Origin of the sequence: Bradyrhizobium sp. CSA207, from assembly GCF_029051685.1 — a bacterium.
GTDB lineage: Bacteria > Pseudomonadota > Alphaproteobacteria > Rhizobiales > Xanthobacteraceae > Bradyrhizobium.
Genome location: NZ_JAACFT010000002.1, coordinates 1 through 55593 on the forward strand (window position 1 = coordinate 1; position 55593 = coordinate 55593).

Consider the following 55593-nt stretch of genomic DNA (forward strand, 5'->3'; position numbering starts at 1 on the left):
GCGCGAGCGGGGTGGGGTGATCTCTCCACTCGGGCACCGCTTGATTGGATGGACTGTCACCCCACCCCGCTTCGCATTTCGCTGCGCTGCATGCGAACCGACCCTCCCCCTCCAGGGGAGGGTAAGGGGAACGCTGCGTTAGCCGTCACCCCACCACCTTGCTGCTCCCCTGCGTGATCAGGCGCGCGGCGCGCTGGTCGCGGGCGTAGATCCAGAGCCAGCTCAAGGCGACGCTGAGGCGGTGGCGCAGGCCGATCAGGAAGTAGATGTGGGCGATGCCCCAGATCCACCATGCGATGGTGCCGCGCAGCTTGAAGCGGCCGAAGTCGATCACCGCGAGCCGTTTGCCGATCTGCGCCAGGCTGCCAGCATGCTTGTAGCGGAACGGGCCTGTCGGCTCCTTGCGCAGGCGCGCCTTGATGGTCTCGGCGACATGACGTCCCTGCTGCTTGGCGGCCGGCGCGATGCCGGGCACCGGCTTGCCCTCCCAGGCATTGATCGAAACGGTATCGCCGATCGCAAAGATCTCGGGATGGCCGGGAATCGTCAGATCGGCCTCGACCTGCACCCGGCCGGCACGGTCGGCCGGCGCGCCCAGCCATTCGGCGGCGGGCGATGCGCGCACGCCGGCCGCCCAGATCTTGGTCTTGGCGTCGAGCCGCGTGCCGCCGAACACCACGCCGTCGCGGTCGATCTCGGTGACGGCCTGGCCGAGCACGACCTCGACGCCGATCTTCTCCAGAGACGCCTGCGCATAGGCCGAGAGGTCGTCGGCGAAGCCTGCGAGCACGCGCGGTCCCGCCTCGATCAGCACCACGCGCGCCTTGGTCGTATCGATGTTGCGGAAATCTTCCGGCAAGGTCTGGTGCGCCATCTCCGCGATGGTGCCCGCGAGCTCGACGCCGGTGGGCCCCGCGCCGACGATGACGAAGGTCAACCGCGCCGCGCGCCGGACCGGATCGGTCTCGCGCTCGGCGCGCTCGAATGCCACCAGGATGTGCCGGCGCAGCGTGGTCGCGTCTTCCAGCGTCTTCAGGCCGGGCGCGAATTGCTCCCATTCGTCATGGCCGAAATAGGCATGGCGCGCGCCGGTGGCGAGCACCAGCGTGTCGTACGGCACCTCGCTGCCGTCATCGAGCAGCACCGCGCGCCTGCCGGCATCGACGCCGCTGACCGTCGCAAACAGCGTTGTCACCTCGCGCCTGTCGCGCATGAGATGGCGTACCGGCCAGGCAATCTCGCTGGTGGCGAGCGATGCGGTCGCGACCTGGTAGAGCAGCGGCTGAAACAGATGATGGTTGCGCCGGTCGATCAGCGTGATCGCGACCGGGGCGCCGGCGAGCCGGTAAGTCGTCTCCAGCCCGCCAAAGCCGGCCCCGACGATAACGACGCGATGGGGTGTCATGGTCATGGAAGCGGCCCTCGGGTCCAGCGATTCATTCTCTTCCCATCATTTAAGTGCGGAAAGTAGCCTGCGGTCCAATAGCCGTGATCAATCGAGGAATAGGCGCCGTGTATCGAGTCCGCGAAAAGCGCCGCAGCCCTCGCCGAAGTGAGTAGAACTATAGTTCTTGCCATTAACGATTGGAGCGAATTATGGTGCAGGGCAGGCGCCGAGGCCATTGGCAGCTCGACGGATTTTGCGCTCTAAAGAGACCACCCGGAGCGGCGATCACCCCGCTTCTGGGGCAAAGAGAACTGAGGAGGGGAGTGGTTATGAGGACAGCATTCTGGCTGGCAGGCGCGGCTGCGCTCGCGCTGGCAAGCCCGGCTTTGGCCGGCGACACCATCAAGATCGGTTTCGTTTCGACCTTCAGCGGGCCGACCGCCGTGATCGGCAACGACATGCGCAACTCGTTCGATCTGGCACTGGATCATCTCGGCCGCAAGATGGACGGCAAGCCGGTCGAGGTGATCTACGAGGATGACGGGCAGAAGCCCGACGTCGGCAAGCAGAAGACCGAGAAGCTGGTGCAGTCCGACAAGGTCGACTTCATCGTCGGCTACATCTGGTCCAACGTGCTGCTGGCTTCGCTGAAGACCGCCGTGGACTCGCAGACCTTCCTGATCTCGGCCAATGCCGGCCCGTCGCAGCTCGCGGGTGAGCTGTGCTCGCCTTACGTGTTCTCGACCTCCTGGCAGAACGACCAGACGCCGCAGGCCATGGGCCTCTACATGAACCAGAAGGGTGTCAAGAGCGTCTTCCTGATCGGGCCGAACTACGCCGCCGGCAAGGACATGCTCGCGGGCCTCAAGAGCACCTTCAAGGGCGAGATCAAGGGCGAGGAATACACGGTCTGGCCGAGCCAGCTCGACTTCTCCGCCGAGCTGTCCAAGGCCCGCGCCTCCGGTGCCGAGTCGATCTTCGTGTTCTATCCGGGTGCAGCCGGCGTGCAGTTCCTCAATCAATATGTGCAGGCCGGCTTGAAGAGCACGATGCCGCTCTACACCGCCTTCACCGTCGACGAGCTGTCGCTGCCGCTCCAGAAGGAGAACGCGCTCGGCGTGCCCGGCGCGCAGGAATGGGTCAACGACCTGCCCAACGAGCAGAACAAGCGCTTCGTCGCCGACTATCGCAAGAAGTACACCGGGCTGCGCCCGACCTATTACGGCGCGCAGGCCTATGATGCCGCCCAGCTCATCAACAGCGCGGTCGTTGCTGTGAAGGGCGATACCAGCAAGAAGGATGCGATGAAGGCCGAAATGGAGAAGGCCAACTTCAAGTCGCTGCGCGGCGCCTTCAAGTTCGGCAACAACCACATCCCGGTGCAGAGCTTCTATCTCCAGGACGTGGTCAAGGATGCCGACGGCCAGCTTGCCCTCAAGACGGTCGCCACCATCGTCGAGAACAACCAGGATCGCTTCCACGACAAGTGCCAGATGAAGTGAGGTGATTGCTTCTCCCTCTCCCCGCTCGCGGGGAGAGGGAGACTCTCCGCGGGGACGGTAGATGTGAGACTCGCAACCACTCACCACGCCGTCATTGCGAGCGCAGCGAAGCAATCCAGAGTCTTTCCGCGGAGGGATTCTGGATTGCTTCGTCGCAAGGGCTCCTCGCAATGACGGCGCGGATGGGATTTTTGCTACGGCGAAGAAGCGCCTACATCCTTGGCATGCTCGCGGGCCGCACCTCGCGGGCCTGCGCTGCGAGCCTGATTCCGGCGTTGGCCGCGCCAAAGCCCTGATAATCCCTGCGCTCGACGATTTCGAAGAAGAACCGCTCGTCGAAAATGTGGGTGTAGACCTGGAAGAATTCGCTGTCGCCGTCGCGGTCGTAGAGGATGTGGTTGGCGCGTAGTTGCGCCATCAATTCGGGCGCAAGGTCGTATTTGGCTTCGATGTCGTCGTAATAATTGTCGGGAATATCCAGGAAATCCGCGCCGCGCTCGCGCATCGCGGCGACCGCCGCGAAGATGTCCCGGCATGTGAACGCGACGTGCTGCACGCCGGAGCCGAAGAACTCCGAGATGAAGCGCGCCGGCAGCGTGCGATTGGCGGAGGAGCCGTTGAGCACGAAGCGCAGGCTCTGGTCGGTATTGATGACGGCCTGGCTCTGCACCAGACCCCTGGGGTCGGCGATCTCCATCTGCGGCAGCCGCGTCAGGTCGAGGATACCGGTGTAGAACAACAGCCAGGACAGCATCTCGTCATAGGGCATCGACTGCGCGATGTGGTCGACGGCGAGCAGGGCGTCCGCGCTGGCGTCGCTCGCGAGCGGCTCGAAATCCGTGTCCCAGTTCTTGCCGACCTGGTCGAGGAAATACAGCAAGCTGCCGCCGACGCCGTGGATCGCTGGGATTTCCAGCTCGCCCGGTCCGACCGGCTGGTAGAACGTGCGTGCCTTCAGCGCCTCCGCGCGCGCCATGGCGCGGGAGGCGTCGTCGACATCGAGCGCGATGGCGCAGATACCGGGGCCGTGCGTGACGTAATGCGAATGCGCGAAGCCGTCGGTCTCGGAATTGATCACGAGTTCGACCTTGCCTTGCGACCAGCGCTCCACCGCCTTGCTGCGGTGCTTGCCGGACTTGCGGAAACCGAGCTGTGAGAACAGGCGGGCGAGTTCGCCGGCCTTGGTCTCGTTCACCGCAAACTCGATGAAGCCGGTGCCGCGGCTCACCGCCCGCGGTGCCAGCGGCTTGGGCGAAAGTTTCGGCCATCTGTTCGCAAGCTGGTCCTCCAGCAGGATCAGCGAGCGCAGGCCGTCGATCGCGGTCTGTGCGGCCGAGCCGGCGCGGAACTGGTCGTTGAAGATCTCCAGCGACAGCGGCCCGGCATAGCCCGTCGCCGCGATCGCCTCCATGAACTCGCCGACCGGCAGATCGCCCTGGCCGGGGAAGGAACGGAAGTGCCGGCTCCACGACAGGATGTCGAGCTCGAGTTTCGGCGCATCCGCAAGCTGCACCAGGAAGATCTTGTCGCCGGGAATCGAGGCCATCGCGCGGGTTGGAAAGCCCGGCGCCAGCGCATGAAAACTGTCGAGGATGACGCCGATCGCCGGATGATCGGCGCGACGCACGATCTCCCAGGCGTCGCGGTAGTCGTTGACATGCCGTCCCCAGGCCAGCGCCTCGTAGCCGACGCGCAGGGACCGCTTGGCCGCGCGCTCGCCGAGCTCGCGAAAATCGTCGGCGGCGCGGTCGATGCCGCCGAGCGAGGCCGGCGACACGTTCGAGCAGATCAGCAAGAGATCGGTGCCGAGCTCCTGCATCAGGTCGAACTTGCGTTCGGCCCGCGCAAAGTTGCGCGCCCGCTGCGGCTCCGGCATGCCCTCGAAATCGCGGAACGGCTGGAACGCGCAGATCTCGAGACCGAGATCCTTGCACAGCTGCGCCACCTCGCGCGGGCCTGCACCGAACGACAGCAGGTCGTTCTCGAAGATTTCGACGGCGTCAAAGCCGGCGGCCGCGATGGCGCGGAGCTTCTCGTCGAGAACCCCGGAGAGCGAGACGGTTGCGATCGAGCGCTTGTTCATGCCGCGCTCTCCTCCATTGCGCCGCCGAGGAACAATTGCCCGATGCGGGGATCGTTCAAAATGCGTTTCGCGCCGTCGATCATCCGGGTCTGGCCGAGCTCGAGCACGATACCAAGATCGGAGATCTCCAGCGCCGATCGTGCGTTCTGTTCGATCATCAGGATGGTGACGCCGCGATCCCGCAGGGATTTGAGGATATCGAACGTCTGCTGCACCATCAGCGGCGACAGGCCGATCGAGGGCTCGTCGATCAGCACGAGCTTTGGTTCGAGCAGCAGCGAGCGGGCGATCTCGAGCTGCTTCTGCTCGCCGCCCGAGAGCGTGGAAGCCTGCTGCGCCGACTTGCGCCGCAGCGCCGGGAACAGATCGAGTGCGGCCTCGATCCGCGTGGGCAGGTCGATATCCTTGCCCGCGGCGACACCGCCGAGCTCGATATTGTGGCGCACCGACAGCTCGGGAAAAATGTTGCGGCCCTGCGGGACGTAGCAGACGCCAGCATTGAGCAGCGCCCGCTGGCTCAAGTTGGTGACGTCGCGGTTCCCAAAGCTGATCTTGCCCTCGCGCAGCTTCAACAGGCCGAAGATCGCCTTGAACACCGTCGACTTGCCGGCGCCGTTCGGGCCGATGATGGTGGTGATGGTGGCCTGCGGCACGGCGAAGGTGGTGCCGTTCAGGATCGTCATCTTGCCGTAGCCGCCGACGAGATTTTGAACCGAGAGGATGGTGTCGCTCATGGCTCGTTTCCTAATGTCCGAGATAGGCTTCGATCACGGCAGGGTTTTTGCGAACCTCGTCCGGCCGTCCCATCGCCAGCACCTTGCCTTCCGCCATCACCATCACGCGCGAGCACAGCGACATCACGAACTCCATGTTGTGCTCGATCACGACGAAGGTGGCGTTCTTCTCGCGGTTGATCGCGACCAGCCGCTCCTTGAGGTCCGACAGCATTGACGGGTTGACGCCGCCGGCGGGCTCGTCAAGCAGCACCAGGCGCGGCCCGCCCATGAAGGCCATGGCGGCGTCGAGCAGCTTCTGCTGGCCGTAGGACAGGCCGCCGGCAGGCTCGGCGGCGAGATGATCGAGCTTGAAGAAGCCGATCATCTGGTTGGCGGCCTGCGTCAGTCCGGCGTCGGAGCGACCGACCAGACGCGAGGCCATGCTGCCCTGGTGCTCCTGTCCCGCAAGGATCAGATTCTCGCGTACCGAGAGCTTTGGAAAGACCTGCAAGAGCTGGAAGGTGCGGCTGACGCCGAGCTTGTTGAGCTCGGCGGGACGCAGGCCGGTGACGACCTTGCCGTCGAGCTTGACCTCGCCGCCGCTTGGCGTGAGCTGGCCGAGGATGCAGTTGAACAGGGTCGACTTGCCGCAACCATTCGGCCCGATCAGGCCGAGGATCTCGCCCTCGCGGACGTCGAAGCTGACATCGGCGACGGCGCTGATGCCGCCAAAATTCTTCTTGATATTGGTGACTTCGAGGACCGCGCTCATTGCACCGTCTCCAGCCGGGATTTTGCGACGGCGCGCAGCGCGGAGGCCGCCTTGGTTCGCCGTGCCGCCATGGCGCGGTCGAGGATTCCGAGGATGCCGGTGGGCGACCAGATCAGCAGCAATATCACCGCGACCGCATAGAGCATCAGATAATAGCCTTCGGTGAAGCGCAGCCATTCCGGCAAGAGCACCGCGATCATCGCGCCGAGGAACGGGCCGAGGAAGAAGCCGGCGCCGCCGACGATCACCATCATCAGCAGGTCGAGCGAGAGCGACAGGTTGAACGGCACGGGATCGATATATTGCGTCAGCGGCGCATAGAGTGCGCCGGCGATGCCGCCGAGCGCCGAGCCGATCGCGAATGCCATCAGCGTGTAGCGACGCGTGTCGATGCCGAGCGACTGCGCGCGCAGCGGATTCTCGCGCAGTGCCATGAAGGCGCGGCCCCAGGGCGAGCGGATCAGCCACCACACCGCCAGCGACACGATCGCGAGCGAGCCGAGGCAGACGTAATAGAACGGCAGCGGCTTGTTGGTCGCGATCCCGAAGAAGTGCGGTCGTGGAATGTTGGAGATGCCGTAGATCCCGCCGGTGAGCCAGCTCTCGTTGCGGAACACCAGGAAGGCCAGCGTCGAGAACGCCAGCGTGACGAAGGCGAGGTAGTGATGCTGCACGCGCAGCGCCGGATAGCCGAGCACCCAGCCGACTGCGAAGCTCAGTATGATCGCGACCACAATCGCGGCCGGCAGCGGCCAGCCATGGGTTGTCATGATCGCCGCCGCATAGGCGCCGATGCCGACGAAGGCGCCCTGCGCCAGCGACACCTGGCCGGCATAGCCGAGCGTCAGATTCAGTCCCATCGCCGCGATGGTCATCACCGCCCATTGGCTCAGGATGAACAGGCCGTAGCGGTTGAAGTTCATGGGAATGACGATGAGGCCGGCGATGACGGCAAGGCCGAGCGCGATCTTCAGGGGTTTGGCAAATCCGCTCATACCGTGCGCTCCTCGGCGCGGCCGAGCAATCCTTGCGGCCGGAACAGGATGACGAGGATCAGGAAGATCAGCGGCACCGCCGCGCGATATTGCGTCGAGACGTAGGACGCTGCGAGATTGTCGAGCACGCCGATCAGCAGGCCGCCGGCGATGGCGCCGCGCACCTGGTTGAAGCCGCCGACGATCGCCGCGATGAAGGCGGCCTGGCCCAGCACCTCGCCGGAGGAGAATTTGGCGAGATAGATCGGCGTGATCAGCAGCGAGGCCAGCGCCACCAGGAAGGCGTTGATCAGGAAGGTCAGCAGGATCATGCGCTCGACCGGCACGCCGATGATGCGCGCCACCGTCGGGTTCTGCGCCGCCGCCTGCATCTGGTGGCCGAGCGAGGTGCGGCTCAAGAGCGCGGTCAGGCCGAAGACCGCGAGGATGGCGAGGGCGAGCACGCCGATGCTTTGCAGCGAGACGATATGGCCGAGAATTGAGATATCGCCGGTCGGCACGATCGACGGGAACGGCGATGCCTCAGCGCTGAAGAACTGCTTCACGGCTTCCTTGATGCCGATCGCCAGCGCCATGGTGGCGATCGCCAGCGGCAGCACGCCGTGGCGCATCATCGGGTCGACCAGCAGCATCTTGAAGGCCAGCCCAAGCAGGATCATCGACAGCAGGATGCCGAGGATGATCGCGAGCCAGAACGGTGCGCCGGCATGCATCGCCGCCAGCATCAAAAACGCCGGCAGCATCACGAACTCGCCTTGCGCGAAATTGATGGTCTGCGAGGTCTGCCACAGCAGCGTGAAGCCGACCGCGACCAGCGCGTAGATCGCGCCAGTCGCAAGTCCCGCAACCAGAAGATCGAACAGATTGGACATTTTCCCCTCTCTTCTCCCTCTCCCCGCTTGCGGGGAGAGGGTTGGGGTGAGGGGGAGTCTCCGCGAGGACGGTGATAGTTGGACTCGCGGAAGCTTCCCCTCACCCGGAATTTGCTACGCAAATTCCGGCCTCTCCCCGTAAGAGAGGCGAAAGAACCTCACTTCACCTTCGGCAGCACCTGCTTCACGACTTGTTTGCCCTCCACCACTTCCACCAGAAAACTCTGGCGGTCGATGTCGCCGGTCTCGCTGAAGGTGACATCCATCAGGATGCCCGGCTCGGCCGCGGCCTTGATCGTCAATCCATGCAGCGTATCGGCGAAGGCCTTGGAATCGACCTTGCCCATCTTCTCGGTGGTGGCCTTCACCATGTAGACGGCGAGGTAGCCCTTCAGGCCGTTGTGGTCCGGCACGTAATTGTACTTTTTCGAGAACTTCTCGCGGAATGCCTTGATCAGGTCGACCGGCGCGTCGGTGGTGAGGCCGACATGACCGCGCGCGCCATTGGCGGCGTCGCCGGCGAGATCGATAACCTTCTGGCCGATCAGCGTGGTCTCGCCCATCAGCGGCGCGGTGACGCCCTGGCGCTTCAGTTCTTTGAGGATGCGCGCGCTCTCTTCTTCGTTGAGATAGACGAACACGGCATCGGGATTGGCCGCCTTGATCTTGCCGACGTCGGCGGCGAAATCCGCCTGGCCGGCTTCGGTCGAGAGGTCGGCGATCACCTTCGAGCCGAGCCGGTCGAGCTCCTTGATGACGACGTCGCGCCCGCCGCGACCGAAATCGTTGTTGACCCAGACCACCGCGACCGTCTTCGCCTTCATCTCATCGTGGATGTATTTGGCGACCTTCGGCATCGAGGATTGCTGGCCGAACGAGGTGCGGAACAGGAACTTGTTGCCGCCTTGCGTCAGCTCGGCGGCTTCGCCGCCCATGATCTGCGCGATGCCGGCTTCCGCTGCGAGCGGCGCGGTGACCTTCACCGAGCCGGAGTAGCCGGGCCCGAGCAGCACGTAGGGCTCGGCGTCGAGCGCCTTCTGCACCTGTGCGCGCGCCACGCCGGGGTTGGATTGAGAATCGGCGTGGCTGACTTCGAGCTTGCGGCCGAGCACGCCGCCCTTGGCGTTGATCTCCTCGATCGCGAGGTCGATGCCGTTCTTCCAGTTGGTGCCGACGGTGGCGCCGCCGCCCGAGAGCTCGGCGACGTCGGCAAGCTTGATCGCCTGTGCGTGGGCGCTGGTAGCCGCGGCGAAGGCAAGCAGGGCGCCTGCCAGTAGTGTGGATTTCATCTCATTCCTCCCTTGGTTTGTTCGGTTTGGTCGACGGCCTTGTGTCCGGCCGCTTAGGTTACGCTGCGTTGGTGGTCGAGCTTCGCTCCGCCATCACGCCATCAAAAGCCTCTCCCATGACGTCCGTTGATGGGGCAAGCCCCGTGAACAGCTCGAAGGCGTCGGCGGCCTGGTAGATCGCAAGCTCTCGCCCGGTCATGATCCGCGCGCCCTTGGCTTGCGCCGCAGCCAGGAGCGGCGTGATCAGCGGCGAATAGACGGCGTCGGCGACCCATAAATTTTCGTGCAGCAGCGTGGCCGGGACCGGCATGCCCCGGTCCGGCAGCATGCCGACCGGCGTGCCGTTGACGAGACCGGTCGCACCATCGAGTGCGTCCTCGACGCTCATAGCCACCCTCGCGCCACCCGGCGCGGCCAGGAGGGAGACGAGCTTCTCGGCGCGCCCCGGCTCGTTGTCGAAAATGCGGATGTCGGTCACCTTCAGGCTCGCCAGCGCAAAGGCGATCGCCTTGCCGACGCCGCCCGCGCCGATCACGGCGACGCTGTTTCCGGCAGGCGCAAGCAGCGGCGCCACCGCGCGGGCAAACCCGGTCGTGTCGGTGTTGTGGCCGGTCAGCCGGCCGTCGCTTGCGACCACGGTGTTGACCGCGCCCATGGCAGCGGCGCCCGGCGCCAGCTCGTCGAGCAGCGGGACCACGGCTTCCTTGTAGGGATAGGTGACGTTGACGCCGGCAAAGCCGAGCCGCCGCACCCCTTCGAGCATCATGGCGAGCCCGGCCGCGTCAGCGCCGGCGACCTCGATCAGCTGATAATGGCCGCGCAGGCCAAGCGCCTCGGCCGCGCGCTCGTGCATCGCAGGCGAGGCGGAATGCGCGATGGGCGCACCGATCAGGCCGGTGAGGAGCTTCTTGCTGGCGGCGGGTCCGCGCTTCGACATGCTGTGCATTCGTCTTGTGAGGAGCGTTTATCCCCGGCCAATAGCGGGGAAATCCGCGCAAGTCCAAGCGGGACGATAGTCTTTCCCTTGCCTAACACAATTACCCATTTATCGGACAAACCTAACATAATGTTATTTTTTCCGCCCGCGCGTCGCGGCCGCCTTGCCGTTGCCGCGGGACGGCTCGACCGCGCGCATCTCGGCGCGCAGGGCCTCGATGAAATACTCGACATGGAGCGACAGCGGCGCGCCGCGCTTGACCGCGATGTAGGTGTCGAACCGCGTCGGCTCGGTGATCTTGAGCAGCTCGATCCCGGGATAGCCGCCATGGGCCACCGTGAACTGGTCGATGACGGCGATGCCCAGCCCCGCCTTCACCAGCGCGCAGACCGTGGTGCCGAAGCGGGCGCGGATGGTGATGTTGTAGTCGAGCCGGTTGCGCGCAAAGATCTCCGCCATGATACGGCCGTAGGGATCCTTGGGATCGATGCCGATCAGCGGATAGCGGGTGATCTCGGCGGCCGAAACCTGCTTGCGGCCGGCAAGCTCATGGCCCGGCGGCACGATGCAATAGAGCTCGCCCGAGGCGAGCGGCATGAAGTCGAGCCCGGAATGCTCGAGCCGGTAGCTCATCGCCACGCACTCACCGCGGCCGAGCAGGAGGTAGTCGATGGCTTCCTCGAGCTTGAGGATGTTGATGTCGATGCCGAGATCGGGATAGCGGCGCCGGACGCGCTCGATCGCGCGCGGCACCATCACCTGCGAGATGCTCGGCACCGAGCCGATGCGCAGCTCGGACAAGCCGCCGCGTCCGATCTTGGAGATGATCTCGGAGAGATCGTCGACCTTCTTGTAGACGCCGTTGATCTGCTCGAAAATGTTCTCGGCCTCGGGCGTCGGGAAGTAGCGTCCGTTCTGGCGCTGGAAGAAGCGGATACCGAGCGAACGCTCGGTGTATTTGACGAGACGGCTGATGCCGGGCGCCGAGACGTTGAGCAGCTTCGCCGCGCCGCCGATGGTGCCCGTCACCATCACGGCCCGGATCACTTCAACCTGGCGCAGCGTCATCATGTCCTGGACATCCCGAAAGGCGATCGCAATCGCGATCATCTCACGGAAGAAGCGAGGTCATCCAGCGGTATGTGTATTGAGGTGAGCTGGAGAGGGGGGATCCCCCTCTCCCCTTGTGGGAGAGGGTGGCTCGTCGCGTAGCGGCGAGACGGGTGAGGGGTATCTCTCCGCGCACCGCTGTCAGTCGCGCTCGCGGAAACAACCCCTCATCCGGCGCTTCGCGCCACCTTCTCCCACAAGGGGAGAAGGGGAAAGCCAGCTTCGTGGTTGAATCGTTTTGGCTAGATCAGCACATCGAATGCAAGGCCGTCGTACCCGCGCGAGCAGCTTGCGCGATGACCGCGAACGCGTAGCTCAGCTCGCCGGTCCTTCCGGCGACACGCTGCCGGGACGTTCCGCGCGCTCGCTTTGCAGCACCACGCGCGCGAACTCGATGATCTTCTGCTTGTTTGCCGTGTCGCGGACGGCGAAAAATACGCGGTTGAGCTCGAGGCCGAGCACGCTGTTGAGGGCGATGTTCTCGTCTTCCATCGTGGCTTTCCCGCTGCAGGCGTCCTAGGTGTAACTTGACGTCACTTCTTCCACAAGTAGATTAAATCTTCGAAGCGTGTGGCGCACCGGGAAACTACGGAAGCGGTGAATTGAGGCAGCCCCCCAAGACGTGCTATAGCGAGCGGCAAGGATCAGGAAACGCACTGATGTCCGCCGTGGATTATGGCCGGGAAGCGCTCGACTTCATCGAAGGGCTGGGAGCCTACCGCACGGTTCCGGACGCCATGGATTCGCTCGCAACGGCATTCAGCCGGTACGGCTTCGAGCACATCATCGTGACGGGCTTGCCGAACCCCGACCAGCGCTTTTCCCAGATGGTGCTCGCCAAGAAGTGGCCGGCGGAATGGTTCAGCCTCTACATCCAAAAGAGCTACGACCGCGTCGATCCCGTGATCCGCAAATGCCGGCAGACGGTGAATCCCTTCGAGTGGTCGGAGGCGCCTTATGATCCCGAATTGGAACCGGGCGCGGTGGAGGTGATGCGGCGCGCTGCCGATTTCCGCATGTCGCGTGGCTTCGTCGTTCCGATCCACGGGTTGACCGGCTACGAGGCCGGCGTCTCGCTCGGTGGCGTCCACCTTGATCTTAATGCCCGCAGCAAGCCAGCGCTGCATCTGATCGCGATGTATGGCTTCGACCATATCCGCCGTTTGCTCGATCCGGCGCCACATCCGTCGATGCGCCTCACCCCGCGCGAGCGCGAGGTGATCTCCTGGGCTTCGCAGGGCAAGTCGGCCTGGGAGATCGGCGAGATCCTGAACATCACCCAGCGCACCGCGGAAGAGCATCTTGCAACCGCGGCGCGCAAGCTCGGCGCCGTCAACCGGACGCATGCGGTCGCGATCGCGATCCGTCACAGAATCATCAATCCCTGAAATAGCCGCCTACTGGGAAATTTCCCAATAGTCGGCTCGGCCTTCTTCCCAGAGGCTTCCCTCATTTCAAGCCATGGGGGACTTCATGATTCATGTGATTTCGGCCGTTAACCGGCACCTTTACGAGGACGTCATCGAGCAACACTTTCGGGTGCGTCACGAGATTTTTGTGGAGGAGCGGAAATGGGAGGGACTGCGGAAGCCCGATAGCCGCGAGATCGACGCCTACGACAATGAGGACGCGATCTATCTGCTGGCCCTCGACGAAAGCCGCCGTGTGCTCGGCGGCTCCCGGCTGTATCCAACCACCAAGCCGACGATGATGAGCGATGTCTTTCCACACCTTGCTGCGGTGCGTGGCTGTCCGGTGGACCCCCTGGTCTGGGAGTGGTCACGTTTCTTCGTCGCGCGCGACCGCCGTGATGGCGCGCTCAACCTGCGACTGATGGCGGCGGCGCAGGAGTTCTGTCTCGACCAGGGCATCGAGCGTCTCTGCCTGGTCATGGAGACGTGGTGGCTGCCGCGATTCCACGACATCGGCTTCGTCGTCACGCCGCTCGGACTACCGGCGCTGGTCGAGGACTCCTGGACCATGGCCGCGACGATTGAGGTCCGCCAGGAATCGCTCGATATCGTGTGCAACCGTATCGGGATGACGCACGCCATCCAGCACGACGGTCCGCGTATCGACTGCATCGCCCGTGCCAACCTCTGCGGCCTTGCCGCGCAACGAAAGATTGCCTGAGATGTCGAACATGATGCGGGACAGCCAGATCATGGCGCAGACCAGGGACGAGAATCTTAGCTACATGTCCGACATGGCGCTCGAACTCGCGGAGATGGCGGAAGACTCCGGAATGGCAACGCTCGCCTATCTGTTCCGGATGGCGGCACTGGAGGCCTCGACGGCAGACGCCGTGCTCGCCGAGCCGGACGATCTTCCCCGGCAGATGACGTCACACTAGGCGCAGTCTTCCTTCACTCAACGGAAGGCCCCGCCCTCTCCCTCGGGAGAGGGCGATCGTTTTTTCTGCAGCGCGGCGCTTCGTCACCTCCGCTCCGGATGGGTGCGGCAGGTTGACCCATCCTCCCCGGCAGCCTTCTTGCAAGGTGCGCACGACCGCGCTCGCCGGGATGCAACAAAGTGCATGTCTGGCGTCAAATCGCTCTTGCCTCGGAACGATACTGCCATTACCCATTTTTCGGCCTTGAAGAGGCAGGGGGAGCTCTTTCACTGATGGCGACCGTGTTCGAACATCGGCGTGACGCTGCGTGCGCCTGAAAGAGTTTTGATGCTGCTCGTCGTCGAACAATTTTTGAACGGATTGCAGTTCGGCCTGCTGCTGTTCCTGCTCGCCGCCGGACTGACGCTGGTGTTCGGGATCATGGATCTCGTCAACCTCGCGCACGGCTCGCTCTACATGATGGGCGCCTATTTCGCCGCGACCTTCGCGGCCTGGACCGGCAGCTTTCTGCTCGGCGCGTTCCTGGCGCTCGGTGCGACGCTGCTGCTTGGCATCGTGCTCGAGGTGGTGGCGCTGAAACATCTCTATGGACGAGACCATCTCGACCATGTGCTCGCGACCTTCGGCCTGATCCTGTTCTTCAACGAGGCCGTGAGGCTGATCTGGGGGCCGGCGGGCCTCGCGCTGCCGCTGCCGGCCTGGCTCACCGTGCCGGTGCCGATCCTGCCGGGCATTCACTATCCCGCCTACCGTCTCGCCATCATCGTCGTGGCGCTGCTCGTTGCGCTGCTGCTCTATCTCGGCGTGATGCGCACCCGCGTCGGCATGCTGATCCGGGCCGGCGCCTCCAACCGCGAGATGATCGGTGCGCTCGGTATCAACATCAAGCTGCTCTACACCCTGGTGTTCGGTCTCGGCGCCGCGCTCGCCGGCCTTGCCGGGCTGATGCAGGCGCCGATTCTCACCGTGCAGATCGGCATGGGCGAGAACATCCTGATCCTCGCCTTCGTCATCATCGTGATCGGCGGCATCGGCTCGATCCGCGGCGCGTTCCTGGCCGCGATCTTCGTCGGCATGATCGACACGCTCGGCCGTGCCTTCCTGCCGAACCTGCTGCGGCAGGTGCTGAGTTCGACCGCCGCCTCCACCGCCGCGCCCGCGCTGTCATCCATGCTGATCTATCTGTTGATGGCAATCGTGCTGGTGGTGCGGCCGGAGGGGCTGTTTCCGGCCAACCGTCGATGAAGGCTTTCACTGTGAGCAAGGCCGTGACGGCCCTGATGCTGGCGGGCCTCGTGCTGCTGCCGCTCTATTCGCAAGCCTCCGGCAACATCTTCATCCTGACGCTGTTCACCCGCGTCGTCATCCTGGCGCTGGCGGCGGCGAGCCTCAACCTGATCATGGGCTATGGCGGCATGATGAGCTTCGGCCATGCCGCCTATCTCGGCATCGGCGGCTACGCCGTCGGCATTCTGGCGCAGGAAGGCGTCGGCTCCGGCTTCATCCAGTTTCCGGTCGCGCTCGCGGCGTCCGCTCTCTACGCGCTCGTGATCGGCGCGCTCTCCTTGCGCACCCGCGGCGTCTATTTCATCATGATCACGCTGGCGTTTGCGCAGATGGCCTATTACGTCGCCTCGGGCCTTGCACGCTACGGCGGCGACGACGGCCTCACGGTCTACAAGCGCAGCGACTTTTCCGGCCTGATCAATCTCGGCAACCGCGTGCAGTTCTACTATCTCTGCCTCGCCTGCTTGTTCGGCGTGATCTTCCTGATCTGGCGCATCGCCAATTCGCGCTTCGGCCTCGTCGTGCAGGGCCTGCGCTCGAACGAGCAGCGCATGCAGGCGATCGGCTTTCCGGCAAAACGCTACCAGCTGGTCTGCTTCGTCATCTCCGGCATGATGTGCGGCCTCGCCGGTGCGCTGCTCGCCAACAACACCGATTTCATCAGCCCGGCCGTGATGTACTGGACCCGTTCCGGCGACCTCATGGTGATGGTCATCCTCGGCGGCATGGGCGCGCTGTTCGGCCCGGTCATGGGCGCGGTGGTCTATCTGCTGCTGGAAGAGTTCTTGTCGCAGCTCACCGAATATTGGGCGCTGATCATGGGCCCGCTGCTGCTGCTGATCGTGCTGTTCGGCCGCGGCGGCATCATGGGCCTGCTCGGGAGGTTCAATCGTGGCTGAACCGCTGCTCCGTGTCGAAAAGCTGGTGCGCCGCTTTGGCGGCATCATTGCGACGGACAACGTCTCGCTCGACGTTGCGGCGGGCGAGCTGCACGCCATCATCGGCCCGAACGGCGCCGGCAAGACCACGCTGATCAGCCAGCTCACCGGGCATCTCGCGCCGAACTCCGGCAGCGTCTCGCTCGGTGGCCGCGACATCACCTACCTGCCCGCCTATCGCCGCTGCGCGCTGGGCCTGGCGCGTTCGTTCCAGATCACCTCATTGCTGTTCGACTTCACCGCTGCCGACAATGTCGCCCTGGCGGCGCAGGCCCATGCCGGCACGTCCTTCCGCTTTTTCGCCAATGCGCGCAAGGAAAAGGGCCTGCGTGATGCCGCGCATGCCGCGCTCGATCGCGTCGGGCTGTTGCATCGCGCCGACGTCGTCGTGTCCCGGCTCAGCCATGGCGAGCGGCGCGAGCTCGAGCTTGCGGTCGCACTCGCCAGCAAGCCAAAATTGCTGCTGCTGGACGAGCCGATGGCCGGGCTTGGTGTCACCGAATCCCAGCGCATGGTGAATCTGCTGCAGGAGCTGCGCAAGGAAGTCTCGATCGTGCTGGTCGAGCACGACATGCCGGCGGTGTTTGCGCTCGCCGACCGCATCACGGTGCTGGTCTATGGCCGCGTCATCGCCTCCGGCGATCCGGCTGCGATCCGCGGCAACGACGATGTCAAGCGCGCCTATCTCGGCGACCAGCATGTGGTGACGCACCATGGCTGATACGGTGCTCGACGTCGATGGCATCGAGACCTGCTACGGGCTGTCCCAGGTGCTGTTCGGCCTGTCGCTGTCGATCAAGCCGGGCGAGATGGTCTCGCTGATGGGCCGCAACGGCATGGGCAAGACCACCACCATTCGCTCCATCATGGGTCTGACGCCGGCGCGCACAGGCAGCATCCGTTTTGCGGGCTCCGAAGTACGGACGCAGCCGTCCTACAGAATCGCAAAACTAGGCGTCGGGCTCGTGCCCGAGGGACGCCAGATCTTCCCGAACCTCACCGTGCGCGAGAATCTGGTCGCGGCGGCCGCCGATCGCTTCGGCAGCGCCAATCCCTGGACGCTCGCCGCGATCTACGTGCTGTTTCCGCGGCTGGCTGAGCGCGCCTCGAACATGGGCAACCAGCTCTCCGGCGGCGAGCAGCAGATGCTCGCGATCGGCCGCGCGCTGATGACCAATCCGAAGCTCCTGATCCTGGACGAAGCGACAGAGGGCCTGGCGCCGCTGATCCGCGAAGAGATCTGGAACTGCCTGTCGATGCTCAAGAGCCGCGGCCAATCGATCCTCGTCGTCGACAAGAACGTCGATCACCTCGCCCGCATCTGCGACCGTCACTACATCATCGAGCGCGGCAAGATGGTGTGGAGCGGCACATCCGACCAACTGTTGGCCGAGCCGGATCTGCAGCACAAATATCTGGGGATCTGAAAGGCGGGACACTGGTATCGCCGCCCCGTCTTTGCGAGCGCAGCGAAGCAATCCAACATCGTTCTGCGGCGGCAGTCTGGATTGCTTCGCTGCGCTCGCAAAGACGGAGGAGAGAGCTATCCGCTCCTCACCAATAAATCCCATGACGATGCAGTTCACGGATCACGCGCGCTTCGGTGGACGGTTGGCGGCGCTTCGGCTTGATTGTCTCGGTCGGGCTCGCCACCGGCGTTGCCGTTGATTGTGCGGCAGGGGCCGTTGCGGCTGGCGATGTTGTGGTCACCGGCGCCGGCGCAGCCGGCGGCGTCGAAGTTGGCGCGGTGGTCGCCGTCTGGAGATTCGGCTGCGTTGCCGCCGGTGTCTGCGAGACCTGCGGCGCGGTCGCCGCCGGCGCTGCGGGCTCGGGTGCCTGCTGGCTCGAATTGGAGGCCGCGAGGCTCAGGCTTCGGGGGCCTCCGGCATAGGCGTGAGTGGCGAGCAGCGATATCGCGGCGATCAGAATCAGCTTGCGCATGGAAATCTCCATGATTTGGTCAGTTCATCTTACCTAAACCGCACCGGCCCACCTTCTAGCGCGCCAAGCGATGCGTGCCGATCTCAAGCAGCGTGGTCCGGCAGGACAGGCGGTAAATCAGGCTGAACAGGTGATCCCACATGATCGAACTCCACTGTTGATCATGGGGAAGAAGCCTAGGCGCGTTGTCTTTCAGGCCGTTTTCGTGGGGCGGGGAAAATGGCTTCGTCGGGGCGCGGGGTGATGTCGTCGCAACCGGTGGGACGAAGTCGCCTCACGGGCGTGTGAGCGAACCCTTCGGACATCCCCGAATGATGTCGCAACGTCAAAACATCTCGAAATATTCGCGGTGCTCCCAGTCGGTCACCTCGGCCAGGAAGCGGTCGATCTCGGCATTCTTGATGTGGGTGTAATAGTCGACAAACTCTCCGCCGAGCTTCTCGCGGAAGAACGGATCGTCCTTCAGCGCGGCGACGGCGTCACGCAGCGACTTCGGCAACAGCGGCGCCTTGGTCTCATAAGGCGTGTCGGCGGACGGACCGGGATCGAGCTTGCGATCGACGCCGTCGAGGCCGCTCAGGATTTGCGAGGCCATGTAGAGATAGGGATTGGCCGCGGGCTCGCCGACGCGGTTTTCCAGGCGGGTGGCGGCGTCGCCGGCAGCCCCGAGCACGCGGATCATGACGCCGCGATTGTCGCGGCCCCAGATCGCGCGGTCCGGCGCCAGCGAATAGGAGCGGTAGCGCTTGTAGCCGTTGATGGTCGGCGTGGTGAACACGGTTGCCGCGCGGGCGTGGTCGAGCAGCCCCGCGAGATAAGCGCGGCCGAATGCGCTGAGCGGCTCGCCGCCGGCCTTGGTCGTTTCCTTGGCCATGAACAGGTTCTCCCCGCTCGCACGCGAGACGATCGACTGGTGGAGGTGCCAGCCGCTGGCGAACAGGTTTGGCAGTTTCGGCCGGCACATGAAGGTGGCGTGATAGCCGTGGCGGTGCGCGATCTGCTTCACGGCCGAACGGAACAGCACCATGTTGTCGGCAGGCTCCATTCCCTTCTTCGGCTGGAACGTGAACTCGCACTGGCTCGGCCCGAACTCGACCTCGACGGAGCGCAAGGGAAGCCCGAGCGCGACGACGTCGCGGCGCAGAATCTCCAGCACCGGCTCCATCTGATCGAAGCGCTGCTCAGTGAGATACTGGTAGCCATGGCTGAGCAGGCTCACAGAGGGCGGCGTGCCGGGCTGGCCCGCATCCTCGACGCGCATATGCGCGTCGTCGAGCTTGAAGATGTGGAATTCGACCTCGAGCCCGGCGACGAAATCGTGGCCACGGCTGCTGACATCATCGAGCACCTTGCGATAGAGCCCGCGCGTTGCGAACGGCACGGGGCGGCCGTCATTGAAATAAAGATCGCACAGCACCCAGCCTGTCGCCGGCGCCCATGGCAGCACGCGGAACGTGGTGGGATCGGCGACCATCAGCACGTCGGCCGCGCCCTCCATCTCCTTCATGCCGAAGCCGCCGCCGGCGGTGAACACCGGGAATACCGTGCGGTGCGAGGTGTCCTTGGCCAGCATCGTCGTGGTGATCGAACACCCGCTTTCCAGCGAGGCGATCGCCTCGGAAGCGACAATGGTCTTGCCGCGCAAGATGCCGTGCTGGTCGGGGAAGGCGAGGCGGATGACTTCGAGGTTCTTCTCCTCGACAATGCGGCGCATGCGCGCCGCGGCGTCCTTCTGCTCATCCGACCACAGCGCATGACGCGCGACGAAACTCACTTTGATGACTCCTTGATGCTCGGCGCGAGTACATTCTCCGCTGTCATCGTCCGCGAAGGCGGATGATCCAGTATTCCAGAGACGGTGACGTATCCACGAGAGGCCGCGGCGTACTGGATGCCCCGCCTTCGCGGGGCATGACAGCGGAGTATGTGGCGCCCGCCGCCGCCCAAGGGCATTCTCACTCCGCCGCCGTCAACCGATGCACCTTGCCTTCGATCTCCTTCGGCACCGGGGCCGTCCACGGCGCGCCGCGGCGGCGCTTGACGTCGACTTCCATCCAGTAGGTCTCCCAGCCCCGCGTCGGGCCGATGCCGTCCATCGTTGCCGGTCCTTGGATCGAGCGTGCGGTGCTCTCATCGAGATGCAGCATCGGCTTTTCGCCGCCCATCGCTTTGTCGATCTCCTGCCGCAGCAGGCGGCGGTACTGCACGATCGCCTTGTCGGACTGGCCGAGATGCTCCTTGGTGCGGTCCTGGATCGCACCCATGGATTCCACCGCCCACTGGTCGTGGACGTTGATGTCGCTGCCCATGCCGGTGTAGGTCGCGGTCGCCTGCTCGTGCGGATCGAAGCCGTAGTCGTTGCTGCGGTTCTTGCGCGAGGTGTAGTCGGGCAGCTCGTAGAGCTCGAGCCGCTGGTCGCGCATCTTCTGCTTGTCGACCGGGGCCGCGTAGCTGGTGAAGATCGCATACCAGTAGCAGTTCTCGTCGTCGACCGGCACGTGCCACTGCGTGATCGTCATCTCCGTGCTCATGGGGATGACGAAACCGTGCGGGAAGAGCTGGTTGGTCACCCGGACATGGGTGCGCTCCTCGTCGATTTCGCGCAGCGCAATCAGCCGCAGGCCGTATTCGGTGTGCTCGACATTGATGATCGGGCGGTCGTATTCGCGCAGGATTTTCGTCATCGGTAGGTCGCTGCCGGCGGAGGCGCCGCGGAACTGCTTGCCGTAAGCGGTGGACGTGTCCTCGTCCTCGAAGAAACGATGCAGATAGGAGGCGTGCGCGGGATCGATGCCGACCTCCAGCGCCTGCAGCCAGTTGCAGGCCATGTGGCCCTTGAACGCGAAAGTGTGCGTGCCGGGCGCGATGAAGCAATCGATCTCGGGGAATGCCGGCGGCTCACCCTCGCCGAGCCAGGCCCAGAGGATGCCGCTCTTCTCCACCACGGGATAGGAGCGCTGCTTGATCTTCTCGCAGAGCTTTGAGTCCTTCGGCTCGGCCGGCGTCTCGATGCACTGCCCGGTCGCGTCGAACAGCCAGCCGTGGAAGGCGCAGCGCAGGCCGCCATGTTCGAGCCGTCCGAAGGCGAGGTCGGCGCCGCGGTGCGCGCAGTGGCGATCGATCAGGCCGTAGCGTCCCGTCTCGTCGCGGAACAGCACCAGATTTTCGCCGAGCAGTTTGACGGGGCGGATCGGGCGTGCGCCCTCCAGTTCGTCGACAAGGGCGGCCGGCTGCCAGTAGCTCCGCATCAGCTTGCCGCATGGGTCCTTCGGACCAGTGCGGGTGATCAGGTCGTTCTGCTCCTGGCTCATCATGGCGGTCGCGTCCTTTGCTGGAGGGCGTTTTGTTCGCCTATTGAACGAATGGGCGAATTATGACATGCCTTGATGCGGCGGCAAGCACTATTTTGCAGGAATCCAGCGCCCATGCCCAAACTGAAGCGGAACGAGAGCGAGGAGCGGGCGGCGGACTGGGTCGAAAGCCTCGATCGCGGGCTGCGTCTGTTGCAATGTTTTGGCGCGACCCCGGGCCCGATGACGCTCAGCGATCTCGCCCGCGCAGCTGAGCTGCCGCGCGCCACGACCCGGCGAATCCTGTTCACGCTTGCGCGCGGTGGCTTCGTTGCGAGCGACGGAAAACGGTTCTCGTTGACCCCGCATGTGCTGACGCTCGCGTCCTCCTACCTGCGATCCAATCAGCTCGTCGCCGTGCTTCAGCCGGTGCTCGATCGCGTCGCGACCGCGGCGCAGGAAATCTCCTCGCTCGCGGTGCTCGATGGCGACGACGTCGTGTTCATCGCCCGCGGCGGTCCGGCGCGCGTCTTTTCAAGCGGACTCGAAATCGGCTACCGGCTCCCGGCCTTCTGCACCTCGGTCGGCCGCGCCATGCTCGGACAACTCGGTGATGCCGAACTTGCCGTGCGCCTGAAGGCGATGAAGCGCGAAGCGTTGACGCCGCAGACGGTGACCGATCCCAAGGTCTTGCTCGCGCGCATTGCAGCAGACCGCGCCCAGGGCTATTCCCTGGTCGACCGCGAAGCCGAGCCGCATTTCCGCTCGATCTCCGTTCCCGTCCGCCGCTACGATGATGTCATCGTCGCCGCCATCAACATTGGCGGCCATGTCGACCGCGTGCCGGCACAGGAACTGGTCGACCGGTTCCTACCCCTGCTGGGCGAAGGCGCAGAATCGGTGCGCTCGCAGCTGCTGTAGCTACAGCACGCTTTCGCTCTTTCCGCATTTCGCGCTATAATGTGGGTGTCACAAGAGGGGAGGATGCCATGCAACACACCATGGTTCCCAGTGATCGCGTGGAGCACGTCGCCGTCTACGGGCGCGACGGTACCAAGCTCGGCACGATTGAGCGGCTGATGCTCGACAAGGTGAGCGGAATGGTCGGCTATGCCGTGATCAAGACCGGCGGCCTGCTCGGCACCCGTCACCACTATCCGGTGCAATGGAACGCGCTGAAATACGATCCAGCACGTCAGGCATTCCAGGTCGAGCTGACGCTGGACGAACTCAGCCACGGCCCATGCGAGTTCGATGGCGACGCGTTCGACTGGGGCGATCGCTCGCGGCCCTACCCGCATCCGCATTACTGGTCGGTCTAGCCGCGTCGGGAGTCTTGTAGCCCGGGTAAGCGAAGCAATTCCCGGGAACGCCATGCGTTGGCCGCTCTCACGGCCGGTTGCGCATCCAGTCGGCGAGACCCGACAGCGCCCGATCGAGCTCCTGCCGCGCGGCCGCATCGGCCACCGTTTCCTCGAGCGCCCCGCGCATGCAGAGCATCCACGCATCGCGCTCGGCATCGCCGATGGCAAAGCCGATGTGGCGCTGCCGCAGCCGCGGATGGCCCTTCTCCACTGAATAGAGTTTTGGGCCGCCGGTCCATTCAGTGAGATAGCGCTTCAGCACGTCCTTGATCGCGCCGAGATCGGCGGCATGCATGGCACGAATGATCCGTGCCTCCGCAAGCGTGTCCATCCGGTCATAAAAGCGCTCGACCAGCCGGTCCATCGTGGCACTGCCGCCGATCCGCTCGAACATGGAGATTGCGACGTCGCTACCGGTCATTCCGCGTCCCGGCTACAGCGCCACGCTGCGCAGGCCGAAACTGCGCGCTTCGTTCTGCAGCACGGGCCGCACCGCGTCGATCAGCCGCGCTGCGGCCGCATCAACGCTCAGCCCTGCGGTATCCACCACGGCGGTCGCGCGCGCATACAGCGGCTCGCGGCTGCGCAGAATGTTGCGCAGCTCCGTCATGGCGGAGCGATCGTCCGCCATCGGGCGAAGGTCGCCCTGGCGGCGCACGCGGGCCATGTGCTCTTCGGGCTCGGCCTTCAGCCAGATCGTATAGAACGACGACAGGATCTGGTCGAAGGTCAGCGGCTCCGAGACGATGCCGCCGCCGGTGGCGAGCACCATCAGCTCGTTGCGCGCCAGCAGCTGTTGGAGCGCCGCCTGCTCCATGCGGCGAAAGCCCTCCTGGCCGTACAGCGCGATGATCTCGGCGACCGAGAGCCCGTTCTGCTGCTCGACCTCCTTGTTGAGCTCGACAAAGCTCCAGCCGACCTTCTTCGCCAGAATCTTGCCGAGCGTGGATTTGCCGGCGCCGCGCAGGCCGATCAGCGCGATGCCGCAGAACGGCGCGCGCCGCGGCGCGGATGCGCTGCCGCCGGCGAGCAGGTCCTTGGCCTGCGCGATCTGGGTCGGCGTCGCCTTGCGCAACAGGTCGCGAAACATCTGCCAATCCGGCGTCGGATCGGCGCTGGGCAGCAAATCTTCCAGGTGCGCGCCCATCGCGTCCGACACGCGGCGCAAGAGCACGATGGAGACATTGCCCTTGCCGCTTTCGAGCTGGGCGATATAGCGCTCCGAAATTCCCGAAACCTTGGCGAGCACTTTTCGCGACATGCCGCGCAGTGCGCGCATGGTGCGCACGCGCTGGCCGAGTTGTTCGAGGAAGCGGGATTCGGCGTCGGGACTGTCGGTCATGGGCCTTCTTTAGCGGATGTCCTGCGGCGCGTTTTAATGAAACATAATGCGTGATAGCATTGACAGCAAGCCAACGCGGTGTCTTTCTATGAATTATAATTCTAAGATCGGGGGAGAAGTCCGTGAGCGAGGGATCCTACAACGCGGTGACCTGGCTGCTCGACCGTAACGTCGAGGAAGGCCGCGGCACCAAGCTGGCCTTCGACGACACCGTCTCCCGCCTGACCTATGGCGAGCTCCAGCAACAAACCCGCCGCGCCGCCAACATGCTGCGCCGTCTCGGCGTCCGCCGCGAGGAGCGCGTGGCGATGATCATGCTGGATACGGTCGATTTCCCGCTTCTGTTTCTGGGCGCGATCCGCGCCGGCATCGTGCCGGTGCCGCTCAACACGCTGCTGACCGCCGATCAATACGCCTACATCCTCGCCGACTGCCGCGCGCGCGTGCTGTTCGTCTCGGAGGCGCTCTATCCCGTCATCAAGGACGTCGTCGGCCGCATGCCGGATCTCGAGCATGTCGTGGTGTCGGGCGCCAAGGTCAACGGTCACAAGCAGCTCAAAGAGGAGCTGGCACGCGAGCACGATCACTTCACGACTGCCGCGACACATCCCGACGAGCCGGCGTTCTGGCTGTACTCATCCGGCTCGACCGGCATGCCCAAGGGCGTGCGTCACCTGCATTCGAACTTGCAGGCCACCGCGGATACCTACGCAAAGCAAGTGCTCGGCATCCGCGAGAGCGACGTCTGTCTTTCTGCGGCAAAGCTGTTCTTCGCCTACGGCCTCGGCAATGCCCTGACCTTCCCGATGTCGGTCGGCGCCACCACGATCTTGAACAGCGAGCGGCCGACGCCCGCCCGCATGTTCGACCTGATGAACCGCTACAATCCCTCGATCTTCTACGGCGTGCCGACGCTGTTCGCGGCGATGCTCAACGACGAGACGATGAAGGCCGAGCGCTGTGGCAATGCGTTGCGCATCTGCACCTCGGCCGGGGAGGCGCTGCCGGAATCCGTCGGCAACAGCTGGAAGGCGCGCTTCAACGTCGACATTCTGGATGGCGTCGGCTCGACCGAGCTGTTGCACATCTTTCTGTCGAACGCGCCCGGCGACATCAAATACGGCTCGTCCGGCAAGCCGGTGCCGGGTTATGCGGTGCGGCTTGTCAACGAGGCCGGCCAGGACGTCGCCGACGGCGAGGTCGGGGAACTGCTGGTCGATGCGCCCTCCGCCGGCGAAGGCTACTGGAACCAGCGCCACAAGAGCCGCCGCACATTTGAAGGCCCGTGGACCCGCACCGGCGACAAATACATCCGCGACGCCGACGGCCGCTACACCTTCTGCGGCCGCGCCGATGACATGTTCAAGGTCTCCGGCATCTGGGTCTCGCCCTTCGAGGTCGAGAGCGCGCTGATCACGCATCCGGCCGTGCTGGAAGCCGCCGTCGTGCCCGAAGCGGATCCGGAAGGCCTGCTGAAGCCGAAGGCTTTCATCGTGCTGCGTCCGGGCGTGAAGACGACCGACCTGCAGGAGGTGCTGAAGGATCACGTCAAGCAGAAGATCGGCCCATGGAAATATCCGCGCTGGATCGACGTGGTGGAGTCACTGCCGAAGACGGCGACGGGGAAGATCCAGCGGTTCAAATTGCGGGGCGGGACGAATTGAGCGTGCGCATGACGCTTAGAGATCTCGCTTGGGCCGCAAGCTCCGCTGCCTATCCTCCCCTGGAGGGGGAGGGTCGCTTCGCATGGAGCAAAGCGGAATGCGAAGCGGGGCGGGGTGATCTCTCCACGCGGGCACAGCATCCGTGGAGAGACCGTCACCCCACCCCGACTCGCATCTCGCTGCGCTCGATGTGAGTCGACCCACGAGCGAGCTACGCTCGTCTCGGACCCCTCCAGGGAGGGTGGGCAATCTCACGAGAGAAGAATGAGAATTCCAGCAATGACCCTCACCCCTACCGGCTTCCTCAGCATCGGCAGCGCCAGCCTTGAATACAAATGGCTGGCGCCGCAAACCGCGGACGCGCCGACCATCGTCATGCTGCACGAAGGCCTCGGCTGCGTGGGCCTCTGGGGTGACTTCCCCGAAAAGCTGCAGCAGGTGACCGGCGCCGGCGTGTTCGCCTATTCGCGCGCGGGCTATGGCCAGTCGAGCAAGGTCGCGCTGCCGCGGCCGCTCGATTACATGCAGCGCGAGGCGCTGGACGTGCTGCCGAAGGTCCTTGACGCGATCGGTTTCAAGCGCGGCCTGCTGCTCGGCCATTCCGACGGCGCCTCGATCGCTACGATCTATGCCGGCGCGCATCAGGATCATCGCCTCCAGGGCGTTGTGCTGATAGCGCCGCATTTCATCGTTGAGGACATCTCGGTCAAATCGATCGCCGCGATCAAGGCCGCGTATGAGACCACGGAGCTGAAGACAAAGCTCGGGCGCTGGCACAAGGACGTCGACAATGCCTTCTACGGCTGGAACGGCGCCTGGCTCGATCCGAAATTCCGCGACTGGGACATCTCCGAGTATCTCGCCTACATCCGTGTCCCTGTCCTGGTCCTGCAAGGCGTGGACGATCAATATGGGACGCTGCGCCAGGCCGAGATCGCGCAGCAAGAATGTTATTGTCCGGTAGAATTGAAAGTCATTTCAGGCGCGGAGCATTCCCCCCATCGTGAAGCACCTGGGGCGACGCTTGACGCGATTGAGCAATTCGCCAAAGCGGCCCTGCGTGACGATCAGGGACTTCAAGGCCGCGCCGCCTGAATTTGCAAAGGGGCGCCTTCAATGAGTGTGGCCGCCGAATATGCACGGCCTTGCTGCCGTGGCTGCAACGGGCCTGCGCATGAAGCAAAATGCATGTAGGGACACGAAGGGGGCTAGACGCGCCCAGAAAGATGCACTATTGTGCATCTAACGACAACACCAAACTCATAATCAAGCTCAAGGGTGGCCCATGGCCGGGGAAGATCGGCGCCTCGCAGGCGGCGCGACATTCATCGATTTCCAGACCGACCCGTCCCGCTACCGGCACTGGAAGCTCGCGGTCGACGGCGACGTCGCGACCCTGACCATGGACGTCGACGAGAATGGCGGCCTGTTCGAGGGCTACTTGCTCAAGCTCAATTCCTACGATCTCGGCGTCGACATCGAGCTTGCGGATGCGGTCCAGCGGCTGCGCTTCGAGCATCCCGAGGTGAAGGTGGTGGTGCTGCGCTCGGCCAAGAACCGTGTGTTCTGCGCCGGCGCCAACATCCGCATGCTCGCCGGCTCCACCCACGCCCACAAGGTCAATTTCTGCAAGTTCACCAACGAGACCCGCAACGGCATGGAAGACTCCTCGGAGAACTCCGGCCAGCGTTTCATCACGGTGGTGAACGGCTCGGCCGCCGGCGGCGGCTACGAGCTGGCGCTCGCGACCGACCACATCATCCTCGCCGATGACGGCGCGTCTGCGGTGGCGCTGCCTGAAGTGCCGTTGCTCGCGGTGCTGCCCGGCACCGGCGGGCTGACCCGCGTCGTCGACAAGCGCAAGGTGCGGCGCGATCATGCCGACTACTTCTGCACCATCGAGGAAGGCGTGAAAGGCAAGCGCGCGGTACAATGGCGTCTCGTCGACGAGATCGCGCCGAATTCGAAACTCGAGAGCAAGATCGCCGAGCGCGCCAGGGAGTTTGCGGCGGCCTCGAAGCGCAACGGCAGCGGCAAGGGCGTTGCGCTGACGCCGCTCAGGCGGATCATCGACGAGACCAGCCTGCGCTACGGCTTCGTCACCGTCGATATCGATCGTGCCGCGCGCATCGCCACCATCTCGATCAAGGCGCCCGAGGCGGCGCCGCCCGCCGACATCGACGGCATGATGGCGCAGGGCGCTTCGTTCTGGCCGCTGCAGGTCGCACGCGAGCTAGACGACGCCATCCTGCATCTGCGCATCAACGAGCTCGAGATCGCCATGCTGGTGTTCAAGAGCCATGGCGACCGCGCCCATGTGCTGGCGTCCGACGCCTTCCTCGAAGCCAACAAGGCGCACTGGCTGGTCAACGAGATCCGCCATTACTGGAAGCGCGTGCTCAAGCGCATCGACGTCACCTCGCGCACGCTGGTGACGCTGGTCGAGCCCGGCTCCTGCTTTGCCGGCACGCTGGCCGAGCTCGTCTTCGCCGCCGACCGCTCCTACATGCTGATCGGCACGCGCCAGGGCGACAACCGGCCGCCGCCGTCGATCGAGCTTTCAGCTATGAACTTTGGTCCCTATCCGATGAGCCATGGTTTGACCCGGCTGCAGTCGCGCTTCCAGGCCGACCCGTCCGATCTCGAACGCGCGGAAGCCACCGTCGGCACCAGCCTCGACGCCGAGGAGGCCGAGGAACTCGGCCTTGTCACCTTCGCGCTCGACGATATTGATTGGGACGACGAAGTCCGCGTCTTCCTCGAAGAGCGTGCGAGTTTTTCGCCCGACAGCCTCACCGGCATGGAAGCGAGCCTGCGCTTCGTCGGCCCCGAGACGATGGAGTCGAAAATCTTCTCGCGCCTGACCGCGTGGCAGAACTGGATTTTCCAGCGCCCCAACGCCGTCGGCGAAGAAGGCGCGCTGCGCCGCTACGGCAGCGGCCAGAAGCCGAAATTCGATATGACGCGGGTGTAACGACATTTGCTGCGTCATGGCCGGGCTTCCGGCCATCCACGTGCTTGGCTCAACAAGCAAGAACGTGGATGCCCGGCACAAGGCCGGGGATGACGAAATGAAATCGCAAGGAGCACGGCCATGAACATGAACATCATGAACGTCGACTACTCGACCAAGATTCCCAACAACGTGAACCTTGCCGAAGACCGCCAGGTGCTCAAAGCCCTGGAAGGCTGGCATCCCGGCTACATGGATTGGTGGAGCGACATGGGGCCGGAAGGCTTCCAGGAGTCGCTGGTGTACCTGCGCACCGCCTATTCGGTCGATCCGCGCGGCTGGGCCAAGTTCGATTACGTGCGCATGCCCGACTATCGCTGGGGCATCCTGCTTGCGCCTCAGGAAGAGAACCGCGTGGTGCCGTTCGGCGAGCATTATGGCGAGCCGGCCTGGCAGGAGGTCCCGGGCGAGCATCGCGCCATGCTGCGCCGCCTGATCGTGATCCAGGGCGACACCGAGCCGGCCTCGGTCGAGCAGCAGCGCCACCTCGGCAAGACCGCGCCTTCGCTCTACGACATGCGCAATCTGTTCCAGGTCAATGTCGAGGAGGGCCGCCACCTCTGGGCGATGGTCTACCTGCTGCAAAAGTATTTCGGCCGCGACGGCCGCGAGGAAGCCGACGATTTGCTGCGCCGCCGCTCCGGCGATGCCGACGCGCCGCGCATGCTCGGCGCCTTCAATGAGGCGACGCCGGACTGGCTATCGTTCTTCATGTTCACCTACTTCACCGATCGCGACGGCAAGATGCAGCTCCACTCGTTGGCGCAGTCGGGCTTCGATCCCTTGTCGCGCACCTGCCGCTTCATGCTGACGGAGGAAGCGCACCACATGTTCGTCGGCGAGACCGGCATCACCCGCGTCGTGCAGCGCACCTGCGATGCGATGAGGGAGGCCGGCATCACCGATCCGACCGACATCGCAAAAGTCCGCGCGCTCGGCGTGATCGACCTGCCGACCATCCAGAAGAAGCTGAACCTGCACTACACCCTGTCGCTCGATCTGTTCGGCTCGGAAGTCTCGACCAACGCGGCCAACGCCTTCAACGCCGGCATCAAGGGCCGCTACCACGAGACCCAGATCGAGGACGACCACCAGCTCAAGAGCGCCACCTATCCGGTGCTCAAGTTCATCGACGGCGAGATCAAGCTGGTCGACGAGCCGGCGCTGACCGCACTCAACATGCGCCTGCGCGACGACTACAGCCAGGATTGCGTCAAGGGCATGCTGCGCTGGAACAAGGTGATCTCGACAGCGGGCTACGGCTTCCAGCTCAAGCTGCCCAACGTCGCCTTCCATCGCCACATCGGCGAGTTCAAGGGCATCCATGCGACGCCGGATGGTCTCTTGATCGACGACGCCACCTGGGCGAGGCGCAAGGACGATTGGCTGCCCTCGACCGCGGACGGCGACTTCATCACCTCGCTGATGCAGCCTGTCACCGAGACCGGCCAGTTCGCCTCCTGGATCTCGCCGCCGAAAGTCGGCATCGACAACAAGCCCGGCGATTTCGAGTACGTGAAGATCGAGTCGTAGCGTAAGGGGCCGACGCTCTCGCAACACAAATGGTGTCATCACCCGCGAAGGCGGGTGATCCAGTATTCCAGAGACAGCAGAGATAAATCGAGAAGCCGCAGCGTACTGGATGCCCCGCCTTCGCGGGGCATGACAGCGTATATGAGGTGAGAGCTGAACTAGCTCTAGTCGCTATCCCACCCGCTGCCCTTGATCCCCGGATTCGCGTAAACGATCCCGCCATCCACCGCGATGGTCGCGCCCACCACGTAATCGCCCGCGCGCGAGGCCAGATCCTTGAACATGACGCCTCCCTTTGGTTGGCGCTGGTTGTGAGCGGAGAGGGAAGGGGAGTCAATCTCAGCTCGTCGCCCCGGACAAACGGAGCGAAGCGGAGTGCAGATTCGGGACCTATAACCACAGGGAGAAGTTTGGCGGAGACTCGTCGTTCGGAACTTCTAGCGATCACAATCGATGGATTCCGCGGTATGGGTCCCGGATCTGCGCTTACGCTTGTCCGGGACGACAGGAGAGATTGAGGCCTAAGCCGCCGCAAACCGGCGAAAGCCGTTCCACATCGCGGTCGCTGCACCCGAGGTCAGCACCGGCAGAATTCGCGTGTCCTGGTAGTTGCCGTTGAGCGAGACGCGCGGCAGCGCGGTCATCTGGCCGGCGCTCTCGGCGAACAGCATGCCGGGCCGCGTCGTTACCGCGGTCTTGAAGCCGGCCGCTGCCGCCAGTGCGAATTCGCGATTCCCCGCCGACTCGCGGTCGCCATAGGGATAGGCGAAGTGCAGTACCGGCGCCTGCAGCGCGTGCTCGATCCGCAGCTTGCTCACCGTCATCTCCTGCGCGGCGATCTCCTCGCTCTGGCGAGCGAGGTTGCAATGGCTGATGCTGTGCGCGCCGATCGTGACCAGCGGATCGGCGGCGAGCCGGTTCACCTCGTCCCAGGACAGGCAGAGGCCGCGGCACAGCGCAGCGATGTCGACGCCGTATCTGGCGCAGAGCGCTTCGATCTCGCGCTTGAGATCGTGCTCGCCCGGCAACGCGCGCAGCCAGTCGTGCAGGCGGTCGAACGCCGCCTGCTTTGCCGCAGGCGACGTCGCATCGAGTCGCAGCGCGGAATTGCCGATCGGCACGTCGATCTGATCGGCGTTGGCGATCACGGCTTCCAGCGCCGTCCACCACAGCCGTCCCGTGCCTTCGGCGAAATCGCTGGCGACATAGACGGCCAAGGGCGCGTCAAATTCGCGCAGCACCGGCAGGGCAAATTCGAGATTGTCGCGGTAACCGTCGTCGAGGGTGAAGGCGGCGAAGCGGCGGGCGAAGTTGCCCTGCACCAGCCGCTCATGCAACTCGTCCATGCTGACGATGTCGATGTCGCGCGAGCGCAGATGGCTCAGGGCCGCGCGCAGGAAATCGGGGGTGACTTCGAGGTGCCGGTTTGGCTGGAACGCGGCCTCGCGGGCCGGCCGCACATGGTGCAGCATGAAAATAGCGCCGACGCCCGCCAAAAGCGGGCGCAAAAGGTGGTGCGCCCCGCTGAAATAGAGTGCTCCCAGACCGGCGCGGATAACGTTGTTACGCAGTTGTTTCATGACCCGGCTGGTCGACCCCTGGCATTCCGCCTGCAACTTACGGTCACACCCTTGAAGAAAAAGTTATTCCAATTGTCCACGCAGGGTCTTCGGAAGGGCACCATTTCCGGTTTGACAGCCTGCCAAGGGTTTGTTTTGTCTCCGGTTCCAGAGTTCGGGTCGTCGAATGCAAAAGCTTTTCAGGTGGGCCAGCAAATGGTGGCCAGGGTTGATCCCCCTGGCCGTCATGTGGGGATTTGCGGCCTGGAATAACACTTTGTCGGTGGAGGCCGACCTTTCGGCCCGCAGTTCGGCCGCGCTCAAGGACTCCGTTCTGGACAAGACCCGGATCGCGGTCGACGGCCGCGACGTCAGTCTGGCCGCGGATGCCTTCTCCGAGGAGGGGCGCCGCGACGCCGTGATGGCGGTCGAGATCGTCCCGGGCGTGCGCCTGGTCGATGACCGCACCCGCCTTGTTCCCGAGGCAAAACCCTTCGTCTGGAACGCCGAGCGGGACGTCGTGCGGGTGACGCTGTCGGGCTCCGCGCCGTTGCCGTCGATGAAAGGCCGGCTGACAGAGGCGGCCCGCAAGGAGGTCGGCGGGGTCGAGGTGGCCGATCAGATGGGCCTGGCGCGCGGCGCACCACCGCGTTTCGAGGCCGCCGCGATGCTGTTGCTCGACCAGATCGGTAAGCTGAAGGACGGCAAGATCACGATCTCGGACACCAAGGTCAATCTGGCCGGCATGGCCCGCGAACTCGGCGGCCGCGAGGCGATTGCAGCCGCACTCAAGAACCTGCCCGAGGGTTTTTCGATCGCCGCCAACGACATCAAGGCGCCGCCCTACATCTTCCAGGCCTACAAGGACCCGGTTGCCGCGACGGTGACGCTGACTGGCTACGTGCCCGACAACAACGTCCACTCTGCGCTGGCGACCAGCGCGTCGCGGAAGTTCTTCAACGAAAAGGTCGTCGACAATCTCAAGGCCAGCATCGGCGCCCCCAGCTCCTTCAACACGGTCGTGCTCGCCGCGCTTGGCGCGCTGTCGCGGCTGTCGACCGGCACGCTGGTCGTCTCCGATCGCGAGGTGAAGCTATCGGGCGACGCGCTGTACGAAGGTGCTGCCAACGACATTCACGCCGGCCTCGGCAAGGACTTTCCAAAAGCCTGGCAATACAAGCCGGAGATCGCGGTGAAGCCTGCGGCGGGGCCGGTCGATGGCACCGTCTGCCAGCAATTGTTTTCGGACCTCCTGGGCAAAGGCAAGATACGCTTCGCAGCGAAACGCGCTGACATCGATCCGGATTCCGCCGGCATCCTCGATCATCTGATCGAGACGGCACTGCGCTGTCCGACCACCAATATCGAGGTCGCCGGGCACACCGATGCCGATGGCGAGGACGCCTTCAACCGGGCGCTTTCGGAGAAGCGCGCACAGGCGGTGATCGATTATCTGGTCAAGGCCGGCCTGCCCGCCGACCGCTTCACCGCGGTCGGCTATGGCAGCACGCAGCCCGTCGCCGGCAACGAGACTGACGACGGCAAGGCCCAGAACCGCCGCATCGAATTTCTGGTGAGGTGACGATGCCCTATCTCGTTTCGTTCCATCTGGGTTGGCTGATCGGATCGCTGCTGCTGGGGTTTGCGATGGGCTGGATTTCGGTGGTCCAGCGCGGCAACGGCACCTCGAATGTGACCGCGTGCTGGCTTGCTGCGCTTGCCGCCGCGCTGGTCACTGCCTCGTTCGCACATGTGGTCCCAGGCCGCTTCGGCTACTGGCTTGATCTCGGGCTGATCATGTTCGCCTGTTACCTCGTCGGCTGCACCATCGGCGCATGGCTGCGCGACCGGGTGGTCTCGCGCAGCATGCCGGCGGCCTGAAGCCTCTGCCGCTCGACAGCCAGCTCTCCGACCTCGCGATAACGGCTTGATTAGCAAAGCAGATTGCTCAGGAACAAGTTTGCGCTTGACATAAATACGTACGTGCGTATTATAAGCCCATGCCAAAGCCCTCGCTCAAAGACGCCATCCTCGACGCCGGCCTCAAGGTCATGTTTCGGACCGGCTATCACGGCACCAGCGTGCGTGATGTCACCGCTGCGGCGGGCGCACCGCAGGGGTCTTTCACCAATCATTTCCGTTCCAAGGAGGCGTTCGCTTCCGAGGTGCTCGACCGCTACTTCGGCATCACCAGGGGATTGGTCGCCGAAGCCCTCGATGACGCCTTGCTGACGCCGCGCGCGCGGCTCAAGCGCTATCTCGACATCATCACCGGCCGGCTCGAGGCTGACGGCTTTGGCCGCGGCTGCCTGATCGGCGATCTCAGTCTGGAAGCCTCGGGGAGCAGCGAGATGCTGCGCACGCGGCTCGCCGAAATTTTTGCCGCGTGGCGCATGCCGTTTGCGGCCTGCATCGCCGAGGCGCAGATGCGCAACGAGATCGCATCGGATTTCGAGCCGGAGGACCTTGCCGATTTCCTGCTCGCGTCCTGGCAGGGTGCGATCCTGCGCATGAAGGTCGATCGCAATCCCGACGCGCTCGAACGTTTCAAGTCCATCGCATTCCAAACCGTGTTCAGGGAGCCCACATGAGCAAGCCAGCCGAAATCGAAATCCGCAACGCCTCAGTCCTCGGCAGCACGATGGCCTATCGCGAGACGCCTGCGCGCGATCAGCCGGTCGCGCTGTTCCTGCACGGCAATCCCACCTCGTCGCACATCTGGCGCAACATCCTGCCGCTGGTGGCACCGGTGGCGCATTGCATCGCGCCCGATCTCATCGGCTTCGGCCAGTCCGGCAAGCCCGATATCGCCTATCGTTTCTTCGACCACGTCCGCTATCTTGATGCATTCATCGAAGAGCGCGGCATCACATCGGCCTATCTCGTCGCGCAGGACTGGGGCACGGCGCTCGCATTTCATCTCGCCGTGCGCCGGCCGGATCTCGTCCGCGGGCTGGCCTTTATGGAGTTCATCCGGCCGATGCCGACCTGGCAGGATTTCCACCATACCGAAGTCGCGGAGGAGCAAGATCATGCCGAGGCGGCGAGGGCGGTCTTTCGCAAGTTCAGGACGCCGGGCGAGGGCGAGGCCATGATCCTCGAGGCGAATGCGTTCGTCGAGCGTGTGCTGCCCGGCGGTATCGTCCGCAACCTCGGCGACGACGAGATGGCGCCCTATCGCGCACCGTTTCCGACGCCCGAGAGCCGTCGTCCCGTTCTTGCATTTCCCCGCGAACTGCCGATCGCAGGCGAGCCTGCCGATGTCTACGAGGCGCTCCAATCCGCCCATGCGGCGCTGGCGGCATCGTCCTATCCGAAACTGCTGTTCACAGGCGAGCCCGGTGCGCTCGTCGCGCCGGAGTTTGCGGCGCGCTTTGCGGCCTCGCTGACGCATTGCGCGCTCGTTCGCCTCGGAGCCGGACTGCATTTTCTCCAGGAGGATCATCCGGAGGCGATCGGTCGCTCGGTCGCCGGCTGGATCGCCGGCATCGAAGCGGTGCGTCCGCAGCTCGCGGCCTGATAGGAGGATGAGATGTCTGACGTGACCATCGTCTATTGCCGGCCATGCGGCTATGAGAAGCGCGCCAAAGACGCGGCGGCGGCGCTCCGCCGGCACTTGGCGCTGGAGTCGCACCTCGTGCCGGGCAAGGGGGGCGTCTTCCAGGTCAAGCTGGGCGACCGGATTGTCGCCAGCCGCAGTAAAGGGCATTTTCCTGGTACCGACGAAATCGTCGCCGCCGTCACCGCCGCGCGGCACTGAGCTGGGAGGACTTCGTCGATGTCGATTGTCTGGGCCGACGATCTTGCTTGTATCGACTGGCACGAGCTGTCCGCACTCTACCGCATCGCGCCGCTCGGCGACAAAGCGCCGGCGGATCTCGCGCTCGTGTTCGGCAACAGCATGTTTCACGCCTTCGCCTATGACGAAGGCCGCCTCGTCGGTGCCGGGCGCGTGCTGGCCGACGGCCGCGACTGCGCCTACCTCTGTGATGTGGCCGTGCACCCGGATTGTCAGGGACAGGGCCTCGGCCGCGAAATCATCGAGCGCTTGCTGGTGCGCTGCCGCACCCATCGCAAGATCATCCTCTATGCCGTGCCGGGCAAGGAGGGTTTTTACGAACGTCTGGGCTTCCGGCGAATGACCACGGCCATGGCGATTTTCGAGGACCAGGCCAGTGCTTATAGCCGCGGCTATCTAGTCGCACCTTGAGGCCACTCCGGGCGCCGTGACCTTGCAGCGTATCGGAAAATCCATGCACAATGTGATCGGATCGCCCCCTCTTTCAGCAGGCGGGCGCGGTCCATAGATTGATGTCGGCTTAAAACCCGACGGAACATTGTGCGGCCGAAATCATCAAAACTTCACCGCCCCTGCGCAAGATTGCCACGGAGATTCGCGTCAGCCTTGCCGTCGAAAGCGCCAAACCGTGCATCCTGAGCCCGCAAACCTGCCTAAAATATTGAAGGCACGTGATTTTGTTCGTATTGGCGAATTCCACTCCGCCCGAAAACGCGCTAGTGGAGGGTTGGGGGGCCTGCGCGACGCCGGAGCCGGCGGCAAGGGTTCGTTGAGTGCCTGTGCGTCGTTCGCCAGTTCGCCGGCCACCCTGGCCGCTGAAGCGTTGTTTGAGGTCTAGATGCTGGAAGCCATACGCAGGGCGGTGTCGTTTCTGCGCCAGAAGCAAATCCTGCATAAGCTTGGCGTTGTGATTAGCGTCGCGGTCATCGGCATCGCTTGCTATGTGCTCTATCACATGCTGCGAGGCATCGACTTCAACGAGGTGATCGAAGCGATCAAGAGCACCGAGCCGAGCCAGATTGCGATGGCGGCGCTGTTCGTTGCCGCGGGCTATTTCACCCTGACCTTCTACGACCTGTTCGCCGTGCGCGCGATCGGCCATACCCACGTGCCCTATCGCGTCAACGCGCTCGCCGCCTTCACCAGCTACTCGATCGGCCACAATGTCGGCGCCAGCGTCTTCACCGGCGGCGCGGTGCGCTACCGCATCTATTCGGCCTACGGCCTCAACGCGATCGACGTCGCAAAGATCTGCTTCCTTGCCGGCCTGACCTTCTGGCTGGGCAATGCCGCCGTGCTGGGCCTCGGCATCTCCTATCATCCGGAGGCCGCTGCCGCGATTGATCAGATGCCGCCCTGGCTGAACCGGACGCTGGCGATGATGATCCTCGTGGCGCTGATCGGCTATGTGGTCTGGGTCTGGATCCAGCCGCGGGTGGTCGGCCGCGGGCCCTGGACGGTGGTGCTGCCGGGCGGTCCGCTGACGCTGCTCCAGGTCGCCATCGGCATCATCGATCTCGGCTTCTGCGCGCTCGCGATGTACGTGCTGGTCCCGGATGAACCCAATCTCGGCTTCGTCGTGGTCGCCGTGATCTTCGTCTCGGCGACGCTGCTCGGCTTCGCCAGCCACTCGCCCGGGGGCCTCGGCGTGTTCGACGCCGCCATGCTGGTCGGCCTGTGGCAGATGGACCGCGAGGAGCTTCTGGGCGGAATGCTGCTGTTCCGCGTCCTCTATTATCTATCCCCTTTCGTCATATCTGTAATCTTGCTGACGTTTCGCGAAGTTATAATCGGCGCGCGATCCAAGCGCTTGCAACAAGCGGCGCTCAAGCTCGACCCCGGTCCGGCGCGTGAAGCCGCCTATGTGAGAGAGCGCAGCGACAGCGGCGCCTGACCGGCGCAAGCCCCTAGGAGAAGTCCGCCCCGATGGCGATCGACGCCCCATCTTCTCCCTCCGCCCAGCCCTGGTCCGACCGGCTGCGGCACTCGACCATCATCCTGATCGCCGCGGCGCTGGCGCTGTCGGTGGTGGTCTCGCTCGGCGAATTGTCGGTGATGCGAGGGGCGGCGGTGTTCCTCTGCATCGCGGCGGCGGCGCTGATCCCCTGGCGCCTGCACGATACCGCCGCGTCGCGCGACGATACCCGCCGGGTCAATCCGGTCGAGAGCGCCGCGGTGGCCGCGGTCGTCGCCGGCATGCCGGATCCGGCGGTGCTGCTCGACCGCGCCGGCCGCGTCATCCATCTCAATGCCGCCGCCGCCCAGCTGGCGCCGGCGCTGCGCAGGAACGAGCTCGCCCAGTTCGCGCTGCGCTCGCCGGAGATCATCACCGCGCTGCGCGAGGCGATCGCGACCACCGAGCCGCGGCGCGCGACCTATCTCGACCATGTGCCGGTCGATCGCTGGATGGAGCTGATGATCACGCCGGTGCCGGTGCCGACCACCTTTGGCGGCGCCGACAAATGCATGCTGATGACCTTCCACGACCAGACCCCGCTGCGCCGGGTCGAGGAAATGCGCGCCGATTTCGTCGCCAATGCGAGCCACGAATTGCGCACGCCGCTGGCCGCGCTGTCCGGCTTCATCGACACGCTCCAGGGCCAGGCCAAGGACGATCCCAAGGCGCGCGAGCGCTTTCTGGGCATCATGCACAACCAGGCCACCCGGATGGCGCGCCTGATCGACGACCTCTTGTCGTTATCGCGGGTCGAGCTGTCCGCCCATGTCCGGCCTGATACCCTGGTCGACCTGCTGCCGATCATTCTCCAGGTCGCTGACGGGCTCGAACCCCTGGCGCGGGAGCGCCAGGTCGACGTCGAGACTCATTTGCCGGAGGCGCCGGTGATGATCGCGGGCGACCGCGAGGAGCTGCTGCGCCTGTTCGAGAATTTGATCGAGAACGCGCTCAAATACGGTGCCTCGGGGGGGCGGGTCATCGTATCGCTGACCTCTGCCGACGCCCCTGATGGCACCCAGGAAATCCGGGTCATGGTCCGCGATTTCGGCCCCGGCATCGCGCCCGAGCACCTGCCGCGGCTGACCGAGCGCTTCTACCGGGTCGACGTCGGCGATAGCCGCTCGCAGGGCGGCACTGGGCTCGGATTATCGTTGGTGAAACATATCCTTAACCGCCATCGCGGCCGGCTCCTGATCGAAAGCGTGCCCAAACAGGGCGCCACTTTCAGTGCCTGTTTTCCCCAGGGAAAGCCTGCGGCTCTGAACTAAAATGCAAGCAATTGCAGACTCTTATCACTGTCATCCAGCTGTCACGAAACCTTCGTAAAAGCACAGCCGACCGCTCCTAAAGGGGGCGGCACGGGGAGCGCGATCGGGCGCGTAAGGCGCTTCGCTCCCCTGTATGGAGACCAGCATGAATTTCCTCAAAACCATCGTCGTTGCTGGCTTGGTGGCCGCATCGACGTCGGCCTTCGCGGCCGATATCACGGGCGCCGGTGCGACGTTCCCGTTCCCGATCTATTCCAAGTGGGCTGACGCCTACAAGAAGGAGACCGGCAACGGTCTGAATTACCAGTCGATCGGCTCCGGCGGCGGCATCAAGCAGATCCAGGCCAAGACCGTGACCTTCGGCGCGACCGACGCGCCGCTCAAGGCCGAGCAGCTCGAAAAGGACGGCCTCGTGCAGTGGCCCATGGTGATGGGCGCCATCGTTCCCGTCGTCAACATCGAGGGCGTGAAGCCGGGCGAGCTGGTGTTCGACGGCGAGACGCTTGCCAGCGTCTATCTCGGCAAGATCACCAAGTGGGATGATCCGGCCATCAAGAAGCTCAATCCGAACGTGAAGCTGCCGTCCGAGGCGATCACCGTGGTCCGTCGCTCCGACGGTTCGGGCACGACGTTCAACTTCACCAATTATCTCTCCAAGGCGAGCGCTGACTGGAAGAGCAAGGTCGGTGAGGGCACCGCGGTCGAGTGGCCGGTCGGCGTCGGCGCCAAGGGCAATGAAGGCGTCTCCGGCAACATCAGCCAGACCAAGAACTCGATCGGCTATGTCGAGTATGCCTACGCCAAGCAGAACAAGCTCACCTATACCGGCCTCGTCAACAAGGCCGGCAAGCCGGTGCAGCCGACGATCGAGGCCTTCCAGGCGGCCGCCGCCAACGCCGACTGGGCCAAGGCTCCGGGCTACTACGTCATCCTGACCGATCAGCCCGGCGAGAAGTCCTGGCCGATCACGGCGGCGACCTTCATCCTCATGCACAAGGATGCGACCGACAAGGCCGCCTCGCAGGAAGCCATCAAGTTCTTCCGCTGGGCCTTCAAGAGCGGCGGCAAGGCGGCCGAGGAGCTCGACTACATCCCGATGCCGGACAGCGTCGTGAAGCTGATCGAGAAGACCTGGGCTGCCGACATCAAGAGCTGAGCTCTTCTTGTTGCCGAACGCGGTGCAATCTCAAGCGCTGCACCGCGTATCACATGACTTCGGCCCCGGATCAGCGCCGCGCTGCATCCGGGGCACAAGACCGGTGTCACAAGAATCGCAAGAACAAGTATAGTCAGTACAGGGGATCGGCGTGGCAGAGATGGCCGTTCAGAGCGATATCGTCGACGACGCCGGACCGTATGACCGCGCCAAGGCCTTGGGCGCGTTCAAGCTCGGCGATGTCACCTTTTACTGGATCACCCGCCTGAGCGCGATCTCGGTGCTGCTCATCCTCGGCGGCATCATCCTGTCGCTGATCGTCGGCGCCTTCCCGGCGATGAAGGAATTCGGCGTGTCGTTCCTGTGGACGCAGCGCTGGGCGCCCTCCGCCGATCCGCCCGTGCTCGGCGCGCTCGGACCGATATACGGCACCCTCGTCACCTCCTTCATCGCGATGCTGATCGCCATACCGGTCGGTCTCGGCATTGCGATCTTCCTGACCGAGCTGTGCCCGCAATGGCTGCGCCGCCCAATCGGCATGGCGATCGAGCTGCTCGCCGGCATCCCCTCGATCATCTACGGCATGTGGGGCTTCTTCGTGCTGGGCCCGTTCCTGGCAAACACGTTCCAGCCTTTCATGATCAACATCTTCGACGGCGTTCCCGTGCTGGGCGCGATCTTCGCCGGCCCGCCGTCCTATCTCAGCCTGTTCAACGCCGCGCTGATCCTCGCGATCATGGTGCTGCCCTTCATCACCTCGATCTCGGTCGACGTGTTCAAGACCGTGCCGCCCGTGCTGAAAGAGGCCGCCTACGGCGTCGGCTGCACCACCTGGGAAGTCGTTCGCAGCGTGGTGATCCCCTACACCCGCGTCGGCGTCATCGGCGGCGTCATGCTGGCGCTGGGACGCGCGCTCGGCGAGACCATGGCGGTGACCTTCATCATCGGCAATTCGTTCCGCATCTCGGGGTCGATCTTCGCGCCGGGCACCACGATCTCGGCGGCGATCGCTTCCGAGTTCGCCGAGAGCGACGGCCTGCACCAGTCCGGCCTGATCCTGCTCGGCCTGCTGCTGTTCGTGCTGACGTTCTTCGTGCTTGCAGCGGCGCGGCTGATGCTGATGCGGTTGGAAAAGAAGGCGGGGAACTGACGCCATGAACCCGATTTATTCACGCCGCCGCCGCCAGGACATCGTCGTCCGCGGGCTCTGTATGGGCGCCGCCGCCTTCGGCGTCACCTGGCTTGCGCTGATCCTGGTCACGCTGCTCTACAACGGCGTGGCCGGTCTCAACGCCCAGATCTTCACCGAGAATACGCCGCCGCCCGGCTCGACCGATGGCGGCCTGCTCAACGCCATCGTCGGTTCGCTGATGATGACCGTGATCGGCGTCGGCATCGGTGCGCCGCTCGGCATGTTCGCCGGCACCTATCTCGCCGAATACGGCCGCAACGACAAGCTGACCTCGGTGATCCGCTTCATCAACGACATCCTGCTCTCGGCACCCTCGATCATCATCGGCCTGTTCATCTACGGCGCCGTGGTGGTGCCGATGCGCGGCTTCTCGGCGATCGCCGGCTGCCTCGCGCTCGCCGTGATCGTGATCCCGGTGGTGCTGCGCACGACGGAGGACATGCTGCTGCTGGTGCCGAACGCGTTGCGCGAGGCGGCCTCGGCGCTCGGCCTGCCGCGCTCGCTGGTGATCAAGCGGATCGCCTACCGCTCTGCGCGCGCGGGCCTTATCACCGGCGTGCTGCTGGCCACCGCCCGCGTCGCCGGCGAAACCGCGCCGCTGCTGTTCACCGCGCTGTCGAACCAGTTCTTCAGCCTGGACATGACCAAGACGATGGCGAACCTGCCGGTCACCATCAACAATTTCGTGCAGAGCCCCTACGCCTACTGGAAGCAGCTGGCCTGGAGCGGAGCCCTGCTCATCACCCTGACCGTTCTTGCCCTGAATATTGGCGCGCGCATCCTTGGCGCCGAGAGGACCGCAAAATGAGTGATCTGTCCGTATCGATGAGCGCGGCCGGTGGACTTCCCCAGACGCCGGTGCTGCCCGAGGCGCCGCCCAAGGTGACGGTGCGCAACCTCAACTTCTATTACGGCGAGCACCACGCGCTGAAGAACATCAATCTGACGCTTGGCACCAATCGCGTCACGGCGTTCATCGGCCCGTCGGGCTGCGGCAAGTCGACCCTGCTGCGCGTCTTCAACCGGATGTACGATCTCTATCCGGGCCAGCGTGCCACCGGCCAGCTCATGCTCGACCAGACCAACGTTCTCGATTCAAAGCTCGACCTCAACCTGCTGCGCGCCCGCGTCGGCATGGTGTTCCAGAAGCCGACGCCGTTCCCGATGACGATCTACGAGAACATCGCCTTCGGCATCCGCCTCTATGAGAAGATCTCGAAGTCCGAGATGGACGTTCGCGTCGAGAAGGCGCTGCGCGGCGGCGCGCTGTGGAACGAGGTCAAGGACAAGCTCAACGCTTCGGGCCTGTCGCTCTCCGGCGGCCAGCAGCAGCGCCTCTGCATCGCCCGCACGGTCGCGGTGCGGCCCGAGGTGATCTTGTTCGACGAGCCCTGCTCGGCGCTGGACCCGATCTCGACTGCCAAGGTCGAGGAACTGATCCAGGAGCTCTCCGAGAACTACACGATCGCGATCGTCACCCACAACATGCAGCAGGCGGCCCGCGTTTCCGACAAGACTGCCTTCATGTATCTCGGCGAGCTGATCGAGTTCGACGACACCAGCAGGATCTTCACGTCGCCGAGCGATCGGCGCACGCAGGATTACATCACCGGCCGGTTCGGCTGAGGAGACGGGACATGGGTTCTGAACATACCGCAAAGGCCTTCGACACCGACCTCCAGGAGCTCACCCGGCTGGTCGCCGAGATGGGCGGAATTGCCGAGCGCATGATCGTCGAGTCCGTCGATGCGCTGATCCGGCGCGACGTCGCGCTCGGCCAGCGCGTCGTCACCATCGACGCCGAGCTCGACGCGCTGCAGAAGCGCATCGAGGAGCGCGCCGTGCTCACCATCGCCCGCCGCCAGCCGATGGCCGTCGATTTGCGCGAGATCGTCGGCGCCATGCGCGTTGCGACCGATCTCGAGCGCATCGGCGATCTCGCCAAGAACATGGGCAAGCGCGTCGCGGCGCTGGAGACGGACTTTCATCCGCTCAAGCTGTTCCGTGGTCTGGAACACATGACCGACCTCGTGCAGCAGCAGGTCAAATCGGTGCTGGACGCCTATGCCGCGCATGATCTGCCAGCGGCGATGGCGGTGTGGAAGGGCGACGAGGAAGTCGATGCCATCTGCACCTCGCTGTTCCGCGAACTCCTCACCTACATGATGGAGGATCCGCGCAACATCTCGTTCTGCATCCACCTGATGTTCTGCGCCAAGAACATCGAGCGCATTGGCGACCACGCCACCAACATCGCCGAGACCGTGTTCTACATGATCGAAGGTCAGGCCATCACCGACAAGCGGCCGAAGGGCGACATGACGACCTTCGCCACCACGGTTCCGAATACCTGAAGACTCAAGGGAGCAACGAGCCCATGGGCGCACGCATTATGGTGGTTGAGGACGAGGAAGCTCTGACCGAGCTTCTCCGCTACAACCTCGAAGGCGACGGCTATGACGTCGAGACGGTGATGCGCGGCGACGACGCCGACACCCGCCTCAAGGAGCATATCCCGGACCTGATCGTGCTCGACTGGATGCTGCCGGGGCTGTCCGGCATCGAGCTGTGCCGGCGGCTTCGCACCCGGCCGGAGACCAAGCAGCTCCCGATCATCATGCTCACCGCCCGCGGCGAGGAGAGCGAGCGGGTACGGGGATTAGCGACCGGCGCCGACGACTACATCGTCAAGCCCTTCTCGGTGCCCGAGCTCCTGGCGCGCGTGAAGGGCCTGCTCAGGCGCGCAAGCCCGGAGCGGCTCGCCACCGTGCTCGCCTTCGGCGACATCGAGCTCGATCGCGACAAACGCCGCGTCGCGCGTTCGGGCCGTCCGATTGATCTCGGTCCGACCGAATATCGCCTGCTGGAGTTCTTCCTGGAGCATCCCGGCCGGGTGTTCTCGCGCGAGCAGCTGCTCGACAGCGTCTGGGGCCGCGACATCTATATCGACGAGCGTACCGTCGACGTGCACATCGGCCGCCTGCGCAAGCTGCTCAATCTCGGCCGCGAACAAGACCCGATCCGCACCGTCCGCGGCGCCGGTTACGCACTGGACGATCGTTTTGCGAAGGCGGAGCAGGCTTAAGCCGCGCTGCGTCAACAATCACAGCCGTCGTCCCGGACAAGCGTAAGCGCAGATCCGGGACCCATAACCACAGGACGTGGTTGTTGCGCGAAAAAGGTCACTCCGAGTCTCCGTAACCACATCTTGCGGTGGCTATGGATCCCGGATCTGCGCGCGCTTGAGGCGCGCTTGTCCGGGACGACACTGAATGATTTGCGCGGTCATCGTGTGACGGCGCTATCCTTGCAGTCAGCTAATCCGCCAGCTTACCGCGGCCCCGGCTTCGCCGGTGCACGCCTGCGATCAGCCGCCGGCTGGTACGCAACACGCGAGTGCTGGGCGCAGTAGGGCAGGCCGGACAGCGCCCTGCCGCCGCAGAAGAAGAAATCGGGGCTCGAGGGATCGCCGACGGGCCAGTGACAGGTCGCCTCGTTCAATTCCAGCAGCGACAGCCGCTGGCTCATCGGCACCACGTTGTCGTAGGTGACCGGATCCGGCTCTACCTCGACCTCGAAGGCCTGCGCCAGCGCGGTATTGCCGCGCGAGATCGGACGGCTCACCCGCATCATGTGCTGCGCCGGGCGCGCCTTGCGCGGCCGGGGAGCAGCGGATGAAGGGCTCTTGGCGCGGCCGGACAGGCCGAGCCGGTGCACCTTTCCGATCACGGCGTTGCGGGTCACATTGCCGAGCTCAGCCGCGATCTGGCTGGCCGAAAGTCCGGCCTCCCAGAGCTTTTTCAGCTGCTCGACGCGATCATCCGACCATGTCAAAACCGTCATTGCACCCTTTCCCTCGCTATGCGCCGGCCATACAGGGCCTCACAGCGAATGCCTAAGCCTTGAAAAACCCGTGCCGCCAGAATCCCTTAAGGCTCGCCGGACGCGCGAAGTGCGCCCGAACGTTACGCCGGTACATGAGGACTTAGAGATCAGAACCGCTGCACGAGATGTCGTATCTGACAAGCCAAACGCTACAATATGGCGTGACTCACGCGCAAGAGTCCGCCGACTCGCTTCCACATGTTCCGTGGCTAAAACTCGCAGAATCGGCACCGCAAGACTACGGATTCAGCGTTTCGCGAGGCTTTCCGGCGGCATTGACACCGGTTTTACCAGGCATAAGATAGTGTCACGTGCCGCCCTTAAAAGGCGGCACGTTTCGTTTTTCGGGTCGGTCAATGGTGCGCTGCGTAAGCGCGTTGAGGCCGGCCTCAACATCCAAGTGACCGTCATGACCAACAGCGCCGCGCCGCATCTGCTTCCAGTTTTCGCCAGGGCCGACCTTGGCTTCGAGCGCGGCGAAGGCTGCTGGCTGATCGCGACCAACGGCGAGCGCTATCTCGATTTCACATCGGGCGTCGCGGTGAATGCGCTCGGCCATGCCCATCCTGCGCTGGTCAAGGCTTTGCAGGAGCAGGCCACGAAGCTCTGGCACATGTCGAACCTGTTCCAGAGCCCCGACGGCGAGCGGCTGGCGGCGCGTCTGTGCAATGAGAGCTTCGCGGACTTCGTGTTCTTCTGCAATTCCGGCGCCGAAGCGCTGGAATGCGTGATCAAGGTGGTGCGCCGATATCACGCCGCAAAGGGCCATCCCGACCGCTTTCGCATGATCACGTTCGAAGGCGCCTTCCACGGCCGCACGCTTGCAACGCTGGCTGCCACCGGCTCGGCCAAATATCTCGAAGGCTTCGGTCCGCCGATGGAAGGATTCGACCAGGTGCCGCATGGCGACCTCGATGCCGTCAAGAAGGCGATCGGTCCGCAGACCGCCGGCATCCTGATCGAGCCGATCCAGGGCGAGGGCGGTGTGCGTTCGGCCACGCCGGCGTTTCTCAAGGCGCTGCGCCAACTTTGCGACGAGCGCGGCCTGTTGCTTGCGTTCGACGAGGTGCAGACCGGGATGGGCCGCACCGGCGATCTGTTCGCCCATCGCCGCCTCGGCGTCACGCCCGACGTGATGTCGCTGGCCAAGGCGCTCGGCGGCGGCTTTCCGATCGGCGCGTGCCTGGCGACCGCGGAAGCGGCGTCCGGCATGACCCCGGGTTCGCACGGCTCGACCTTCGGCGGCAACCCGCTCGCGGTCTCCGCCGCCAATGCGGTGCTCGACATCATGCTCAAGCCCGGCTTCTTCGATCACGTGCAGAAAATGTCGCTGCTGCTCAAGCAGAAGCTCGCGTCCGTGATCGACCGCCATGGCGACGTCGTCAGCGAAGTCCGCGGCGAGGGCTTGCTGATCGGCATCAAGGCCGTGGTGCCCTCCGGCGATCTGGTTGCGGCGCTGCGCGACGAAAAGCTCCTGACCGTCGGCGCCGGCGACAATGTCGTGCGTTTCCTGCCGCCTTTGATCGTCACCGAGGCCGAGATCGAAGACAGCGTTGCCCGGCTCGAACGCGCCTGTGCCGCGATTTCGGCGGGCCAGACCAAGCGGGCGGCAAGCTGATGAGCAAGACGCCCACACCAAAGCACTTCCTCGATATCGACGAGCTGCCGCTGTCGGAGCTCAAGAGCATGCTTGCTGCTTCCTCCGCCATGAAGGCGAAGCAGAAGGCGCATCAGCCGGTCAAGCCGCTCGAAGGCAAGACGCTGGCGATGATCTTCGAACGCCCTTCGACGCGGACGCGGGTGTCGTTCGATGTCGCCATGCGCCAGCTCGGCGGCGAGCCCATCATGCTCACGGGTGCCGAGATGCAGCTCGGTCGCGGCGAGACCATCGCCGACACCGCGCGCGTGCTGTCACGCTATGTCGACGCCATCATGATCCGCATCCTCAACCACGATGCGCTGCTCGAGCTTGCGGCCAACGCGACCGTGCCCGTCATCAATGGCCTGACGCGGCGCTCGCATCCCTGCCAGGTTATGGCCGACCTCATGACCTATGAGGAGCATCGCGGCCCGATTGAGGGCAAGACGGTGGCCTGGACCGGCGACGACAACAACGTGCTGGCGTCCTGGGCCCATGCCGCCGAACGCTTCAAGTTCCAGCTCAATGTGGCAACGCCGCCGGAGCTCGCGCCGAAGAAGGCGATGCGCGACTGGATCAAGGCGACCGGCGCCCCGATCATGCTCGGTACCGATGCGGAAGCCGCGGTGCGCGGTGCCGATTGCGTCGTCACCGACACCTGGGTGTCGATGGGCGACAAGGAAGGCGAGCACCGCCACAACGTGCTCAAGCCCTATCAGGTCAATGCCAAGCTGATGTCGCTGGCCAAGCCCGACGCGCTGTTCATGCACTGCCTGCCCGCCCATCGCGGCGAGGAAGTCACCGACGAGGTGATCGACGGCCCGCAATCGGTCGTGTTCGACGAGGCCGAAAACCGCCTGCACGCGCAGAAGGGCATTTTGGCCTGGTGCTTCGACGCGGTGAAGTAATCTCGCTGTCGTCCCAGTGGCGGCAGTGAGAGTGTAGTATCGGCGGCGCCTCATACGCGATCGTCGTCCCGGATAAGCGCGCCAGAAGTGCGCGCCGATCCGGGACCCATACCGCGGAATCCATCTTGGGGCAGGCAAGCGGAGACCAATGGTCTTCGCCAAACCAATATGGATCCCGGATCTGCGCTTGCGCTTGTCCGGGACGACATCGAGTTTGAAATTGCTTCGTAGATCCCAACTCGCATCCGGAACACGCTACTCAACTGCCCCCTTCCAATCCACCTCTTCCGACCCCAGATAGAGCGCCATGGTTTCCCAATCCCCTGACATGAAAACCGGGCCCGAAGGCCCGGTTCGCGCACCATCAGCGGTTCCGATCGATGACGCCGTGCTGCCCTACGAGATCGACGCGCTCGACGTGCGCGGGCGCCTGGTGCGGCTCGGCTCGGCGCTCGATGAGATCCTCACCAAGCACGACTATCCCGCCCCGGTCGGCAAGCTGCTCGGCGAAGCCATCGTGCTGACGACGCTGCTCGGTTCAACGCTGAAGTTCGAAGGCCGCTTCATCCTGCAGGCCCAGACCGACGGCCCGGTGTCGTTCCTTGTGGTGGATTACAAGGCGCCGGACCATTTGCGCGCCTATGCCCGCTATGACGCCGCGCGCCTTGGCGATGCACGTGACTCCGGCTCGCTGCTCGGGCGCGGCCATCTCGCCATGACCGTCGACCAGGGTCCCGACATGAGCCGCTACCAGGGCCTGGTCGCGCTCGACGGTGGCAGCCTGGAAGACGCCGCCCACGAATATTTTCTGCGTTCCGAGCAGATTCCGACGCGCGTCCGCCTCGCCGTCGGCGAGGAGTGGCGCTCGAACGATGGCGGCAAGCACCGCTGGCGCGCCGGCGGCATGCTGATGCAGTTCCTGCCGAAAGCGCCGGAGCGCGCGCAGCAGGCCGATTTGCATCCCGGCGATGCGCCCGAAGGCGTGCAAGTGCACAGCGTCGCCGAGGACGATGCCTGGGTCGAGGCACGTGCGCTGACCGACACCGTCGAGGATGTCGAATTGATCGATCCCGAGCTCTCGGGCGAGCGGCTGCTCTACCGTCTCTTCCACGAGCGCGGCGTGCGCGTGTTCAATCCGCTGGTCCTGAAGGCGCAATGCTCCTGCTCGCGCGACGCCGTCGCCGCCATGCTGAAGAGCTTTTCGCCGGACGATCGCGCCGCGATGGTCAAGGACGACAAGGTCGTCGTGACCTGCGAGTTCTGCTCGTCAGTCTATGAGTTCACGCCGCACGAGGCAGGCGTGGAGGGCGCGTGATGCGCCCATCCTCCGTCATTGCGAGCGCAGCGAAGCAATCCAGAGTCTTTTAGCGGAGGGATTCTGGATTGCTTCGCTGCGCTCGCAATGACGAGGTTGGGGAAGCTGCGCGCCGCCCCCTCAGTTCAACACCCGCTTGTTGTCCGGGCTGTCGAGCGAGAATGTCGGCACGTCGATGTCAAAACGCTCGCCGCTTTCGGTCACCATCTGGTAGCGGCCGGTCATGAAGCCCGAGGCGGTCGTGAGTGGTACGCCGGAGGTGTATTCGAAGCGCTCGCCGGGTGCCAAGATCGGCTGCTCGCCGACCACGCCCTCGCCCTTGACCTCCTGCTGCCGGCCGGAGGCGTCGGTGATGATCCAGTGCCGCGTCTTGAGCTGCACGGTCTCATCCCCGGAGTTGGTGATGACGATGGTGTAGGACCAGAAAAAGCGGGAGCGGTCGGCCGACGACTGCTCCGGAACAAAGTTCGGCTGGACGGTCACTTCGATCTGGCGGGTCACGGCGCGGTACATGGTTGGCATCATAACGAAATCCGGGCCGGGAACCAAACGCCGGAGGCGGTTTTCCCGACATCGTGCCGCCAGAATTCGAACGGAAGACGCCCCAATGTGATCCAGTCGCTTTGCGAGACCGCGGCCGGACGATACACTCCTTAACGTCTTAACGTCGCGATTTGCGTGAGGGTTTCGGGCCCCGATGACCATTGCCGACCAAGTGACGGGATCGACGATTGCGGGACCCGCGGACGCCAAATCCGCAGGTACGAGACCCCGTGCCGCCGCGCCGGCCATCACGCTGCCGGCCATCGGCGAGCGTGAGCTCAGGCTCGACCTGTTCCGCGGTCTGGCGCTGTGGCTGATCTTCATCGACCATCTGCCGACGAGCCTTCTGACCTGGTTCACGATCCGCAATTACGGCTTCAGCGACGCCACTGAAATCTTCATCTTCATCTCCGGCTATACCGCCGCCTTCGTCTATGGCCGCGCCATGCTGGAAAGCGGCGTCGTCATCGCCACCGCGCGCATCCTGCGCCGGGTCTGGCAGATCTATGTCGCCCACGTCTTCCTGTTCACGATCTTCCTCGCCGAAATATCCTACGTCGCGACCAGCTTCGAGAACCCGCTCTACACCGAAGAGATGGGCATCATGGATTTCCTCAAGCAGCCCGACGTCACCATCGTGCAGGCGCTGCTGTTGCGCTTCCGTCCGGTCAACATGGACGTGCTGCCGCTCTACATCGTGCTGATGCTGGCGCTGCCTTTGATCCTCTGGTCGATGAAATGGAAGCCCGACGTCACGCTCGGCCTCTCCGTTGTCCTCTACGCCGTCACCTGGGAATACGACCTCTACTTCTCGGCCTATCCGAACGGATTCTGGGCGTTCAATCCGTTGGCTTGGCAATTGCTTTTCGTGTTCGGTGCATGGTGTGCGCTCGGAGGTGCGCGACGCATGTCGCGCATTCTGGCTTCGCCCGTGACGATGTGGATCTCGATCGCTTATCTCGTTGCGGCGTTCTACGTGACGATGACCTGGTACGTGCCGCAATTGTCCCATCTGATGCCGAAGCGGCTCGAGCAGTGGATGTATCCGATCGACAAGACCGACCTTGACGTGCTGCGCTTCACCCATTTCCTGGCACTGGCCGCGCTCACCGTGCGCTTCCTGCCGCGGGATTGGCCGGGCCTGAGCTCGCCCTGGCTGCGGCCGCTGATCCTGTGCGGTCAGCATTCCCTGGAGATCTTCTGCCTCGGCGTCTTCCTGGCCTTCGCCGGCCATTTCGTCCTGGCCGAGGTGTCCGGCGGCCCGGTCATGCATGCGTTGATTAGTCTTTCGGGAATCCTGATCATGTGGGCCGTGGCCTGGGTGATTTCGTGGTACAAGCGCGTGGCTGACAAGAGCGGTTCGAAGACCAAAAGCGCCATCGGCAGCGCCGATATGGCGGGAGGGGGCTGATGAAGGCGAAGGTTCTCCTGAGCCTGATCCTGCTTTGCGGTGGTTTTGCCGCGCCCCCGGCGCGCGCGGACGCTGCTGCGCCGGCCGTTCCCGTTGCGCCCGCCGCCTGCGAATTGCCGCCCTATCTGCTTGCGACCGAGAGCCAGCTGCACAAGGTCGCCGACGCCGTGAAAGCGGGCAAACCGCTCGAGATCCTGGTCATCGGCAGCCGTTCGACCACGATTCCGGCCTCGGAGGACAGCTCCTATCCGGCGCGGATGCAGGCGATCCTGAAGGAAAAGCTGCCACCGTCGGAGGCCGTGCACGTCTCCGTAGAAATACAGAGCAAGAAAACGGCGGAGGAGGCCGCCACCACCTTCGTTAAGCTGATGGAAGCGAAAAGGCCTACTTTGGTCATCTGGCAGACCGGGACCGTGGATGCTATCCGAGCCATCGATCCCGACGAGTTTCGCGGCGCACTGACCGAAGGGGTTGCTGCGTTGCAAAATGCAGGGGCTGACGTCATCTTGATGAACTTGCAATACAGCCCACGGACCGAAACCATGATCTCGGCGCCGCCCTATCTCGATAATATGCGGGTGGTGGCCCAGGAGCATGACGTTCCGCTGTTCGATCGTTTCGCGATCATGCGGCAATGGAACGATCAGGGTCAGTTCGACCTGTTCAGCCCGTCTCGCGGCCCTGAACTGGCGAAGCAGGTCCATGATTGCCTTGGCCGGGCGTTGGCACAGTTTGTGATCGACGCTGCCCATCTGGGTCCGGTCCAGCCGCAAAATTGAGGTCTAGCGTTAATGAGTTCTCTCCGCCCTTTTTGCCTGACGACATGGCTGGCCGCGCCCGCAGCGGCGGCGCTGCTGTTGCTGACACCTGCTTCGCCGTCGCACGCGCAGTCGCACGCCGCACAGGCAACTCCCGCGCCAGCGCAAACCGCTAGTCCTGCTCCCGCATCGCCCTCCCAGACCACCGTTGCTGCCACCAACCCGGCCGCCGAGCAGCGCGGCATCGCCGCGCGCGCCATCGACAAGGTGAAGCAGGTCGCGAAATCCGCCGGCGACATTTTTGGCCGCGTGCCCTGCCTGCCGCCCAAGGGCAGCTCGAAGGCGATGGGCTCGCTGCCGCATGTCGCGAACAAGCTCGTCGCCGGGCAGCCCGTCGTGATCGTCGCATTCGGCTCGTCGTCGACCGCGGGCTACGGCGCGAGCTCGCCCGATTTCAATTATCCCAACCGTCTCGCCGCGCAGCTTCGCCGGCAATATCCGAGCGCCGACATCACCGTCGTCAATGCCGGCGTCGGCGGCGAGGACGCGCCCGAAATGATGAAACGCCTCCAGAAGGAGGTGATCGACGTGCATCCGGATATGGTGATCTGGCAGGTCGGCACCAATGCCGTGCTGCGCAATCTCGATCCCAGCGACACCGCCAAGCTCGTCGAGAACGGTATCTCCCGCATCCAGGCTGGCGGCGGCACCGATATCGTGCTGGTCGATCCGCAATATTCGCCGGCGGTCAACCAGCGCGCCGAGAGCGCCGGCAAGATGGTGAAGCTGCTCGGCAAGGTCGCCGAGCTCCGTCACGTCGGCATCTTCCCCCGTTTCGAGGTGATGCGCGACTGGCACGAGACGCAGTCGATCCCGGTGGAAAGCTTCGTCATTGCCGACGGCCTGCACATGAACGACTGGGGCTACGCATGCTTCGCCCAGCTCCTCGGCGACGACATCATCCGCTCCGTCGGCCAGATCAAGATCGGCGTCAACGTGCCCGCGGACGTGCGGACCTACCGGCCGATGTGACCTTGTAGGGTGGGTTAGCCCTGCGGCTGCGCGAAGCGCAGTCCGCTGGCGTAACCCACCATGCTTCAGCGAATGCCGAACGAAGTTGGTGGATTACGCCTTCGGCTAATCCACCCTACGAAGTTAGCCTCACGCCTTCTCCAGCGCTCTGGTGAGATCCTCGATCAGATCATCCGCATGCTCGAGCCCCGCCGAGAAGCGGATAAAGCCTTCGCTGATGCCGAGCGCGGCGCGGTCTTCCGGCTTCAGGCGCTGATGGGTGGTGGTCGCCGGATGCGTCACCAGGCTCTTGGCGTCGCCGAGATTGTTCGAAATCTTCGCGAGCTTGAGCTCGTTGAGCACGCGGAATGCACCCTGCTTGCCGCCCTTGACCTCGAAGCCGACCAGTGTCGAGCCTCCGCGCATCTGCTTCTTCACCAGCGCCGCCTGCGGATGATCGGCGCGGCCGGGAAAGACCAGCCTGGAAATCTTGGGATGGCTCGCCAGCACGTCGGCGATGCGGGCCGCCGTCTCGGTCTGCGCGCGCACGCGTACGCCCAGCGTCTCCAAACCCTTGAGCAGGACCCAGGCGTTGAACGGCGAGATCGACGGGCCGGTCTGGCGCATGAAATTGTGGATGTGCTCGGCGATGAAGGCTTCAGACGACAGGATGATGCCGCCGAGGCAGCGGCCCTGGCCGTCGATGTGCTTGGTCGCGGAATAGACGACGACGTCGGCACCAAGGGCGAGCGGGCTCTGCCAGATTGGTGTCGCAAACACGTTGTCGACGATCAGCCGCGCGCCGCCCTTGTGCGCGATCTCGGCAATCGCGGGAATGTCGAGCACGTCGAGCGTCGGATTGGTCGGGCTCTCCAGGAAGAATGTTTTCGTGTTCGGCTTCACCGCACGTTGCCACTTGTCGAGATCGAGGCCGTCGACCAGAGTCGTTTCGATGCCGTAGCGGGGAAGAAGGTCCTGCACGACATAGAGGCACGAGCCGAACAGCGCGCGCGAGGCCACAACATGATCGCCGGCCTTCAGCGGCGCCAGGATCGCGGTCGTCACCGCGGCCATGCCGGTCGCGGCCGAGCGGGCGGCTTCGGCGCCTTCGAGCTCGATCATGCGTCGCTCGAACATCGCGATCGTCGGATTGGAATAGCGTGAGTAGATGAAGCCGGGATCCTCGCCCTTGAACCGCGCCTCGCACTCCTCGGCGCTGTTGTAGACATAGCCCTGCGTCAGGAACAGCGCCTCGGACGTCTCGCCATATTGCGAGCGCAGGGTGCCGGAATGGACCAGACGGGTTTCGGGACGGTAATGTGCGGTGGACGCCGGGGACTTCGACATAGGACCTCTCCAACGTGACCATTCTTGAAAAATGGTCACAAAAAAACCGGCCTGGATATCTCCACTGGCCGGGATCACAGAGGTCCCCGGCCTGTTTAGCGATTTATTTAACGTGGCTGCAAGCCGGCCGGCTCAAATCACCACGGGATAAGTCATGCTCATATTCTGCAATGCCCTTTTCGTCAAGGCGTCCATCGGATAGCCGTAAAAGGCTCGTTTTGCCGCGTTTTCGGATATGTTTGACCCCGAAGAGGACCACCGTTTGACGTTCACGGTCGCTGCCGACGCCAATGGTATCCTGCCCGACCGCATGATCGCGGCGATGGCGGAGGGCGGCCTCATCCTGCCCGCCTACGACTTCGTCGAAAGCCAGATCCAGCCGGCGAGCCTCGACCTTCGCCTCGGCGACATCGCCTATCGCGTGCGCGCGAGCTTTCTGCCCGGCCCCGGCGCCACCGTCGCCGAGCGCATCGACGAATTGAAGCTGCACGAGTTCAGCCTCGCCGACGGCGCGGTGCTGGAGACCAACTGCGTCTACATCGTGCCGCTGCTCGAAAGCCTCGCGCTGCCGCCGGAGATTGTCGCGGCTGCGAACCCGAAGAGCTCGACCGGCCGGCTCGACGTCTTCACCCGCGTCATCGCCGACGGCACCCGCCGCTTCGACATGATCGGCGCCGGCTATCACGGCCCGCTCTATGCCGAGATCAGCCCGAAAACGTTTCCGGTGCTGGTGCGCGAGGGCTCGCGGCTCTCGCAGGTGCGCTTCCGCACCGGTGACGCCATCCTCAACGCCGACGAACTCGATGCGCTGCATGCGGCCGAGCGCCTCGTCGACATCGACGATGCCGATCTTTCCGGCGGCGTCGCCGTCTCCGTCGATCTCTCCGGCGAAAAGGGTTCTGGCTTCGTCGGCTACCGCGCCAAGCGCCACACCGGTGTGGTCGATGTCGATCGCCGCTCCGGCTATGCCATCGGGGAGTTCTGGGAGCCGATCTCGGCGCGTCCTGACGGCAGTCTCATCCTCGATCCCGGCGAGTTCTACATCCTTGCCTCCAAGGAAGCTGTGCAGGTACCGCCCGACTACGCCGCGGAGATGGTGCCGTTCGATCCGCTCGTCGGCGAATTCCGCGTGCACTATGCCGGCTTCTTCGATCCCGGCTTCGGCTATGCCGGCGCCGGTGGGCTGGGGTCGCGCGCGGTGCTGGAAGTGCGCTCGCGCGAGGTGCCCTTCATCCTCGAGCACGGCCAGATCGTCGGCCGCCTCGTCTACGAGAAGATGCTGTCACGCCCCGACGCCATGTACGGCCAGCGCATCGGCTCCAACTACCAGGCGCAGGGGCTGAAGCTGTCGAAACATTTTCGGGTGTAGTCACATCCTCAGCTGTCATGCCTCGGCTTGACCGGGGCATCCAGTACGCCGGGGCTCATCGGCTCCATCACGGTCGTCTCTGGAATAC

At 64.3% G+C, this 55593-nt stretch carries 54 protein-coding genes, 1 pseudogene and 1 riboswitch; of the genes and pseudogenes, 35 read left to right on the forward strand and 20 right to left on the reverse strand.

The window, feature by feature from the left end; all coding sequences use genetic code 11:
• Positions 1–145 precede the first annotated feature (145 nt).
• Positions 146–1411 carry an NAD(P)/FAD-dependent oxidoreductase gene (locus GWG65_RS01725; RefSeq protein WP_275193567.1) on the reverse strand — a complete coding sequence of 422 codons (1266 nt, stop codon included), beginning with the start codon at positions 1409–1411 and terminating at the stop codon, positions 146–148.
• 305 nt (positions 1412–1716) lie between these two features.
• On the opposite strand from GWG65_RS01725, the gene GWG65_RS01730 reads away from it, so the two are divergent.
• Positions 1717–2889 carry an ABC transporter substrate-binding protein gene (locus tag GWG65_RS01730; RefSeq protein ID WP_275193568.1) on the forward strand — a complete coding sequence of 391 codons (1173 nt, stop codon included), beginning with the start codon at positions 1717–1719 and terminating at the stop codon, positions 2887–2889.
• A 211-nt stretch (positions 2890–3100) separates the two neighbouring features.
• Here GWG65_RS01730 and GWG65_RS01735 read toward each other — a convergent pair whose 3' ends face one another.
• The 9 genes from GWG65_RS01735 to GWG65_RS01775 all read right to left on the reverse strand — a co-directional run bounded on the left by GWG65_RS01735 (position 3101) and on the right by GWG65_RS01775 (position 12155).
• Positions 3101–4972, reverse strand: coding sequence for a sugar phosphate isomerase/epimerase and 4-hydroxyphenylpyruvate domain-containing protein (locus GWG65_RS01735; protein ID WP_275193569.1), 1872 nt, complete (start codon positions 4970–4972; stop codon positions 3101–3103).
• Positions 4969–5706: an ABC transporter ATP-binding protein gene (locus GWG65_RS01740; RefSeq protein ID WP_275193570.1), complete on the reverse strand. Its 738-nt coding sequence runs from the start codon at positions 5704–5706 to the stop codon at positions 4969–4971. Before GWG65_RS01740 ends, GWG65_RS01735 begins: the two co-directional genes overlap by 4 nt.
• Positions 5707–5716: 10 nt before the next feature.
• The gene (locus GWG65_RS01745) at positions 5717–6460 is read right to left on the reverse strand and encodes an ABC transporter ATP-binding protein (protein WP_275193571.1); all 744 of its coding nucleotides are present in this window, start codon (positions 6458–6460) and stop codon (positions 5717–5719) included.
• Entirely contained in the window at positions 6457–7455 is a 999-nt protein-coding gene (locus GWG65_RS01750; RefSeq protein ID WP_275193572.1) for a branched-chain amino acid ABC transporter permease, read from the reverse strand. The genes GWG65_RS01745 and GWG65_RS01750 overlap by 4 nt, the downstream gene beginning before the upstream one ends.
• Entirely contained in the window at positions 7452–8327 is an 876-nt protein-coding gene (locus GWG65_RS01755) for a branched-chain amino acid ABC transporter permease (protein ID WP_275193573.1), read from the reverse strand. Before GWG65_RS01755 ends, GWG65_RS01750 begins: the two co-directional genes overlap by 4 nt.
• 158 nt (positions 8328–8485) lie before the next feature.
• Positions 8486–9616 carry an ABC transporter substrate-binding protein gene (locus GWG65_RS01760; RefSeq protein WP_275193575.1) on the reverse strand — a complete coding sequence of 377 codons (1131 nt, stop codon included), beginning with the start codon at positions 9614–9616 and terminating at the stop codon, positions 8486–8488.
• Between the two features lie 58 nt (positions 9617–9674).
• Positions 9675–10553, reverse strand: coding sequence for a shikimate dehydrogenase (locus tag GWG65_RS01765; RefSeq protein WP_275193577.1), 879 nt, complete (start codon positions 10551–10553; stop codon positions 9675–9677).
• 132 nt (positions 10554–10685) lie between these two features.
• Entirely contained in the window at positions 10686–11624 is a 939-nt protein-coding gene (locus tag GWG65_RS01770) for a LysR family transcriptional regulator (protein WP_275193579.1), read from the reverse strand.
• A gap of 354 nt (positions 11625–11978) precedes the next feature.
• Entirely contained in the window at positions 11979–12155 is a 177-nt protein-coding gene (locus tag GWG65_RS01775; protein ID WP_275193581.1) for a hypothetical protein, read from the reverse strand.
• A gap of 167 nt (positions 12156–12322) precedes the next feature.
• On the opposite strand from GWG65_RS01775, the gene GWG65_RS01780 reads away from it, so the two are divergent.
• The 7 genes from GWG65_RS01780 (at position 12323) to GWG65_RS01810 (ending at position 17668) form a co-directional block, all read left to right on the forward strand.
• On the forward strand, positions 12323–13051 hold the full coding sequence (locus GWG65_RS01780) for a LuxR family transcriptional regulator (protein WP_275193582.1): 729 nt from the start codon (positions 12323–12325) through the stop codon (positions 13049–13051).
• Positions 13052–13136: 85 nt separating this feature from the next.
• The gene (locus tag GWG65_RS01785; protein WP_275193583.1) at positions 13137–13796 is read left to right on the forward strand and encodes an acyl-homoserine-lactone synthase; all 660 of its coding nucleotides are present in this window, start codon (positions 13137–13139) and stop codon (positions 13794–13796) included.
• 1 nt (position 13797) lies between these two features.
• A complete protein-coding gene (locus GWG65_RS01790) occupies positions 13798–14016 on the forward strand; it encodes a hypothetical protein (protein WP_275193585.1) in 219 nt (72 codons plus the stop codon).
• Between the two features lie 327 nt (positions 14017–14343).
• Positions 14344–15261, forward strand: coding sequence for a branched-chain amino acid ABC transporter permease (locus GWG65_RS01795; RefSeq protein WP_148741800.1), 918 nt, complete (start codon positions 14344–14346; stop codon positions 15259–15261).
• Positions 15258–16202 (forward strand): branched-chain amino acid ABC transporter permease, encoded by a 945-nt coding sequence (locus GWG65_RS01800; protein WP_275193586.1) that lies wholly within the window; start codon positions 15258–15260, stop codon positions 16200–16202. Before GWG65_RS01795 ends, GWG65_RS01800 begins: the two co-directional genes overlap by 4 nt.
• Positions 16195–16962, forward strand: coding sequence for an ABC transporter ATP-binding protein (locus tag GWG65_RS01805; protein WP_275193587.1), 768 nt, complete (start codon positions 16195–16197; stop codon positions 16960–16962). The genes GWG65_RS01800 and GWG65_RS01805 overlap by 8 nt, the downstream gene beginning before the upstream one ends.
• Positions 16955–17668: an ABC transporter ATP-binding protein gene (locus tag GWG65_RS01810; protein ID WP_275193588.1), complete on the forward strand. Its 714-nt coding sequence runs from the start codon at positions 16955–16957 to the stop codon at positions 17666–17668. Before GWG65_RS01805 ends, GWG65_RS01810 begins: the two co-directional genes overlap by 8 nt.
• A 127-nt stretch (positions 17669–17795) precedes the next feature.
• Here GWG65_RS01810 and GWG65_RS01815 read toward each other — a convergent pair whose 3' ends face one another.
• From GWG65_RS01815 to GWG65_RS01825, 3 genes are all read right to left on the reverse strand, one after another.
• Entirely contained in the window at positions 17796–18182 is a 387-nt protein-coding gene (locus tag GWG65_RS01815; RefSeq protein ID WP_275193589.1) for a hypothetical protein, read from the reverse strand.
• 325 nt (positions 18183–18507) lie between these two features.
• The gene (locus tag GWG65_RS01820) at positions 18508–19956 is read right to left on the reverse strand and encodes a glutamine synthetase family protein (RefSeq protein ID WP_275193590.1); all 1449 of its coding nucleotides are present in this window, start codon (positions 19954–19956) and stop codon (positions 18508–18510) included.
• Between the two features lie 181 nt (positions 19957–20137).
• Positions 20138–21496 (reverse strand): aromatic ring-hydroxylating dioxygenase subunit alpha, encoded by a 1359-nt coding sequence (locus tag GWG65_RS01825; RefSeq protein WP_275193591.1) that lies wholly within the window; start codon positions 21494–21496, stop codon positions 20138–20140.
• Positions 21497–21607: 111 nt separating this feature from the next.
• Between GWG65_RS01825 and GWG65_RS01830 the strand changes: the two genes are divergently transcribed.
• A complete protein-coding gene (locus GWG65_RS01830) occupies positions 21608–22393 on the forward strand; it encodes an IclR family transcriptional regulator C-terminal domain-containing protein (protein WP_275193592.1) in 786 nt (261 codons plus the stop codon).
• A 68-nt stretch (positions 22394–22461) separates the two neighbouring features.
• Positions 22462–22794, forward strand: a complete 333-nt coding sequence (locus GWG65_RS01835; RefSeq protein WP_187436110.1) for a PRC-barrel domain-containing protein — start codon at positions 22462–22464, stop codon at positions 22792–22794.
• Positions 22795–22861: 67 nt separating this feature from the next.
• Here the strand turns inward: GWG65_RS01835 and GWG65_RS01840 are convergent, their stop codons facing one another.
• Together GWG65_RS01840 and GWG65_RS01845 are read right to left on the reverse strand one after the other, a co-directional pair.
• Positions 22862–23257: a group II truncated hemoglobin gene (locus GWG65_RS01840; protein WP_275193593.1), complete on the reverse strand. Its 396-nt coding sequence runs from the start codon at positions 23255–23257 to the stop codon at positions 22862–22864.
• A gap of 12 nt (positions 23258–23269) precedes the next feature.
• The gene (locus tag GWG65_RS01845) at positions 23270–24178 is read right to left on the reverse strand and encodes a helix-turn-helix transcriptional regulator (protein ID WP_275193594.1); all 909 of its coding nucleotides are present in this window, start codon (positions 24176–24178) and stop codon (positions 23270–23272) included.
• Between the two features lie 122 nt (positions 24179–24300).
• Between GWG65_RS01845 and GWG65_RS01850 the strand changes: the two genes are divergently transcribed.
• The 4 genes from GWG65_RS01850 (at position 24301) to boxB (ending at position 30388) form a co-directional block, all read left to right on the forward strand.
• The gene (locus GWG65_RS01850; RefSeq protein WP_275193595.1) at positions 24301–25842 is read left to right on the forward strand and encodes a benzoate-CoA ligase family protein; all 1542 of its coding nucleotides are present in this window, start codon (positions 24301–24303) and stop codon (positions 25840–25842) included.
• Positions 25843–26121: 279 nt separating this feature from the next.
• On the forward strand, positions 26122–26937 hold the full coding sequence (locus GWG65_RS01855) for an alpha/beta hydrolase (protein ID WP_275193596.1): 816 nt from the start codon (positions 26122–26124) through the stop codon (positions 26935–26937).
• Between the two features lie 190 nt (positions 26938–27127).
• Positions 27128–28816: a 2,3-epoxybenzoyl-CoA dihydrolase gene (gene boxC, locus GWG65_RS01860; RefSeq protein ID WP_275193597.1), complete on the forward strand. Its 1689-nt coding sequence runs from the start codon at positions 27128–27130 to the stop codon at positions 28814–28816.
• Between the two features lie 120 nt (positions 28817–28936).
• Positions 28937–30388 carry a benzoyl-CoA 2,3-epoxidase subunit BoxB gene (gene boxB, locus GWG65_RS01865; protein ID WP_275193598.1) on the forward strand — a complete coding sequence of 484 codons (1452 nt, stop codon included), beginning with the start codon at positions 28937–28939 and terminating at the stop codon, positions 30386–30388.
• Positions 30389–30552: 164 nt separating this feature from the next.
• On the opposite strand, the pseudogene GWG65_RS01870 reads toward boxB, so the two are convergent.
• Both GWG65_RS01870 and GWG65_RS01875 read right to left on the reverse strand, forming a co-directional pair.
• Positions 30553–30660 (reverse strand): annotated as a pseudogene (locus GWG65_RS01870) (3-oxoacyl-ACP reductase); the annotation flags it as partial.
• Between the two features lie 249 nt (positions 30661–30909).
• A complete protein-coding gene (locus GWG65_RS01875) occupies positions 30910–31968 on the reverse strand; it encodes a polysaccharide deacetylase family protein (protein WP_275193599.1) in 1059 nt (352 codons plus the stop codon).
• 166 nt (positions 31969–32134) lie between these two features.
• Here GWG65_RS01875 and GWG65_RS01880 point away from each other — a divergent pair, with 166 nt between their 5' ends.
• The 14 genes from GWG65_RS01880 (at position 32135) to phoB (ending at position 44404) form a co-directional block, all read left to right on the forward strand.
• On the forward strand, positions 32135–33529 hold the full coding sequence (locus GWG65_RS01880; RefSeq protein ID WP_275193600.1) for an OmpA family protein: 1395 nt from the start codon (positions 32135–32137) through the stop codon (positions 33527–33529).
• Between the two features lie 2 nt (positions 33530–33531).
• Positions 33532–33828, forward strand: coding sequence for a hypothetical protein (locus GWG65_RS01885; protein WP_275193601.1), 297 nt, complete (start codon positions 33532–33534; stop codon positions 33826–33828).
• 119 nt (positions 33829–33947) lie between these two features.
• Positions 33948–34538, forward strand: a complete 591-nt coding sequence (locus tag GWG65_RS01890) for a TetR/AcrR family transcriptional regulator (protein WP_275193602.1) — start codon at positions 33948–33950, stop codon at positions 34536–34538.
• Positions 34535–35467, forward strand: a complete 933-nt coding sequence (locus GWG65_RS01895) for a haloalkane dehalogenase (protein ID WP_275193603.1) — start codon at positions 34535–34537, stop codon at positions 35465–35467. Before GWG65_RS01890 ends, GWG65_RS01895 begins: the two co-directional genes overlap by 4 nt.
• Positions 35468–35479: 12 nt before the next feature.
• A complete protein-coding gene (locus tag GWG65_RS01900; protein ID WP_275193604.1) occupies positions 35480–35707 on the forward strand; it encodes an Rdx family protein in 228 nt (75 codons plus the stop codon).
• Positions 35708–35725: 18 nt separating this feature from the next.
• Entirely contained in the window at positions 35726–36157 is a 432-nt protein-coding gene (locus GWG65_RS01905; protein ID WP_275193606.1) for a GNAT family N-acetyltransferase, read from the forward strand.
• Positions 36158–36584: 427 nt separating this feature from the next.
• Positions 36585–37640, forward strand: a complete 1056-nt coding sequence (locus GWG65_RS01910; protein WP_275193607.1) for a lysylphosphatidylglycerol synthase domain-containing protein — start codon at positions 36585–36587, stop codon at positions 37638–37640.
• 32 nt (positions 37641–37672) lie between these two features.
• The gene (locus GWG65_RS01915) at positions 37673–38971 is read left to right on the forward strand and encodes an ATP-binding protein (protein WP_275193608.1); all 1299 of its coding nucleotides are present in this window, start codon (positions 37673–37675) and stop codon (positions 38969–38971) included.
• Positions 38972–39116: 145 nt separating this feature from the next.
• Positions 39117–40127, forward strand: a complete 1011-nt coding sequence (pstS, locus tag GWG65_RS01920) for a phosphate ABC transporter substrate-binding protein PstS (protein ID WP_275193609.1) — start codon at positions 39117–39119, stop codon at positions 40125–40127.
• Between the two features lie 160 nt (positions 40128–40287).
• The gene (gene pstC / locus GWG65_RS01925) at positions 40288–41277 is read left to right on the forward strand and encodes a phosphate ABC transporter permease subunit PstC (RefSeq protein WP_275193926.1); all 990 of its coding nucleotides are present in this window, start codon (positions 40288–40290) and stop codon (positions 41275–41277) included.
• A 4-nt stretch (positions 41278–41281) separates the two neighbouring features.
• Complete coding sequence (gene pstA / locus GWG65_RS01930; protein WP_275193610.1) at positions 41282–42127, forward strand: phosphate ABC transporter permease PstA; 846 nt, start codon at positions 41282–41284, stop codon at positions 42125–42127.
• Positions 42124–42945, forward strand: coding sequence for a phosphate ABC transporter ATP-binding protein PstB (gene pstB, locus GWG65_RS01935; RefSeq protein WP_275193611.1), 822 nt, complete (start codon positions 42124–42126; stop codon positions 42943–42945). Before pstA ends, pstB begins: the two co-directional genes overlap by 4 nt.
• An 11-nt stretch (positions 42946–42956) precedes the next feature.
• On the forward strand, positions 42957–43673 hold the full coding sequence (phoU, locus tag GWG65_RS01940) for a phosphate signaling complex protein PhoU (RefSeq protein WP_275193612.1): 717 nt from the start codon (positions 42957–42959) through the stop codon (positions 43671–43673).
• Positions 43674–43696: 23 nt separating this feature from the next.
• Entirely contained in the window at positions 43697–44404 is a 708-nt protein-coding gene (phoB, locus tag GWG65_RS01945) for a phosphate regulon transcriptional regulator PhoB (protein ID WP_097661713.1), read from the forward strand.
• A gap of 245 nt (positions 44405–44649) precedes the next feature.
• Here the strand turns inward: phoB and GWG65_RS01950 are convergent, their stop codons facing one another.
• A complete protein-coding gene (locus GWG65_RS01950; RefSeq protein ID WP_275193614.1) occupies positions 44650–45162 on the reverse strand; it encodes a GcrA family cell cycle regulator in 513 nt (170 codons plus the stop codon).
• Positions 45163–45613: 451 nt separating this feature from the next.
• Here GWG65_RS01950 and GWG65_RS01955 point away from each other — a divergent pair, with 451 nt between their 5' ends.
• The 3 genes from GWG65_RS01955 (at position 45614) to GWG65_RS01965 (ending at position 49066) form a co-directional block, all read left to right on the forward strand.
• On the forward strand, positions 45614–46822 hold the full coding sequence (locus tag GWG65_RS01955) for an aspartate aminotransferase family protein (protein ID WP_275193615.1): 1209 nt from the start codon (positions 45614–45616) through the stop codon (positions 46820–46822).
• Complete coding sequence (gene argF / locus GWG65_RS01960) at positions 46822–47751, forward strand: ornithine carbamoyltransferase (RefSeq protein ID WP_275193616.1); 930 nt, start codon at positions 46822–46824, stop codon at positions 47749–47751. The genes GWG65_RS01955 and argF overlap by 1 nt, the downstream gene beginning before the upstream one ends.
• A gap of 307 nt (positions 47752–48058) precedes the next feature.
• Positions 48059–49066 carry an Hsp33 family molecular chaperone gene (locus GWG65_RS01965; protein WP_275193617.1) on the forward strand — a complete coding sequence of 336 codons (1008 nt, stop codon included), beginning with the start codon at positions 48059–48061 and terminating at the stop codon, positions 49064–49066.
• A gap of 120 nt (positions 49067–49186) precedes the next feature.
• Here the strand turns inward: GWG65_RS01965 and apaG are convergent, their stop codons facing one another.
• On the reverse strand, positions 49187–49579 hold the full coding sequence (apaG, locus tag GWG65_RS01970) for a Co2+/Mg2+ efflux protein ApaG (RefSeq protein WP_187435836.1): 393 nt from the start codon (positions 49577–49579) through the stop codon (positions 49187–49189).
• A gap of 184 nt (positions 49580–49763) precedes the next feature.
• On the opposite strand from apaG, the gene GWG65_RS01975 reads away from it, so the two are divergent.
• From GWG65_RS01975 to GWG65_RS01985, 3 genes are read left to right on the forward strand one after another with little or no spacing between them, the layout of a single operon-like run.
• Entirely contained in the window at positions 49764–51020 is a 1257-nt protein-coding gene (locus tag GWG65_RS01975; RefSeq protein ID WP_275193619.1) for an OpgC domain-containing protein, read from the forward strand.
• Positions 51020–51799, forward strand: a complete 780-nt coding sequence (locus tag GWG65_RS01980) for an SGNH/GDSL hydrolase family protein (protein ID WP_275193620.1) — start codon at positions 51020–51022, stop codon at positions 51797–51799. The genes GWG65_RS01975 and GWG65_RS01980 overlap by 1 nt, the downstream gene beginning before the upstream one ends.
• A gap of 12 nt (positions 51800–51811) precedes the next feature.
• The gene (locus GWG65_RS01985) at positions 51812–52810 is read left to right on the forward strand and encodes an SGNH/GDSL hydrolase family protein (protein WP_275193621.1); all 999 of its coding nucleotides are present in this window, start codon (positions 51812–51814) and stop codon (positions 52808–52810) included.
• Positions 52811–52939: 129 nt separating this feature from the next.
• On the opposite strand, the gene GWG65_RS01990 is transcribed toward GWG65_RS01985, so the two are convergent.
• Positions 52940–54136 carry an O-succinylhomoserine sulfhydrylase gene (locus GWG65_RS01990; RefSeq protein WP_275193622.1) on the reverse strand — a complete coding sequence of 399 codons (1197 nt, stop codon included), beginning with the start codon at positions 54134–54136 and terminating at the stop codon, positions 52940–52942.
• A 74-nt stretch (positions 54137–54210) separates the two neighbouring features.
• A riboswitch (SAM riboswitch) is annotated at positions 54211–54290 on the reverse strand.
• 108 nt (positions 54291–54398) lie between these two features.
• On the opposite strand from GWG65_RS01990, the gene GWG65_RS01995 reads away from it, so the two are divergent.
• Positions 54399–55505, forward strand: a complete 1107-nt coding sequence (locus tag GWG65_RS01995) for a 2'-deoxycytidine 5'-triphosphate deaminase (RefSeq protein ID WP_275193623.1) — start codon at positions 54399–54401, stop codon at positions 55503–55505.
• Positions 55506–55593 lie beyond the last annotated feature (88 nt).

Excerpts from the sequence above, each read along its gene's own strand:
- pstA (WP_275193610.1), top strand. The coding sequence starts at position 41,282 with ATGAACCCGATTTATTCACGCCGCCGCCGCCAGGACATCGTCGTCCGC.
- GWG65_RS01815 (WP_275193589.1), bottom strand. The coding sequence starts at position 18,182 with ATGCGCAAGCTGATTCTGATCGCCGCGATATCGCTGCTCGCCACTCAC.
- GWG65_RS01880 (WP_275193600.1), top strand. The coding sequence starts at position 32,135 with ATGCAAAAGCTTTTCAGGTGGGCCAGCAAATGGTGGCCAGGGTTGATC.
- GWG65_RS01840 (WP_275193593.1), bottom strand. The coding sequence starts at position 23,257 with ATGACCGGTAGCGACGTCGCAATCTCCATGTTCGAGCGGATCGGCGGC.
- GWG65_RS01910 (WP_275193607.1), top strand. The coding sequence starts at position 36,585 with ATGCTGGAAGCCATACGCAGGGCGGTGTCGTTTCTGCGCCAGAAGCAA.
- GWG65_RS01795 (WP_148741800.1), top strand. The coding sequence starts at position 14,344 with ATGCTGCTCGTCGTCGAACAATTTTTGAACGGATTGCAGTTCGGCCTG.
- GWG65_RS01740 (WP_275193570.1), bottom strand. The coding sequence starts at position 5,706 with ATGAGCGACACCATCCTCTCGGTTCAAAATCTCGTCGGCGGCTACGGC.
- GWG65_RS01735 (WP_275193569.1), bottom strand. The coding sequence starts at position 4,972 with ATGAACAAGCGCTCGATCGCAACCGTCTCGCTCTCCGGGGTTCTCGAC.
- GWG65_RS01755 (WP_275193573.1), bottom strand. The coding sequence starts at position 8,327 with ATGTCCAATCTGTTCGATCTTCTGGTTGCGGGACTTGCGACTGGCGCG.
- GWG65_RS01985 (WP_275193621.1), top strand. The coding sequence starts at position 51,812 with ATGAGTTCTCTCCGCCCTTTTTGCCTGACGACATGGCTGGCCGCGCCC.
- boxB (WP_275193598.1), top strand. The coding sequence starts at position 28,937 with ATGAACATGAACATCATGAACGTCGACTACTCGACCAAGATTCCCAAC.
- GWG65_RS01915 (WP_275193608.1), top strand. The coding sequence starts at position 37,673 with ATGGCGATCGACGCCCCATCTTCTCCCTCCGCCCAGCCCTGGTCCGAC.
- pstB (WP_275193611.1), top strand. The coding sequence starts at position 42,124 with ATGAGTGATCTGTCCGTATCGATGAGCGCGGCCGGTGGACTTCCCCAG.
- GWG65_RS01885 (WP_275193601.1), top strand. The coding sequence starts at position 33,532 with ATGCCCTATCTCGTTTCGTTCCATCTGGGTTGGCTGATCGGATCGCTG.
- GWG65_RS01950 (WP_275193614.1), bottom strand. The coding sequence starts at position 45,162 with ATGACGGTTTTGACATGGTCGGATGATCGCGTCGAGCAGCTGAAAAAG.
- pstS (WP_275193609.1), top strand. The coding sequence starts at position 39,117 with ATGAATTTCCTCAAAACCATCGTCGTTGCTGGCTTGGTGGCCGCATCG.
- GWG65_RS01855 (WP_275193596.1), top strand. The coding sequence starts at position 26,122 with ATGACCCTCACCCCTACCGGCTTCCTCAGCATCGGCAGCGCCAGCCTT.
- GWG65_RS01980 (WP_275193620.1), top strand. The coding sequence starts at position 51,020 with ATGAAGGCGAAGGTTCTCCTGAGCCTGATCCTGCTTTGCGGTGGTTTT.
- GWG65_RS01750 (WP_275193572.1), bottom strand. The coding sequence starts at position 7,455 with ATGAGCGGATTTGCCAAACCCCTGAAGATCGCGCTCGGCCTTGCCGTC.
- GWG65_RS01975 (WP_275193619.1), top strand. The coding sequence starts at position 49,764 with ATGACCATTGCCGACCAAGTGACGGGATCGACGATTGCGGGACCCGCG.
- apaG (WP_187435836.1), bottom strand. The coding sequence starts at position 49,579 with ATGTACCGCGCCGTGACCCGCCAGATCGAAGTGACCGTCCAGCCGAAC.
- phoU (WP_275193612.1), top strand. The coding sequence starts at position 42,957 with ATGGGTTCTGAACATACCGCAAAGGCCTTCGACACCGACCTCCAGGAG.
- GWG65_RS01825 (WP_275193591.1), bottom strand. The coding sequence starts at position 21,496 with ATGATGAGCCAGGAGCAGAACGACCTGATCACCCGCACTGGTCCGAAG.
- GWG65_RS01990 (WP_275193622.1), bottom strand. The coding sequence starts at position 54,136 with ATGTCGAAGTCCCCGGCGTCCACCGCACATTACCGTCCCGAAACCCGT.
- GWG65_RS01890 (WP_275193602.1), top strand. The coding sequence starts at position 33,948 with ATGCCAAAGCCCTCGCTCAAAGACGCCATCCTCGACGCCGGCCTCAAG.
- GWG65_RS01905 (WP_275193606.1), top strand. The coding sequence starts at position 35,726 with ATGTCGATTGTCTGGGCCGACGATCTTGCTTGTATCGACTGGCACGAG.
- GWG65_RS01835 (WP_187436110.1), top strand. The coding sequence starts at position 22,462 with ATGCAACACACCATGGTTCCCAGTGATCGCGTGGAGCACGTCGCCGTC.
- GWG65_RS01775 (WP_275193581.1), bottom strand. The coding sequence starts at position 12,155 with ATGGAAGACGAGAACATCGCCCTCAACAGCGTGCTCGGCCTCGAGCTC.
- GWG65_RS01895 (WP_275193603.1), top strand. The coding sequence starts at position 34,535 with ATGAGCAAGCCAGCCGAAATCGAAATCCGCAACGCCTCAGTCCTCGGC.
- GWG65_RS01725 (WP_275193567.1), bottom strand. The coding sequence starts at position 1,411 with ATGACCATGACACCCCATCGCGTCGTTATCGTCGGGGCCGGCTTTGGC.
- GWG65_RS01785 (WP_275193583.1), top strand. The coding sequence starts at position 13,137 with ATGATTCATGTGATTTCGGCCGTTAACCGGCACCTTTACGAGGACGTC.
- GWG65_RS01760 (WP_275193575.1), bottom strand. The coding sequence starts at position 9,616 with ATGAAATCCACACTACTGGCAGGCGCCCTGCTTGCCTTCGCCGCGGCT.
- GWG65_RS01965 (WP_275193617.1), top strand. The coding sequence starts at position 48,059 with ATGGTTTCCCAATCCCCTGACATGAAAACCGGGCCCGAAGGCCCGGTT.
- GWG65_RS01810 (WP_275193588.1), top strand. The coding sequence starts at position 16,955 with ATGGCTGATACGGTGCTCGACGTCGATGGCATCGAGACCTGCTACGGG.
- GWG65_RS01730 (WP_275193568.1), top strand. The coding sequence starts at position 1,717 with ATGAGGACAGCATTCTGGCTGGCAGGCGCGGCTGCGCTCGCGCTGGCA.
- GWG65_RS01745 (WP_275193571.1), bottom strand. The coding sequence starts at position 6,460 with ATGAGCGCGGTCCTCGAAGTCACCAATATCAAGAAGAATTTTGGCGGC.
- GWG65_RS01830 (WP_275193592.1), top strand. The coding sequence starts at position 21,608 with ATGCCCAAACTGAAGCGGAACGAGAGCGAGGAGCGGGCGGCGGACTGG.
- phoB (WP_097661713.1), top strand. The coding sequence starts at position 43,697 with ATGGGCGCACGCATTATGGTGGTTGAGGACGAGGAAGCTCTGACCGAG.
- GWG65_RS01780 (WP_275193582.1), top strand. The coding sequence starts at position 12,323 with ATGTCCGCCGTGGATTATGGCCGGGAAGCGCTCGACTTCATCGAAGGG.
- GWG65_RS01765 (WP_275193577.1), bottom strand. The coding sequence starts at position 10,553 with ATGTCGAAGCGCGGACCCGCCGCCAGCAAGAAGCTCCTCACCGGCCTG.
- argF (WP_275193616.1), top strand. The coding sequence starts at position 46,822 with ATGAGCAAGACGCCCACACCAAAGCACTTCCTCGATATCGACGAGCTG.
- GWG65_RS01770 (WP_275193579.1), bottom strand. The coding sequence starts at position 11,624 with ATGATGACGCTGCGCCAGGTTGAAGTGATCCGGGCCGTGATGGTGACG.
- boxC (WP_275193597.1), top strand. The coding sequence starts at position 27,128 with ATGGCCGGGGAAGATCGGCGCCTCGCAGGCGGCGCGACATTCATCGAT.
- GWG65_RS01845 (WP_275193594.1), bottom strand. The coding sequence starts at position 24,178 with ATGACCGACAGTCCCGACGCCGAATCCCGCTTCCTCGAACAACTCGGC.
- GWG65_RS01790 (WP_275193585.1), top strand. The coding sequence starts at position 13,798 with ATGTCGAACATGATGCGGGACAGCCAGATCATGGCGCAGACCAGGGAC.
- pstC (WP_275193926.1), top strand. The coding sequence starts at position 40,288 with ATGGCCGTTCAGAGCGATATCGTCGACGACGCCGGACCGTATGACCGC.
- GWG65_RS01875 (WP_275193599.1), bottom strand. The coding sequence starts at position 31,968 with ATGAAACAACTGCGTAACAACGTTATCCGCGCCGGTCTGGGAGCACTC.
- GWG65_RS01900 (WP_275193604.1), top strand. The coding sequence starts at position 35,480 with ATGTCTGACGTGACCATCGTCTATTGCCGGCCATGCGGCTATGAGAAG.
- GWG65_RS01955 (WP_275193615.1), top strand. The coding sequence starts at position 45,614 with ATGACCAACAGCGCCGCGCCGCATCTGCTTCCAGTTTTCGCCAGGGCC.
- GWG65_RS01800 (WP_275193586.1), top strand. The coding sequence starts at position 15,258 with ATGAAGGCTTTCACTGTGAGCAAGGCCGTGACGGCCCTGATGCTGGCG.